Source organism: Streptomyces sp. NPDC101165 (assembly GCF_044768135.1).
Taxonomy (GTDB): domain Bacteria; phylum Actinomycetota; class Actinomycetes; order Streptomycetales; family Streptomycetaceae; genus Streptomyces.
In genome coordinates, this window is sequence record NZ_JBIWPG010000002.1 from 628,098 (window position 1) to 685,313 (window position 57,216).

Below are 57,216 nucleotides of genomic sequence, written 5' to 3' on the forward strand. Positions count from 1 at the left end.
CCCGCCACGCTGGGCACCCGCCACAACCTCGCCCGGTGGCGGGGGAAGGCGGGGGACGCGGCCGGTGCCGCAGCCGCGTACGAGGAGCTGCTGGCCGGCCGAGTTCGGGTGCTGGGTGAGGACCACCCCGCCACGCTGGGCACCCGCCACAACCTCGCCCGGTGGCGGGGGAGGTCGGGGGACGTGGCCGGCGCCGCAGCCGCGTACGAGGAGCTGCTGGCCGACCGAGTCCGGGTGCTGGGTGAGGACCACCCCCACACCCTGACCACCCGTGACAACCTCGCCTACTGGCGGGGGAAGGCGGGAAAGGCCCCCCGCGCCTGAAGGCCGGCGGGATCCGACGCCGTCCCCGAGCCTGACGGGCTGGTCGCATGGGTTGCGGGGCATTGGCGTACGCCTACGGTCCCCTTGCCCCCGACGGATGCCGCTCCTCACCATGGACTACGACGGTTTTCAAGAGCGTTACGGCATCGCCCTGAATCCGTCCTCTGATCTGCAGCAATGCCACAATCGGTCTACCGAATCCGTACGTTGGCCCACGGATGGCCCACGGCGCGGACATCGAGCCCAACGGGGACCGCGGTTCAAGGACTTTCGGCTTCCACGGCGAAGTGAGTGGCTTGCTGACCTCCACGTATGGGAGACGGCTGACTTCCCAGCTCAGGAAGTCAGCCGTACACCCTGTGCGGGGGGCTCCGGTGTTCCCGACGGCACTGTCAGAAGGTGCCGTCGTTGTTGACCGGGCCGACCTGGAAGGTGCCGGAGCAGATGGTCCAGCGAGCCGGCACCAGAACCGCGGTGTGCGAGGCCGGCGGGTAGATCCGCAGGTAGGAGGCGGTGCGCAGGCAGGGCCCGCCGACGGGGCCGTTGGTGGTGCGGATCACCGCGCCGGTGGAGTGGGCGGGGGTGAGCGTCACCGTCGAGTAGGACTCGCCGGTGCGGGTGGCGGCGGGTCCGATCTGCCGGTGTGCGGTGTCCAGGGCGCTGACGCCCGGGTAGCCGCGCAGCGCGCACTTGGTGGTGCTGGTGTTGGTGAACCGGATGGTCCAGTAGAGAGAACCGGCCGCACCCTCCTTGCGGCCCATGGAGAGGTAGAGATCGCTCGCGGAGCAGGTACGGACCCCGGCCGACGCCTGCGCCGCCGTCGAGGTCACGCCCCAGGCGGCCCCGCCGGCCGTGAGCCCGGCGAGCGCCGTGGTCAGCAGGGCGACCGTGCCGCGACGGGACAAGTGGTGAGAGAACAGAGACATGGCGCATCCGCCTCCATCGGGTGAATGGGTGGATGAAGGTCATGGTGTTGGATGCACCCTCACCCGAAAAAGTTGTGCCGTTCACCGGGAAAAGTCCCGCCCGACCGGAGGTGACCCCGCGCGGGGACGCCGCCCGGTCGGGGTCACCACCCCTCGACGCCCTTCGCGAGACGCCGGTGCCACCACGGCTCTGTCCGCGTCGCCAGCGGGTCGGGGAGTGTGAGGAGCAGGTAGCGGCGGTCCAGTGGTGCCACCGCGCGTTGCAGTTCGGCCCGTGCGCGGGGAGGGAGCAGGGGCAGGATCTCGGCCAGGGCGTCCCGGGCCTGGCGTACGTCGTCGAGGGCGCAGCCCGGGCAACCGGCACAGTAGGACTCGCGGGGGTAGCGAGGGCGGCGTCCCGGTGGGTGGAGGAACGTGCGGTAGCGCCGCAGGGCGGTTTCGGTCGCGCCGCGTGAGAACCAGCGGCCGGGGGAGAGGCGCTCCGCGCGGTGGATGGCGAGGCTGGTGCGGTCGGACAGGCCGGGTATGCGGGCCGGAGGGGGCTCTTCCCAGATGCGGGGGCCCGGGGTGGTTCGGTGGGCGCCGCGCAGGGCGCCGGGCCGGTTACGCGGCATCGGCCTTTCGAAGTGTGGTCATGAACTCCATGATGCCGCAGGAGACTTCGTGACGTCACTGCGGATTTTACGGGTGGTCCGAGGCAGGGGCGTCGCCGCAGAGTGCCGTCCGGGGGGGCGCAGCAGGGCACAGGAACTTCACCGACTGCCGGGTGGAGGCGGCACGGCGTCGGGGCAACCGTGGTCGTCGCGCCTACGCTGGACCCGTCAGCCCAGGGCCGAGCTGTCGGTCCGTCCGACGAGTGCCGCCTGGAGGAGCCCCATGGGCTGGACCGCGCAGGACATCCCCGCCCAGACCGGCCGCCTGGCCATCGTCACCGGCGCCAACAGCGGCCTCGGCTACGTCACCGCCCGGGAGCTGGCCCGCAAGGGGGCCCGGGTGGTGCTCGCGTGCCGGAGTGAGGCGCGGGGGCGTGACGCCGGGGAGCGGATCGTGGCGGAGGTGCCGGGGGCCGAGGTCGAGGTGGAGCGGCTGGACCTCGGGGACCTGGCGTCCGTGCGGGACTTCGCGGACCGGGTGCCGTACGAGCGGATCGACCTGCTCGTCAACAACGCGGGCGTGATGGCGCCGCCGTACGGGACGACCGCGGACGGGTTCGAGACGCAGTTCGGGGTCAATCATCTCGGGCACTTCGCCCTCACCGGGCTGCTGTTGCCCACCCTGCTCGCCACCCCGGGCGCCCGCGTCGTGACCGTCTCCAGCATGATGCACGCCCTCGCCAACATCGACATCCACGACCTCAACAGCGAGCGCCGGTACCGGCGTTGGGTCGCCTACGCCCGGTCCAAGACCGCCAACCTCCTGTTCACGCACGAGTTGGCGTGGCGGCTGACCAGGCAGCACGCCGACCTCGTCGCGGCCACCGCCCATCCGGGTTACGCCGCCACCAACCTCCAGACCGCCGGGCCGCGCGCCGAGGGGCGCAGGGGTGCCGAGCGGGCCATGGAGATCGGCAACCGGATCTTCGCCCAGCCGGCGGAGGCGGGCGCGCTGCCCACGCTGTACGCGGCGACCGCGGCCGGCGTACGACCGGACTCCTTCTTCGGGCCCTCGTTCGCGCATTGGCGGGGTGCGCCCGCGCCGTCCTGGCGGGCGCCCTGGACGCTCAACGACGAGGTGTCGAGCCTGCTCTGGGACGCCTCGGTGCAGCTGACAGGCGTGGAATTCGGCGCTCTCAAGGTGTGACACACCGCCGCAACACCCCCTGCGTAATCCCGGCGCATGGTTGATCGTTGGGCCGTGCAACGACGACCGACGTCAGGGGCACAGGATGAGGAGCATCAGCCGGAGAGCGCTGCTGGCGGCGGGCGCGGGCGCCGGACTGCTCACGGCGTGCGGGTCCGACACCGGGCGCGGGGGCGGCTCGGGGCCGACGCTGTCGCAGTGGTACCACCAGTACGGCGAGACCGGCACCCAGCAGGCCGTGCAGCGGTACGCCGCCGCGTACAAGAGGGCCGACGTCGGCGTGCAGTGGCGGCCGGGGAACTTCGACCAGCAGACCGCCGCCGCCCTGCTCACCGGCTCCGGGCCGGACGTCTTCGAGGGCAGCCCCACGCTCGACCAGATCCAGGGCGGCCAGGTCGTCGACCTCACCGATCTCCTCGACGGCGTCGAGGGCGACTTCAACCCGGCCGTCCTCACGCCCAAGACCCACGACGGGAAGATCTGGGGCGTTCCCCAGGCCATCGACACGCAACTGCTCTACTACCGCAGAAGTCTGCTCGCGGCCGCGGGAGTCGAGCCGCCCACCACCCTGGACGCCCTCGTCGACGCCGCGAGGAGACTCACCGGCAGCGCGGTCAAGGGGCTCTTCCTCGGCAACGACGGGGGAGCGGGGGTGCTCGGCGGAACCCCCCTCTGCGCGGCGGGACTTCGACTCGTCACCGACGACGGCAGGGTCGGCTTCGACGACCCCGCCGCCGCCCGCACCCTCGGCAAGCTCCGCCGGCTCTACGCCGACAAGTCCCTCCTCCTCGGCGCACCCGCCGACTGGTCCGACCCCTCCGCCTTCCTCCAGGGCCTGACCGCCATGCAGTGGTCCGGGCTGTGGGCGCTGCCCCAGGTGCAGAAGGCGCTCGGCGACGACTTCGGGGTGCTGCCGTTTCCGGGGGACGGCAGCGCCGGCCGGCCCGCCGTTCCCGTCGGTGCGTACGGTGCCGTCGTCAGCGCCCGCAGCAGGCAGCAGGAGGCCGCCAAGGCGTACGTGAAGTGGCTGTGGGTCGAACGCACCGACTTCCAGGAGGACTTCGCTCTCTCCTACGGCTTCCACATCCCCGCCCGGCTCTCCCTCGCCAGGAAGGCCACCAGGCTGAAGTCGGGCCCGGCCGCCGACGCCGTCCGCTTCACCACCGAGCACGGCTACGCCCAGCCTTTGCTGTGGACACCGGTGAGCCAGACCGCCTACCAGGACGCGCTCAGCCGGATCATCAAGGGCGGTGCCGGTGCGGAGAGCGAGCTGCGGGCCGTCGTACGGAAGGTGTCGGCCGAGCTCGACCGTGTGCAGAAGAATGCGAAGAAGGGGTCGTGAACCGGCGGAACGGCCTGTGGTTCTGGGTCTTCGTCGGGCCCTTCGCCCTCGGCCTCGCCCTGTTCACGTACGTTCCGCTGCTGTGGAGCGTGGCGCTCAGCTTCTTCGCCGCGCACAACACCGTCACGCCCACGCACTTCGTCGGGCTGGACAACTACACGGCGATGGTGGAGGACGACGCGTTCGTCGACAGCATGCGGACCTTCCTCGTCTTCACCGTGTTCATCGTGCCCGTCACGTACGTGTTCTCCCTCTCTCTCGCGCTGATGGTCAATCGGCTCGGGCGCGCCCGGGCCTTCTTCCGGTCCGTGTTCTTCCTGCCCGCCGCGTGCAGTTACGTCGTCGCGGCGCTGGTGTGGAAGATGTCCCTGTTCAACGGGGTGCGGTTCGGGCTCGCCAACACCGTGCTGGGGTGGTTCGGCGGCGATTCCGTCGCCTGGCTGTCCACCACCGAGCCGCCCTGGTACTGGCTGGTCATCGTCACCGTACGGCTGTGGCTGCAAGCCGGGTTCTACATGATTCTCTTCCTCGCGGGGCTGCAGCGGATCGACCCCGCGCTGTACGAGGCGGCCGCCGTGGACGGGGCCCGGCCCGGCTGGACCGTGCTGCGGCACATCACGCTGCCCCAGCTGCGGGCCACCTCGGTTGCGGTGGTGCTGCTGCTCGTCGTGGGCGCCTTCCAGGCCTTCGACGAGTTCTACAACCTGCTGTCCGACGCCAGGGGGTATCCGCCGTACGCCCGGCCGCCGCTGGTCCACCTCTACTACACCGCCCTCGGACAGGGGCAGAACCTCGGGCTCGGCAGCGCGGGGGCGGTGATCCTCGCGCTGGTCGTCGCCGTGGTCACCGTGGGACAGGCGCGGTGGCTGCGGCCGGGGAGGACGGACGCCGATGGATGACGCCCTGGTGCGGGCCGGGCGGGCACTGCGGCTGGTGCTGCTGATCGCGCTCGCCCTGCTCTTCCTGATCCCTTTCTATCTGCTGGTCCGCAACGGCCTGTCGAGCGAGCAGGACATCACCTCGCCGGAATGGACCTTCCTTCCGGGGGAGTTGAGGTGGGGGAACGTCCGGGAGCTGTTCGACGACCCCTCCGTGCCCTTCGCCCGCTCCCTCCTCAACTCCGCGCTGATCGCGACGGCGACCACGCTCGGCACCCTGCTCGTCGCCTCCCTCGCCGGCTACGGCCTCGCCCGCATCCCGTACCGGCACGCGAACAAGGTCTTCTACGGTGTCCTCGGCACCCTCCTGGTCCCGGCCGCCGTGACGTTCGTGCCGAGCTTCGTGCTGGTGTCCTCGCTGGGCTGGATCTCCACGTTCCGCGGACTGATCGTCCCGACGCTGTTCTCGGCCTTTGCCTGCTTCGTCTTCCGGCAGTACTTCCTCGGGTTTCCGCGGGAGTTGGAGGATGCGGCGCAGGTCGACGGGCTCGGGCACTGGCGCACCTACTGGCTGGTGGTCGTGCCGAACGCACGGCCGGTGTTCGCCGCCGTCGGGACCATCGTGTTCCTCGGCGCGTGGAACTCCTTCCTGTGGCCGCTGGTCATCGGGCAGGACCAGAGCGCCTGGACCGTGCAGGTGGCGCTGTCCTCCTTCACGACGTCCCAGGTGATCCGGCTGCACGAGCTGTTCGTGGCCGCCGCCGTGTCGATCCTGCCGCTGCTGGCGGTGTTCCTGTGCCTGCAGCGGTGGATCGTGGCGGGGGTCGAGCGGTCTGGGATCGACTAGGGCCCGTATGGTTCCCGGCATGCGTTGCTGGATATGCGGCTCGGACCGGCTGAGTCCGGTCGGGGAGCTCACTTCGGGTGAGCGATGGGACGAACGCCTTCAGCTCAGGTTCCGCCGCCCGGGAATTCTGAAACCCCGGCCGACCTTCAGTGCCGGACTCGCGCGGGCCTGCCGGGACTGCGGAGCCCTGTTTCCGTTCCTCGACGAGTGGGCCCGGCAGGCGCTGGACGCGGTGGCCGACGACCTGACCGATGTCGATGGGGCCCAGGCGCACCACTACGGGGAGTCCGACGGCGCCGGCCCGTGAACCCGTGTGCTCACAGGGAGCCGCCGCTGTCCACCACCAGGTCGGTGCCGACGACCGAGGCCGCGTCGTCCGAGGCCAGGTAGAGGACGGCGGCGGCGACCTCCTCGGTGGTGGAGATCCGGCCGAGCGGGAGGGTGGCCTTCGCGCGCTCGGTGCGGTCGGCGTCCGTCTCACCGGGGCGGAGCGACATCGGGGTGGCGGTGGCGCCCGGGCTGACCACGTTGATGCGGACGCCGTCGCCGATGTGGTCCAGGGCGGCGCCCCGGCTGAGGGCGGTCACGGCGGCCTTGGTCGCCGAGTACGCGGCGGCTCCGGCGGAGGTGGTGTGCAGGCCGAACGTGGAGGACACGTTCACGATCGCGCCGCCCGAGGGCTGGGTGCGCATCCGGCGGATCTGGGCCTGCAGGGCCAGGTGGACGCCGGTGACGTTGGTCGCGAGCTGGGTGTGCCAGTCGTCCTCCGACAGCTCGGCGAGAGGCTGTCCGCCCCGGAAGACGCCGGCGTTGTTGACGGCCACGTCCAGCGAGCCGATGGAGGTCCCCCCGCCCGAGCGAAGCCGAGGGTGGGGGAAATCGACGGCGGCCCGGACCAGCGCCTCCGCGTCGCCGGACCGGGAGACGTCGGCGGTCACCGCCAGGGCCTTGCCGCCCTGCTCCTCGATCAGCCGGACGGTCTCGTCAAGGGGTTCCCGCCTGCGCCCGGCGACGACGACATGCGCGCCCTCCGCGGCGAACGCGAGGGCGACGGCCCGTCCGATGCCGGAGCCGGCGCCGGTGACGAGTGCCGTCCGGCCGGTGAAGCGGTTCCTCGTGCTCCGAGTGGTCATGGAACTCCCCCTTAATTGAACGATCGGTTCAGTATGTGGATAGGGAAAAGCCCTCGGTCGGAGGGCGATGTGTCAGTCGAGCAGGGCCAGGGCCTGTTCCGCCGCGTCCCGGACCCGGCTCGGGTCCGTCGACGCCTTGCCGACGACCCGCAACCCCTGCATGACGACCAGCAGCATGCGGGCGAGGGTTCGGGGATCGCGGTCCCCGGACAGTTCGCACTGTGCCTGGGCGCGGGTGAGTGCCGAGTGCAGCAGGGTCTCCATGAAGTCCCAGCGCTGTTCCACGCGGCGGGCCGCCTCCGGGTCGTGCGGCGCCAGCTCGGCGGCGGTGTTGGTGACGAAGCACCCGCACAGCCGCCGTTCCTCGGCCGCCTCGTCGGCGAACCGCCGGATGACGGACCGTACGGCGGCCAGGGCGGGTCCGGGGCCGGACAGCTCCCGCAGCAGCAGCGCGTCGCGGTTCTCGCAGTACCGGTCGAACGCCTTCAGGTACAACGCGTGCTTGTTGCCGAAGGTCGCGTACAGGCTCGCCCTTCCGATGCCCAGGTGCTCGACCAGGTCGTTCATCGACGTCGCCTCGTAGCCGCGCCGCCAGAACAGCTCCAGGGCCGACTGCAGTGCGGCGTCGGGGTCGAATTCCTTGGTCCTGGCCATGTGACGCAGCCTAGATATTTCTGGAACGATCGGTCAAGCATTCTGGCTGCTACGAGGTCCGTACGGCAGCCGGGCCCCTGCAGAGGAGCGTGCGCAGGCGGTCCGGGAGTTCGGGGCCGTGGGCGCGGTGGGCGCACAGGAGCGGTGGGCCGGTGCGGCCTTTGTGGCCGGCGGTCGTTCCCGGTGTGGTGACGTGCCCCGGGGCCGGTTTCGTGGCGCGGCCGGGCAGGGCCTGGACGCGGCCGATGGCGTTGCCGAGCAGTTCCGTGAACCACAGGTGCCGGTCGGGGCCGGTCGTGATCTGGAAGGGGACCTTGTCCACGCCGTCCGGCACCGGGAACTCGGTGATCCGGCCGTCCGGTGTCACCCGGCCGACGCCGTAGGACTGTTCGGCGAACCAGAGGTTGCCGTCGGGACCGTGGGTGATGCCGTCCGGGCCGGCGTCGGCGGACGGCAGCGGGAACTTCGTGATGTGCCCCGCGTGGTCGATCCGGCCCACCGCGTTGGCGCCGGGCGCGGTGAACCACATGGCACCGGGGCCCGCGGTGATGTCGAAGGGGAAGTCGTAGTCTCCCAGCGGGAATTCGGTGACCCGGCCGTCCCTGTCGACCCGGCCGATCCTGCCGCTGATCGTCTCGGTGAACCACACGGTGCCGTCCGGCCCGGCGGCGATGCGGTAGGGGTCGCTGTCCGGCGTCGGGATCGGGTACTCGGTCACGGTGCCGTCGGGTGCCCTCCGCCCGATCCTGTTGGTCCCGGTTTCGGTGAACCACAGCGCGCCGTCCGGGGCGCTGGTGATCCCCGTCGGGCTGCTGTTCGCGGTCGGCAACGGGAACTCGGTGACCTGGCCCTTCGTGGTGATCCGGCCGATCTTGTTGCCGAAGACCTCGGTGAACCACAGGGCGCCGTCGCGTCCCCGGGTGATGTCGAAGGGAAAGCTGTCCGGGGTCGGGACCGCGTAGTCGGTGACGGCGCCGCCGGTCGTGATGCGCCCGATCCTGGACGTCTCCGACTCGGCGAACCACAGCGCCCCGTCCGGCCCCGCCGTGATCGCGGCGGGGAAGCTGTCCGCGGTGGTGGTGATCGGGTACTCCGTCACATCCCCCGTGTCGGCCCGGGCGGGGGCGGCCACCGCTGTGGCGCCGATCAGACCGCCGACGAACGCCGTGAGCAGCCGGGGCGTACGTCGTCGAGACCTCGGACGGTCAGGCATGGGGGCAACCCTTCTCCAGGAACACCGAATCCGGACACACGGTCAGGATTCTGACTGTATGTCCGGATTCAGGCTAGGGTTCGCCCCCGGGCCGCACGAGTCGGCTGATCCAAGCGGCTGACCCACTCCGGGTCAGGCAGTCCGCACGGCGCTCGTCAGGTGCTGCGCACTGCACTCGTCAGGTGCTGCGCACTGCACTCGTCAGGTGCTGCGCACCTGGTAAGCCGCCACCCGCACCGACTCGTCGTCCAGGCACTGCCCGGACTCCAGGTCGAAACGCTGCTTGAGCAGCGGGGACGCCACGAACGGGCGGCCCTGGTGGGTGCCGGTCAGGCCGCGGGACAGGACCGCCGCACCGCCGAACGGGTCGCGGTTGTCGATGCCGTACAGCCCGCCGTCGCGGTCGCGGAACAGGGCGACCTGGTTCCCGTCCGGCAGCAGGGCGGCCACGCCCCGGCCGGGCAGCAGGCGGTTCAGGTCGCAGACCGTGAACCACGCGCCCTCTTGGGAATCCAGCCGGATTTGAACCTTCAGGTCGGTCGTCTCGGGTGCCAGGGTCATCGCTGGGCGCTTCCTTCCAGGGGACGGTGGCCGATGGTCAGCAGCGGCAGGTCGGGCTTGATCTGGTCGCGCTCGGGCACGAAGCCGACGACGGGGTCGGGGGTGTCCGGCGCGTTGACGAAGGACACGAACCGGGCGAGCTTCTCCGGGTCGTTGATGGTGGTCGCCCACTCGTCGGCGTAGTGGGCCACATGGTCCGCCATCAGGGACTCCAGCTCCTCGCAGATGCCGAGGGAGTCCTCCACGACCACCTCGCGCACGTGGTCCAGGCCGCCGGGGATCCGCTCCAGCCAGGTCGAGGTGCGCTCCAGCCGGTCGGCGGTGCGGATGTAGAACATCAGGAACCGGTCGATCAGGCGGACCAGCTCGGCGTCCGACAGGTCCTGGGCCAGCAGGTCCGCGTGGCGCGGGGTGGCGCCGCCGTTGCCGCCGACGTACAGGTTCCAGCCGTTGGAGGTGGCGATCACGCCGAAGTCCTTCGACTGGGCCTCCGCGCACTCGCGGGCGCAGCCGGAGACCGCCGACTTGAGCTTGTGCGGGGACCGCAGACCCCGGTAGCGCAGCTCCAGGTCGATCGCCATGCGGACCGAGTCCTGGACGCCGTAGCGGCACCAGGTCTGCCCGACACAGGACTTCACCGTGCGCAGCGCCTTGCCGTAGGCGTGGCCCGACTCGAAGCCCGCGTCCACCAGGCGGGTCCAGATCAACGGGAGCTGCTCGACCCGCGCGCCGAACATGTCGATCCGCTGACCGCCGGTGATCTTCGTGTAGAGGCCGAAGTCGCGTGCGATCTCACCGATCACGATCAGGCCCTCGGGGGTGATCTCACCGCCGGGGATGCGCGGGACGACCGAGTACGAGCCGTTCTTCTGCAGGTTGGCGAGGAAGTGGTCGTTGCTGTCCTGCAGGGCCGCCTGCTCACCGTCCAGGACGTAGCCGCTCACACCGATCGTCGGGGCGAGGGAGGCGATGATCGACCCCACCGCCGGCTTGCAGATCTCGCAGCCGTCGCCACCCCGGGCGTCCTCGCGGCCGTAGCGGTCGAGGAGGCCCTGGTAGGTGTTGATGCGCAGGGCGAGGACGATCTCGTACAGCTCCTCGCGGGTCTGGGAGAAGCAGCCGCACAGGCCCTTGTCGACCTCGACGCCGGAGGCCTCCAGTTCGGCGCTGACCAGCTGGCCGAGCACCTTGACGCAACTGCCGCAGCCCGTACCGGCCTTGGTGCACTTCTTCACCTCGGGCACGGTCGTGCAGCTGTGCTCGGTGACCGCGCCGCGGATCGTGGCCTTGGAGACGTTGTGGCAGGAGCAGATGATGGCCTCGTCCGGCAGGGCGGACGGGCCGAGCTGGGCCCCCGAGCCCGCTCCGGCGGGCAGGACGAGCGACTCGGGGGAGATGGGTGGGACGGAGCCGGTCAGGGCGCGCAGGGTGCCGTAGGCGTCCGCGTCGCCGACCAGGATGCCGCCCAGCAGCGTGCCGTCCCGGCCGATGACCAGCTTCTTGTAGAGGCCTGCGCGGGAGTCGGAGTAGACGACGTCCAGGCAGTCCTCGGTGGTGCCGTGCGCGTCACCGAAGGAGGCCACGTCCACGCCGAGCAGCTTCAGCTTGGTGGACAGGTCGGCGCCGGTGAAGGTCAACTGATCGGTCTCGTCGGCGGCGATCGTGGCCGCCACGGTCTCCGCCTGCTCGTAGCCGGGCGCGACCAGGCCGTACACCCGGCCGTCCGCGGCCAGCGCGCACTCGCCGATCGCGAACACGTGCGGGTCGGAGACGGTACGGCACTGCTCGTCGACCGTGATGCCGCCGCGCTCGCCCACGGTCAGGCCGCAGTCGCGGGCCAGCTGGTCGCGGGGGCGGACACCGGCGCTGAACACCACCATGTCGGCGGCCAGCTCGGAGCCGTCGGACAGCTTCATGCCGGTGACCGCACCGGCCTCGTCGACCACGATCTCCTGGGTGCCCACGCCCGTGTGGACGGTCAGGCCCATGTCCTCGATGGTGCGCAGGAGAGCCGCGCCGCCGCCCTCGTCGACCTGCACCGGCATCAGGCGCGGCGCGAACTCCACGATGTGGGAGGTGAGTCCGAGACCCTTGAGCGCGCCGGCCGCCTCAAGTCCCAGCAGACCGCCGCCGACCACGGCGCCCACCTGGGCCTTCGCCTTCGCGTACGCCTCGATCGCGAGCAGGTCCTCGATCGTGCGGTAGACGAAACAGCCCTCGGCGTCCTTGTTGGGGACCGGCGGCACGAAGGGGTAGGAGCCGGTGGCGAGGACGAGGGTGTCGTACTCGAAGACCTGGCCGGACTTCGCCGTGACCTTCTTCGCCTCGCGGTCGATCGTCTCCGCGGGGTCGCCGACGTACAGCTCGATGCCGTGCGTCTCGATGAACTCCATGTCGGTCATGGAGAGTTCCTCGGGTGTCCTGCCCGAGAAGTACGAGGTGAGGGCGACGCGGTCGTACGCGGGACGCGGCTCCTCGCACAGCACGACCACGCGGTGCGTGGCGGTCAGGCCGCGCTCGGCGAGCGCTTCGAGGAAGCGCTGGCCGACCATGCCGTGGCCGACGAGCACGATCGTGGGGGTGGCCCCCAGGGTGGCGGTCATTCAGGAGCCTCCATCGTTGGTGAGCAGGTGGAGCAGAGGGCCTTCGTCGGGGAGCGGCTCTGCTCCCTCCCAGGCGCGGGCGAGTGCGCCGACGGTGCCGAGTTCGCCGACGAGTACCCCGCCGACCAGGCGGTCGTCGCGGACGACGACCTTGCGGTAGGTGCCCCGGGTGGCGTCGGCGAGCTGCACGACGTCGTCGCCGGGGCGGGGCTCGGTCTCGCCGAACGCGGCCAGGTCGAAGGGGGAGTCGGGACCGGTGAGAGTCAGCCGGGTCAGCGCGCGGGTGCCGGTGTACCGGGCGTTCGTGTCGCCCGCGAGCAGCTCGGCGAGCAGGTCGGCCTGTTCGAGGGCCGGGGTGGCGAGGCCGTAGACCGTGCCGTCGTGCTGGGCGCAGTCGCCGATGGCGTGGATGTACGGGTCGGAGGTGCGCAGCTCGTCGTCGACGAGGACGCCCCCCCGGACGGCGAGGCCCGCCTGCTCCGCCAGACCCGCGCGCGGCCGCACCCCGCAGGCGAGGACCACGAGGTCGGCGTCGAGGGCGTACCCGTCGGCCATCTCCACCGAGCGGACGGCGCCGCCGACGCAGCGCACGTCCCGCACCCGGCACTCGGTGTGCACCTCGACGCCCAGGTCCTTCAGGTGCCGCAGCACCATCCGGGAGGCGTTCGGGTCGAGCTGGCGTTCCATGAGCCGCTCGGCCTGCTGGGCGAGGACCACCTGCGCGCCGCGCACGGCCAGCGCGCGGGCCGCGGAGACCCCGAGCAGCCCGCCGCCGATGACGACCGCCCGCACACCCGGGCGTACCGCCTTGGACAGGCCCAGGCAGTCGTCCATCGTGCGGAACGCGTGCACGCCCTCCGGGAGCTGGTGGTCCGGGGTGAACAGGCCGCGCAGCGGCGGCAGCACGGGGTTGGAGCCGGTGGCCAGCACCAGTGTGTCGTATGCGATCGACGAGCCGTCGGTGCAGTGCAGCTGCCGCGCGGCGCGGTCGATGCCGGTGACGCGGGTGCGCACCAGGCCGCCGGGCGTCGGGAGGGAGATCACCTCCGGGGCGTACCGGCCGGCCAGCACCTCGGCGAGCAGCACCCGGTTGTACGGCCGGTGCTCCTCGTCGCCGACGAGCAGCGCGGGCGTGCCCAGCTCGCCGAGCCGCCGGGCGAGCCGTACGCCCGCGAGGCCGGCGCCGATCACCACCACACGCGTATTCGAGGTCATGCAAAGGAGCGTGCGGCCCCGACGTTACCCGGCCGCATCACTCCTGTTTCCCACGAGGAACGCTGCCCTCAGCGGGGGCGGACCGGCAGTGTGAGGGTCCCGTGCGCGCACCTCGGAGCGCTGTGAGGGTCAGCGGCTGCCTGTCAGATGGGCGAAGACCACCACGTTGCCCTGGTAGCCGGTGGCCCTCGAATACGGGCCGCCGCAGGTGATGACCCGCAGCTCGGGGCGCCTGGCCGCGCCGTAGACCTTCTCGTCGGGGAAGTTCCGGGCCGCGTACACCTCCACCGCGTCCACGGTGAACACGGCGGTGCTGCCGTCCTTGCGGTCCACCTCTACGACGGCGCCCCGCTTCAGGCCGCCGAGGTTGTAGAAGACGGCGGGGCCCTCGGTGTTGTCGACGTGGCCGGCGACGATCGCGGTGCCCGTCTCGCCGGGCGTGGTGCCGGCCTCGTACCAGCCGGCGAGGTTCTTCTCCGTGGCGGGCGGCACGTCCAGGCTGCCGGCGGCGGTGAGTGCGAGGCCCATGAGCGGGGCGCTCACCTTGATCGCGGGGATGCGGATCCGGGTGGGCGGGGACGGGTCGAGCGCGGGGGCCGCGAGCCGTTCCTCACCGGGGTCGGGGCGGCCCTCGGCGGCCGTCGGCTGCGGCGGCGCGTGCGTCGCGGCCCCCGTGCCGAGCAGCCACACCGCCGAGCCGAGGGCTACGACGGTGACCGCGGCTATGGCGGTGTCCCCGATCCTTCGCATACGAAACCCTCTCCCGGAGGCGAACCTCCCGCGGGGCGGGACTTGGGTGGAGCCCTGAAAGGGGCCCTCGTCCCCCTCCGAGCCACGAGGGGCATCGGACCCGGAGGGGGCGGGACTTGCGGTACCGGCGGACGGACAGCGGAGGGTGTCCGTCAGATCCCGTCGCCTCTCGCCCGGCGATGCAGGAGCCAGGTACCGCCCGCGGCGGCGACGGCCAGAGCCGCCACACCCGCCGTGGTATGCACGGGGTCGGTGCCGAGTGCGCCGCCGACCCCCGTCTTCACGCTTCCCCGCGGCTGCACCTGCTCGTGCGCCGCGCCCAACGCCACGACCAGGTCGCCCGTGACCTGCTTGGTGCCCTCCGCGCATTGCGCGACGATCTCGTACGTCCCCGGCTGCGCGCTCGGCGGCACCCGGAACTGTCCGATCGCCTCGCCCTCGTGCGTGCTGGGCGCCAGCGTGAAGGTGCCGGCGCCGACCGCGCCCGCGTCACCGACCGCCGTGCCCCTGGCCCCGCACGCCGCCGTGTTCACGGTGACCTGGCTGCCGGGCATGGTGGTGGACGGGTACACCTGCAGACTGCCGGTCTCGCCGTGGGCCGGTGCCGTGGCGAGTCCTGCCGCGGCGACGGCGAGCGCGGTACCGGTCAGCAGACGGGCGGTGCGTCGCATGGTGCTCCCCAGGGCTTGTCCGACTCGTTGATCCGACTCGTACAGGGGGCGCGGCCCCTGCCCTTCCGAGGAAAGTCGTACTCGCGCCCGGCCGCTTCCTGACGGAGCGTCAGAAATGCGGTGAACGGGTGGCGCCCAGGGCCCCCGCACGGCCTAGCCGGGTCGAATTCCGGCAGGTCATGGGCGTGCGTGAGAACAAGTATGAAAAGAACACAAATGGCTCCCCGTCCGGGTGTGAACGGGTGACCCGGCGACCGGTACGCGCCGCCCTACGGATCGTCAGACCTCCCCAACCACCCCCGGAGCGCGGTCAGCTGACTCCGCGGGACTGGTGCGGCAGGCGCTGGGCCAGTCCGTCGAGGACGACGTCCAGGCCGTAGTCGAACTTGGCATCGCGCTGCCGTGCGGGGTCCGTGGCGGCGGCATCGGTCGAGGCGTAGGAGGCGGCGAGGTTGGTGTGGTCGGCCGCGGCCTGCTGGGCGGCGGGCAGCAGGTGGGCGACGAACGCGGCCTCGGTCTGCCCCGAGCGGGCGACCGTGGTGAGCCAGGCGGCCTCGGTGGTGCTCATGCCGATCACGTACGCCAGCAGTGCGCTGATCGCCCCCTCGGGGTCGGGGAAGCCGGTCTCGACGAACAGGGCGGCGAGTCGCTCGTTGAGGGCCATCAGGTTGGGGCCCAGGTAGGCGAGGCCCGCCTGGCCCATGACCGTGGACAGCCAGGGGTGCCGCAGGGCGGTGGCGCGGAAGGAGTGCGCGGTCCGGGCGGCGGCCGCCCGCCAGTCGGGGCTGTCGGCGGGCGGGATCTGGATCTCGGCGGCGACCTCGTCCACGGCCAGCTCCATCAGCTCGTCCTTGGTGGCCACGTGCCGGTACAGGGAGGTCGCGCCGGCGTTCAGCCGGGCGCCGAGCTTGCGCATGCTCAGTGCCTCGATGCCGTCGGTGTCCAGCATGGCGATGGCCTCGCGGACGATCGCGTCCCGGCTGAGGGAGGGCTGGTCGGGCTCGCGCCGCTGCCGGGCCCAGACGGAGGGGATCGGGTTCGGCTCGGTCCTTGCGGCCATCGGCGGACTCCTCTGTGTGCGTACGTCGTTCGCATCCAGCGTACAGAGTTCAAGGGTTGCGCACACTGTTCCGCTCTGCGTACAGTGTGCGCATCGCACGGAACAGTGTTCGCAACGTCGGAACGCTGTACGCGGCACGGCGTACGGCGACACAAGGGGGAACTCCCATGGAAACCCGCAACCCACGTCGCTGGTGGATCCTCGTCGTGCTCTGCCTGAGCACCCTGGTCCTGGTGGTCGACAGCATGGCGCTCACCGTCGCGGTGCCCGCGATGACCGAGGACCTCGGCGCGAGCGCCCAGGCCGTCCAGTGGATCCTCGACTCCTACGTCCTGGTCTTCGCCGGCCTGCTGCTCACCTCCGGCAGCCTCGGTGACCGCTTCGGCCGCCGGAAGGTGATGCTGATCGGCCTGCTGCTGTTCGGCGCCGCCTCACTGGCCGGCACCTTCGCCGCCGACCCGGGCCAGGTGATCGCCGTACGCGTGGCGATGGGCGTCGGCGGGGCGCTGATCATGCCGTCCACCCTCTCCATCCTCATCACCGTCTTCGACGAGGAGGAGCGCGGCAGGGCGATGGCGGCGTGGGGTTCGGTGTCGATGCTCGGCCTGGTCGGCAGCCCGGTGCTGGGCGGTGTGCTGGTCGACCACTTCTCCTGGCACTCGATCTTCTTCCTCAACGTCCCCGTGGTCGCGCTGGCCGTCCTCGCCGGCGTGACCCTGATGCCGGAGTCGAAGGCCCCCTGGCAGAAGGCCGATCCGCTGGGCGCGGTGCTGTCCGCGGCCGGGATGACCGCGCTGGTCTGGTGGATCATCGAGATCCCGCAGCACGGCGCCTTCGGCGGCCGCTCGCTGGTCAGCCTGTCGGTCGCGGTCGGTGCGCTCGCCGCCTTCATCGTCTGGGAGAACGTCACCGAGTCCCCGATGGTCCCGCTGGTCCTCTTCAAGCACCGCAACTTCACCGGTGGTTCGCTCTCCCTGGCCCTGGTCCAGATCGGCAACGGCGGCCTGCTGCTGGTCCTCACCCAGTACCTGCAGTTCGTCCTCGGCTACTCGGCCATCGAGGCAGGCCTGGCCTTCCTGCCGCTGGCCGTGACCGCGATCGTCGGCAACACCGTGGGCGTGAAGGTCGCCGCGAAGATCGGCAACCGCTTCGTGATCCTGACCGGCATGCTGATCATGGTGGCCTGCTTCGCCCTGCTGACCACCGTCGACGCGGGCTCCGGCTTCACCGTCCCGGCGATCGCCCTCGGCCTCCTCGGCCTCGGTGCCGGTGCGGCCATGCCGGCGGCGGTCGGCGCCCTGATGGGCACCATCCCGCCGGACCAGGCGGGCGTCGGCTCGGCCCTCAACGACACCGTCCAGCAGGCCGGTACCGCCCTCGGCATCGCGATCCTCGGCTCGCTGCTCTCCAGCGGCTACACCGACCGGATGCCCGCCGACGCCCCCGCCCAGGCCCGCCAGTCCATCGCCGGCGCCGTCGCCGCGGCCCACCCGGGCCTCCTCGGCACCGCCCGCGAGGCCTTCACCTCGTCGATGTCCACCACCTTCGCACTCAGCGCGGTCGGGGTGCTGGCGGCGGCGGTGCTGGCGGTGGTGGTGATGCGGGACGCCAAGCCGGGGCAGGCCGAGGAAACTCCGGCGCGGGAGGCGGAGTTGGCGGCTTGATCGGAGCGCACACCAGAAGGCCGGTGCCCGAACGGGCACCGGCCTCGTGGTGTTTCAGGGGCTCAGTTCACGTTCACCGCGCTCCAAGCCGCCCCCACCGCGTTGTACTCCGCACTCCCCGCGCCGTAGAGGTCCTTGGCCGCGTTGAGGGTGGCCGTGCGGGCGCCCTTGTAGTTCGTGGAGGACGTCATGTAGACCGTCAGCGCCCGGTACCAGATCTTGCCGACCTTGTCCCGGCCGATGCCGGTGACCGTCGAGCCGTTGTAGGTCGGCGAGTCGTAGCTGACCCCGTTGATGGTCTTCGCGCCGCTGCCCTCCGAGAGCAGGTACGCGAAGTGGTTGGCGACGCCCGAGGAGTAGTGGACGTCGAGGTTCCCGACCGACGAGCTCCAGTAGTCGGCGGAGTTCCCGTCCTTGGACGGCTTGTCCATGAAGCGCAGCGCGGGCTTGCCGAAGCCGGACTTCACGATCTTCTCGCCGATGAGGTAGTCACCGGGGTCGGACGGGTTGTTGGCGTACCACTCGACCATCGTGCCGAGGATGTCGGAGGTGGCCTCGTTGAGTCCGCCGGACTCGCCCGAGTAGGTCAGCCCGGCCGTCTTCGAGGTCACGCCGTGGGACATCTCGTGACCGGCCACGTCCAGCGCGACCAGCGGCCCGAAGGTGCTGCCGTCACCGTCGCCGTACGTCATGCAGAAGCAGCTGTCGTCCCAGAAGGCGTTGTTGTAGCTGTTGCCGTAGTGGACGCGGTTGTACGAGCCCTTGCCGTCGCCCGCGATGCCGCTGCGGCCGTGGACGTTCTTGTAGTAGTCCCAGGTCTCGTTGGTGCCGTACTGGGCGTCGACGGCGGCCGAGGAGCGGTCGGAGTTGACACCCGTGCCCCAGTGGTTGTCGGCGTCCGTGAACAGGGTCGCGGGCGCCCGGCTGAAGCAGATGCCGAAGAAGCACAGGTCGGTCTTGTTCTCCGCGTCACCGGTGTAGGTGTTGCCGCGGGTCGGGTCCTTCAGCTGGTACGAGGAGCCGGACTGGGTCGTCTCCAGCGGGACCGTTCCGCCGTACAGCGACTTGCCGTCGCCGGTGGCCGTCTCGATGCTGTCCCAGGCGTCGATCTGGGCGCCGGTGCGGGCGTCGGTCAGCACGGTCCGGGCGACCGGGTTGCCGAGCGAGTCCTGGCCGACGGCGTTGGTGCGCCAGGCGAGCTTCGGCGCGCCGTGCAGGGCGTCGACGACCAGCTCGGGCTTGGCCTTCAGGTTCTTCAGCGTGTCACCGAGGTTGACGGCGCGCAGCGCGTTCACCGCGAGGTCGGCGGCCTTGGGGCCCGACACCTTGGGGACGATCGAGGACAGGGCGATACGGCTCCGGGTCGCCCGGTCGGCGCTGCGGAAGGCGCCGCTCGGAGCGAGGTGGACCACGAAGTCACCGCCCAGTACCGGGAGTCGGTGGTAGGTGCGCTCGTAGCGGACGTGCTGGGTGCCGTTCCGGTCGACGATCACGTCCCGGACGCTGGTGTCCTGGGCGGAGGTCAGGCCCAGGCTCGCGGCGTGCGCCACGAGGGCCGAGGCCGCGTTCTCGATGGCTCCGGCGCGGGTCGGCCGGCCGTCGGCGTGGGCAGCGGGGGAGAGGGCGGCGGCCAGCAGGGTCGCGGTGGTGACGGCGACACCGGCGGTGGCGAGACGACGGGTTCCTCGGACGTGCAGACGTATCCGACTCATCTGTCTCCTTGGGGAGGCGCCTTCGAGGCGTGGGGGTAGGTGCGGCGTGGGGGTGGCGCTGAGTTCGACTGAGATTTAAGAGCGCATGACATGTCATGTCCATAGCGGCGTCATGGAGATGTGTGCGGAGTCGAAGGGGGTAGAGAATCGTTTCCGTGATCGCTCCGGACCATCGAGACCTGCTGCCGTTCTTCGTCTACGGCACCCTTCGCCCCGGCGAGCCCAACCACGACCTGCTCCTGCGCGGCCGCACGCACACGGAGGAACCGGCAAGGCTCCCGGACGCGGTGCTCTACGACGGCCCCGGCTACCCCTACGCCGTCGAGGCCCCCGGGGAAGCGGTCAGCGGCGACCTGGTCACCGCGCTCCCGGAGGCCTACGGCCGGCTGCTCGCGGAACTGGACCGGCTGGAGGAGTACGCCCCGGGCGACCCGCGCAACCTCTACGAGCGCGTCGCCCGGGACGTCGTACGCGCCGACGGCACGGCCGCCCGGGCCTGGGTCTACGTGGCCGCGCCGCGCATCGCCGCCCGGCTGCGGGCCCGGGGGCGGCTGATAACGGGCGGGGACTGGCTCGCCCGCTGCTGACTCAGCCCAGCAGCGTGAGCCCCTCGGGCACGGCGATCCCGAACTCCTCCTCCACCACCCGCCGCGCCTCCGCCTCGTCCGCGAGCCTGCGCTCGGTCACCGTGCCGTCGGCCCGGGTCTCGACCAGCCGGTCGCCGTCGAGGGCGAGGTGCCGCTCGGGAGTGGTCCGCTGCAGGTAGGGGCGGTGGGTGAAGGGGGAGCGGGGATTGGTGCCGACGTGCCAGTTGAACACCTCGAAGTCAGGCGCGAAGAACGGCTCCATGGTGAACGCGTACTGGCTCACCCAGTCCCGCGCGCCCCGGTCGTACGTCTGCAGCGCCCACAGCTCCAGCGGCCCGCCGTGCGGCAGATGCACGAACCGGTGCCGGCGCCCCGCAGCCTCGAACTCCTCGCCGACGGTCAGCGGCACCGGCGCCAGCAGCGCCCCGGCCGCCCCGAACCCGACGTCCGCCAGATACGGCCGCGGCTCACCCGACACCTCCACCCGCAGCGTCATGTGCGTACGCGGCCGGCTCTCGAGCTTCTCCGCACCCAGGACGACCCGGCCCGCCAGCACCGTCACGCCGAAGCCGAGCGCCTCCAGGGCCAGCCTGAGCAAGGTGTTGTGCTCGTAGCAGTAGCCACCGCGCCGACCACGGACGATCTTGGCCATCAGATCGCCCGGGGCCAGGGACGGAGCCCTGCCGGACAACGGGTCGAGATTCTCGAAGGGGAGGGACAGCGCGTGGGCCAGGTGCACACCCCGCAGGGTCGAGAGATCGGCCCGCCTGCCCCCCTCCCATCCGATGCGCTCCAGGTAGGCGTCGAGGTCGAACTGCTCGGTGTCGGACATACCGCGAACCTACGCGAGCCCGCCCCGCCACCACCGCGTCCCGCGGACGGAACCGCACTACTCCGGTGGACCTGGGGCCCCGGTCACACGGGCCCGACGGCCTCCACCCGCACCGCACACGTCTTGAACTCCGGCATCCGCGAAGTCGGGTCCAGGGCCGGGTTGGTGAGGGTGTTGGCGCGGCCCTCGCCCGGCCAGTGGAAGGGCATGAAGACGGTGTCCGGGCGGATGGCGGTGGTGATGCGGGCGGGAGCCACGGCCCGGCCGCGCCGGGAGACCACCGCCAGCGGATCGCCCTCGGCCGCCCCGAGCCGGGCCGCCAGACGCGGGTGCAGCTCCACGAACGGGCCCGGCGCGGCCGCGTTCAGCTCCGCGACCCGCCGCGTCTGCGCGCCCGACTGGTACTGCGACACCACCCGGCCGGTCGTCAGCAGCAGCGGATACTCCGCGTCCGGCTCCTCCGCACTCGCCCGGTGCGTCACGGGCACGAACCGCGCCCGCCCGTCAGCGGTCGCGAACCGGTCCAGGAACAGACGCGGGGTGCCGGGATGTACGAAGGTCTCGGCGTCCTGGGCCGGATCGTCGGGGAGCGCGTCGAGCACCGCGTCCTCGCCGTCCTCGGCAGCCGTGTCCGTGACCGACGGACACGGCCAGAACACCCCGTTCTCCTCCGCCAGCCGCCGGTAGGTGATCCCCGAATAGTCCGCCGGGCCGCCCGCGCTGGCCCTGCGCAGCTCCTCGAAGACCTCCTCGGCGTCGGTCGGGAAGCCCTTCTCCACGCCCAGCCGGGCGGCCAGCCCGTGCAGGACGTACAGGTCGCTGCGGACCTCCGGCGGCGGGGCGACCGCCTGCCGGCGCAGCAGCACCCTGCCCTCCAGGCTGGTCGTCGTACCCGTCTCCTCGGCCCACTGGGTGACCGGCAGAACGACGTCCGCCAGCTCCGCCGTCTCCGACAGCACGACGTCCGCCACGGCGAGGAAGTCCAGCGAACGAAGCCGCTCCTCGACATGGGCCGCGCGCGGCGCCGACACCACCGGGTTGGACCCCATCAGCAGCAGCGTCCGGATGTCCGTGCCGAGCGCGTCCAGCAGCTCGTACGCACTGCGCCCCGGCCCGGGCAGCGCATCGGGGTCCACGCCCCACACCCCGGCCACGTGCCGCCGCGCCGCCGGGTCGTCCAGCTTGCGGTAGCCGGGCAACTGGTCGGCCTTCTGGCCGTGTTCCCGCCCGCCCTGCCCGTTGCCCTGCCCGGTCAGACAGCCGTACCCGGACAGCGGACGCCCCGCGCGGCCGGTCGCCAGGCACAGGTTGATCCACGCGCCCACCGTGTCCGTCCCCTTGGACTGCTGCTCCGGCCCGCGCGCCGTCAGCACCATCGCCGACTCCGGCTCGCAGAACAGCCGCACCGCCTCCCGCAGCTGTGGCACGGACACCCCCGTGATCCGCTCCACGTACTCCGGCCAGTGCGCCATCGCCGCCGCCCGCGCCTCCTCCCAGCCGGACGTGCGCTCCTGGATGTACGCCTCGTCCGTACGGCCCTCCGCCACCACCAGGTGCAACAGGCCGAGCGCCAGCGCCAGATCCGTCCCCGGACGGGGCGCCAGGTGCAGGTCCGCCTGCTCGGCGGTCCGCGTACGGCGCGGGTCCACGACGATCAGCGTGCCGCCGTTCTCCCGCAGCTCGCTGAAGAAGCGCAGCGACGGCGGCATGGTCTCGGCGAGATTGGAGCCGACGAGGATCACACACCCGGTCTTCGGGACGTCCTCCAGCGGGAACGGCAGCCCCCGGTCAAGACCGAACGCCTTCGTGCCGGCGGCCGCCGCCGACGACATGCAGAAGCGGCCGTTGTAGTCGATCTGCGAGGTGCCCAGCACCACCCGCGCGAACTTGCCGAGCGCGTACGCCTTCTCGTTCGTCAGCCCGCCCCCGCCGAACACCCCCAGCGCGTCGGGGCCGTACCGCTCCCGCGCCGTCCCGAGCCGCTCGGCGATCAGGTCCAGCGCCTCCTCCCAGGAGGCGGGCACCAGCCGGCCGCCGGACCGCACCAGCGGCGAGGTCAGCCGCACCGCCGACGACAGCACCGCCGGGGCCGTACGGCCCTTGCCGCACAGCGCACCCCGGTTCACCGGGAAGTCCGCGCGCTCGGACACCTCGACGCCCCCCTGCGGCAGGGGCGTGATGTTCATCCCGCACTGCAGGGCGCAGTACGGGCAGTGGGTGGGCGTCGAGGTGGTCTCCATGCCGACCAGCGTGCTTCGGGCGTGTTACGTCCCGTGACGGCTCCCTGTTACGCGGCCGGGAAGCCGACCTCCCCGCCGGGCCGGGGGCGGCGTGAGGTACAGGTTTCCGTTCCTATTGCCGGTTCAGGGAGCGGGTGACGCCCGCCGCGATCGTCGTCGCCAGCACCCAGCCGGTGGCGATCAGCAGATACGACAGCCACTGGTACCCGCCGCGCGGCGCGAACGCCGCTTCCTGGCCGAAGTCGATGATCGGCAGCAGCAGGTCGAGGGTGTAGAAGAGCGGGTTGAACGCGGGCGCCTCGGAGGGCTTGAGCGCGTGCGGATGGTGCAGGGCGAAGGCGAGCGTCCCGGTGCACAGCAGCAACAGCAGCCAGCCCGCGGCCCGCATCGGGCGGAAACCGTAGCCGACGGCCGCGTCCTGGAGACAGCCCCACAGCCGGGCGTACGGCGGCAGGGTGCGGCGGTGGCGACGGAGCTTGGCCAGCTGGACGGTGCGCGCGGCGTCGTCGTCGCCCACCGTGCGGTACGCCGTGGTCAGCTGCTCGTAGGGATGGGGAAGATAACCGTCCAGCTCGCGTTCCAGCAGCGGAAGACGCTGCTCGGCCGGGAGGTGCGGGGTCAGGACGCGGTAGCTGAGCCCGTCGGTCTGGACCTGCCGGGGCCACACCTCGGGCGGCACGTGCAAGAGGTCGAGCTGGGCACGGCGCAGATTGACGGATCCTTCGATCGGGGCGGCCTCCCGCAGCCACAGCTCGCCGACGACACTGCTGCTGGCGCGCAGGGCCTGGCCGCCCGGGTTGGACAGACGGGCGTGGGCCAGGTTGAGCTGGCGAGGAATCCGGGCACCGCCCAGATTGACCCGGCCACGGGTCCGCAGCCGCATGGCATGCAGGTCGGTGCCGACCGTCAGCACCTCGGCGTGCAACGCGGTTCCCCCGGGGGCGTTCAGCTCCGCGTCGTTGAGGTTCACCTGACCACGGACGACCGCCCCGTTCACGTGGACCGCGCCGTGCGCGACCAGTCCCGGGGCCCACACGTCCGTGCCCACCTCGGCGTGGTTGAGCTGGAGCACGGGCTCCTCGGGGACCTCGTCGGGCCTGCCGAGCCGCGCACCGTTGGCGAAGAACGCTCCGGACAGCTTCGCCCCCTGGAGCCGTACCGGCCCCGTGACACGGCAGCAGGTCATCCGCACGACCCCTTCGGCGCGCAGATTCCCGGCCGTCAGCCCCGGCAGCACCGAGTCGCTCAGGACCAGAGCGACGACCTGCGCCCCGTACAGATCGGGCGGCTCCTCGAAGTGGCAGAACCGCAGCCGGACGGGATGGCCGACGGTTCCGTACTTGAGGTCCAGCCGCCCCGTGATGCGCGCGCCCGCCACCTTCAGACCGGCTATCCGCCCCTCCCGCACCGGCCCGTCCAGCAGGAGCTCCCGCAGCACCTCCGCCCGCAGAGTGCGCTCGGGGCCCCACGAGGCGCCCTGCGCGGGGTCCTCGTCGTCGCCCTCCCGGAAGTCGACCCCCTCGCCGAGCGGGAAGGCGTCCCGAACACGCCGCTCGGCCGGCGTCAGGTCCGTGATCTCCATGCTCAGTCCCGTGCCCCCGCCAGCGCCCGCGTGACCCCGTGCTCCTGCGGTCCCAGGAACGTCGGATCCGGATGGAACACCGCGTCCAGCGCCGCCTTGCCGGCCGCGAACACCTCGCGCGTCCCGCCGTAGTACCAGGTCGCATCGTGTTTGGCGTCGACCCCGATCCCGTACGAGTCCACCCCCGCGGCCTCGCACAGCGCCACCGCGCGCCGGATGTGGAACCCCTGGCTGATCAGCACCGCCCGGTCCACCCCGAAGATCTTCTTGGCCCGCACACAGGAGTCCCAGGTGTCGAACCCCGCGTAGTCACTGACGATCCGGGCGTCCGGCACCCCGTGCTTCCTGAGGTACGTCCGCATGGCGTCCGGCTCGTCGTAGTCCTTGCGGCTGTTGTCCCCGGTCACCAGCACGACCTTGATCCGGCCCGCCCGGTACAGCTTCGCCGCCGCGTCCAGCCGGTGCGCGAGATACGGCGACGGCTCCCCGTCCCACAGCCCGGCCCCGAACACCACGGCGACGTCCGCGCGCGGCGCGTCCGCCGTCGTCCGCAGCCGGTCCGCCGTCGACACGTACAGCCAGGCGGCCGGCAGCAGTGCCAGCACACACACGGCCATCACGGCCTGCACCAGCCGCCGCTGCCCCCGGCGCGTGCGCGGCAGCCGCGGTCGACGGATCTTCATACGGTCCCCCAGTGATCGGTCCCCCGAGATCGGTTCCGACCTTGGAGGACGCGCGGGACACCGATCCGGTTCGCCTCACATTGTGCATTCGTACGAAGTGAACGCACGGAAAATACCCGTGACGGCCCGGCAACGGCGGCGCAACCTCCCGGGGCCAGGATCCTTCCATGACGGCGTCGAACCCTCTGCACGACGAGTCCCGCATCCACCTCGACAGCACCGCGCACCTCATGAACAGCATCAGCAGCCAGCTCGCCGGCCGGCTCCGGCTCGTCCCGCCGATCGGCCGCCGCCCGGCCCCGCCCGCCCTGGTCCTGGTCGCCCACGGCAGCCGCGACCCGCGCGCGCTCGACACCGTACGGGCCCTGATGGACCGGGTACGCGAAGCGCGCCCCGCCCTTCCCCTCCACCTGGGCCACATCGAGCTGAACGAGCCCCTGCTCCCCGACACCCTCGCTGCCCTCGGCGACAGCCCCGCCGTCCTCGTCCCGCTGCTCCTCGGCCGCGGCTACCACGTCAAGCAGGACATCCCCGAGATGGCCGCCGCCGCACCCGCCCGCACCCGCGTGGCCGCCCCCCTCGGACCCCACCCGCTCCTGGCCGACGCCCTCCACACCCGCCTGACCGAGGTCGGCTGGCCCACCACCATGGACGCCGCCACCCGCCGCTCGACCGCGGTCGTCCTCGCGGCAGCGGGCTCCCGCGACCCCGACTCGGCCACCGACACCCGCCGCACGGCCCGCCTCCTCGCCGACCGCCTCGGCGTCCCGGTGGTCCCCGCGTACGCCTCGGCGGCGACCCCCACGGTCGAGACGGCCCTGCACGCCCTGGCGGCGAGGGGCCGCCCCAGAGTGGCGATCGCGTCGTACTTCACGGCGCCGGGCCGCTTCGCGACCCAGTGCGCGACCCAGGCCCCCTGGCTGGCCTCCGCCCCACTCGGAGCCCAGGAGTCGATGGCCCAGCTGATCCTGCACCGCTACGACCAGACGCGGGCGAGCACGGAGACGGAACTGGCCTCAGCCTGAAACAAGGGCCGACGGCAACTCCCTAGGGGCGTGGGGCTGTACCGATATGCGGCTGCGCCGCGTGGGCGCGACCAGCCACAACAGACCCGCACCCGCCGAACAACCGAACTCGGCAGCCGAGTAGGCACCCGCCACCCCCCATTTGTCACTGCCGACCTTTACTGTCGAATCATGGAAGGCACCGCACCCCTCGACGGCTACGACCCGACGTCAGTCGAACGTTGGGCCCCCGAACCCGACAAACGCCCAGGCCGCACCGCCTTCCAACGCGACCGCGCCCGCATCCTCCACTCCGCGGCCCTGCGCCGCCTCGCGGGCAAGACCCAGGTGGTCACCCCGGGAACCCGCACCCAGGCATGGGACGCCAGCCCCCGCACCCGCCTCACCCACTCCCTGGAGTGCGCCCAGGTGGGCCGAGAGCTGGGCGCAGCCCTCGGCTGCGACCCCGACCTGGTGGAGGCGGCCTGCCTCTCGCACGACCTGGGCCACCCGCCCTTCGGCCACAACGGCGAGGTCGCGCTGAACGAATTCGCCGACGACTGCGGCGGTTTCGAGGGCAACGCTCAGTCCCTGAGGCTCCTCACCCGCATCGAGCCCAAGCGCTTCACCCCCGAAGGCTCCGTCGGCCTCAATCTCACCCGCGCCGCCCTGGACGCCGCCACCAAGTACCCCTGGCAGCGCGGCGACCACCCCACCGACCCGGCGTCCCCGAAGTTCGGTGTGTACGAGGACGACCGCCCGGTGTTCGACTGGGTCCGCAAGACCGCCCCCGGCACCCGCACCTGCTTCGAGGCCCAGGTCATGGACTGGTCGGACGACGTGGCCTACTCGGTGCACGATGTCGAGGACGGCCTGCACGCGGGCCACATCGACCCCAACTGCCTGCACGCGGAGCCCGAGCGGCAGTCGGTGTTCGAGGTGGCCGTCGGCCGCTACGTCCCCGCGGACACCGACCCGGCGGAGCTGGCCGCCGCCCTCGACCGCCTCCAGGACGAGGAGTGGTGGCCGCACGGCTACGACGGCACGGCGGTCGCCCAAGCCCGCCTCAAGGACGCCACCAGCCAGCTCATCGGCCGGTTCTGCCTGGCCGCCGAGACCGCCACCCGCGCCGCGTACGGCACCGGCCGGCTCACCCGCTACGGCGCCGAACTCGTCGTACCCCGCGAGACCCGCATGGAGTGCGCGGTGCTGAAGGCGGTCGCCGACCGGTACGTCATGCAGCGCGCCGAGCAGGAGCGGCTCCGTGCCGACCAGCGGGTGGTCGTCGCCGAGCTGGCCGAGGCGCTCACCGCCCGCGCGCCGGACGGTCTGGAGCCCCAGTTCCGGGCGCTGTTCGAGGAGGCACCCGACGACCACGCGCGCAAGCGGGTGATCGTCGACCAGATCGCCTCCCTCACCGACGCCTCCGCACGCTCGCTGCACGCGAGACTGACGGGGCTTGACTGCTCTCCTCCCTGAGGAAGGGAGGAGATTCCTGGCTCAGGCCGCCTCCTGGAGCAGCGCTCCAGGAGGTCTTACGCCCTCGACACCAGCCGGGTTCAGACCAGCCCGGAGGAGCATCACACGTGCGGAGTTCTTGTCCCTGGGGGACACGGCCCCGCACGCTGTGCAGGTGTAGGTGCGTTCCGACAACGGGAGTGCGTGCTTGGTTCTCGCTCCGCAGCGTCCGCAGTCCATGGTGGTGTGCGCGGGATGGACCAGACGCACGTCCCGTCCGTGCTTGCGGCCCATCTCGATCAGGGCCTGCTTGGTGGCGCCGATCGCGGCGTCGGCTGCCTTGCGTGCCATCGACGTCTTGGCGAGGAACTTCGGCTTGAAGTCCTCCACCGCGATCGCATCATGGTCGCGCACTACCTTCTTAGCCCACTTGCGGCCCGTGTCCTGCCGCTGCCGGGCGATCTTCTGGTAGGTCTTCGCCCGCCACTTCTTCGCCTCCCGGTAGCCCTTCGAAGCGGCCTGGCCCTTCTTCGGCTTGCGGCGGGCCATCATCCGGTCATATCGGCACAGCTTGCCCTTGGCTCTTTTGCCGTGCTCGGGATGCGGGAGGTCATGGGTGTCAGAGGTGGTGGTCGCGATCTCCTTCACGCCCCAGTCCACACCGAGCGCCGCTCCGGTCTCAGGCAACGGCTCGACGCGGGCGGGGACGACGAACGAGGCGTACCAGTGACCGAGGCTGTCCCTGAACACCCGAACCGACGAGGGCTCGGCGGCTGACTCTCGGGACCGCACCACGCTCAGCACGATGCCACCTGCCAGATGCAGGCGCCCGTCCTTGAGTCGGAATGCTTGCCGGGTGTAGTTCAGGCTCGGATCGGCCTCGTGCTTCCTCTTGTAGCCCGGCATCCCCGCCCGCTGCTGTGCAGGCAGCCGGTCCCTGATGTCCTTGAGCGCCTTCGCACGGGACCTGCCGAAGTCGCGGATGAGCTGCTGCTGCGGTACGCAGGCACCCTCGGCCAGCCACGGCGTCATGGCGCGGGCTTCGGTCAGCATCCGGGCCAACCGGACCGGACCGCACTCCTCCCCGTCCGCATGGGCCTTCTTGGAGCGGGCCACGCACTCGTTCCACACCCACCGGCACCGGTCCCACTCCGCCAGTAGCCCTGCACGGGCAGTTGACGACACACGGAGCCGGTAGGTGTACCGGGCATGCCGAGCCGCATCGGACCCCTTGCCAGCCGCCACATCGCCCCCCCCGCGCCCTCACACCTGGCCTCCACCACTGGACCGTACGTACGACACGCGAACACCCGCAGTCACATCCTGCTGGCGCCACCCCAATCAGCGAAGCATGGCGCGCGTGTTCGACCTTTTCGGCTCCGCCGTGCAGGATGTGGGGCCCTTGGGCCCTCGAAGGAGTCGGACACGACGAAGCCGCACCGACGCGCTGGTCCACCCCGGCCCGGCCGGGCCATCCTGACGAGACCCGCGCTTCTCCCGGCCTGATAGCCGGAGCACCCTCCGGGAGGCCTGAGGGAAGGAATGAGCCTCTGAGTGGCCTGATCGGGTCAATCCCTCTTCCCGCATCACGCTGCGTGCGGGACGCTCGCATGTGGCGGCACCCTTACGAGGAGGCATCAAGTGGTCGACGCGGATCAGACATTCGTCATCGTCGGAGGCGGTCTCGCCGGTGCGAAGGCGGCCGAGACGCTCCGGGCGGAGGGCTTCAGCGGCCGGGTGATACTGATCTGCGACGAGCGTGACCACCCGTACGAGCGCCCGCCCCTGTCCAAGGGCTTTCTGCTCGGCAAGGAGGAGCGGGACAGCGTCTTCGTGCACGAGCCGGCCTGGTACGCGCAGAACGACGTCGAGCTGCATCTCGGCCAGACCGTCGACCGGATCGACCGCGTCGCGAAGACCGTCCGCTTCGGCGACGACGGCACCCTCGTCCACTACGACAAACTCCTGCTCGCCACCGGCGCGGAGCCCCGCCGCCTCGACATCCCCGGCACCGGCCTCGTGGGCGTCCACCATCTGCGCCGCCTCGCCCACGCCGAGCGGCTCAAGGGCGTCCTCCAGCACCTCGGCCGGGACAACGGGCACCTGGTGATCGCGGGGGCCGGCTGGATCGGCCTGGAGGTCGCGGCGGCGGCCCGCGAGTACGGCGCCGAGGTGACCGTCATCGAACCGCATGTGACCCCGCTGCACAGTGTGCTCGGCCCGGAGCTGGGCAACGTCTTCGCCGAGCTGCACCGCGAGCACGGCGTCCGCTTCCGCTTCGGCGTCCGGCTCACCGAGATCGTCGGCCAGGACGGCATGGTCCTCGCCGTGCGCACCGACGACGGCGAGGAGCACCCGGCGCACGCCGTCCTCGCGGCGATCGGCGCGGCGCCGCGGACCGCGCTCGCGGAGTCGGCGGGGCTGGAGATCGCCGACCGGGCGCACGGGGGCGGTGTCGTCGTGGACGAGCGGCTGTGCACCTCCGACCCGGACATCCACGCGGCCGGCGACGTGGCCGCGTTCCCGCTGGCGCTCTTCGGCACCCGGATCCGGGTCGAGCACTGGGCCAACGCCCTCAACGGCGGCCCGGCCGCCGCCCGCGCCATGCTCGGCAGCGACGTCGTCTACGACCGGATGCCCTACTTCTTCACCGACCAGTACGACCTCGGGATGGAGTACAGCGGCTGGGCGCCGCCGGGCTCCTACGACGAGGTCGTCATCCGGGGCGACGCGGGCAAGCGGGAGTTCATCGCGTTCTGGATCAAGGAGGGGCGCGTCCTGGCCGGGATGAACGTGAACGTGTGGGATGTCACAGAGCAGATCCAGAAGCTGATCCGCTCCCAGGCCCAGGTGAACACGGAGGCGCTGGCGGACCCGCACATTCCGCTCGAAAGCCTCGTCCCTTGAGTGTCGGTCCGCCCCCGTAGAATCACCTCGTGGCAGGACGGATCAACGACGAGGACGTGAAGGCGGTACGGGACGCGGTCCCGATCGACGCCGTGGTCTCCGAGTACCTCCAGCTGCGCAACGCCGGTGGCGGCAACCTCAAGGGGCTGTGCCCCTTCCACGACGAGAAGTCGCCGTCCTTCCAGGTCAGCCCGAGCAAGGGACTCTTCCACTGCTTCGGCTGCCAGGAGGGCGGCGACACCCTCACCTTCGTCATGAAGGTGGACCACCTCTCCTTCTCGGAGGCGGTCGAGCGCCTGGCCGCCCAGGCCGGCATCACGCTGCGCTACGAGGAGGGCGGGTACAACCCCGCCCACCAGCGCGGTGAGCGCATCCGTCTGGTCGAGGCGCACAAGATCGCCGCCCAGTGGTACGCCGAGCAGCTCGCCACCAGCCCCGAGGCCGAGACCGGCCGGATCTTCCTCGCCGATCGCGGCTTCGACCAGGCCGCCGCCGTCCACTTCGGTGTCGGCTACAGCCCCCAGGGCTGGGACCACCTCACCCGCTACCTGCGCGGCAAGGGCTTCACGGATAAGGAGCTGGTCCTCTCCGGACTGTCGCAGGAGGGCCGCCGCGGTCCGATCGACCGGTTCCGGGGCCGGCTGATGTGGCCCATCCGGGACATCGGCGGCGAGGTCGTCGGCTTCGGCGCCCGCAAGCTGTACGAGGCGGACAACGGCCCGAAGTACCTGAACACGCCCGATACGGCGATCTACAAGAAGTCCCAGGTCCTGTACGGCATCGACCTCGCCAAGCAGAACATCGCCAAGTCCAGCCGGGCCGTCGTCGTCGAGGGCTACACGGACGTCATGGCCTGTCATCTGGCCGGTGTGACGACGGCCATCGCCACCTGCGGCACGGCCTTCGGCGGCGACCACATCAAGATCCTCCGCCGGCTCCTCATGGACAACGGCTCGGCCCGGGTGATCTTCACCTTCGACGGCGACGCGGCCGGCCAGAAGGCGGCCCTGCGCGCTTTCGAGGACGACCAGAAGTTCGCCGCCGAGACCTACATCGCGATCGCGCCCGACGGCATGGACCCTTGCGAGCTGCGCCTGGCCAAGGGCGACGAGGCGGTCGCCGACCTGGCCGAACCCCGCACCCCGCTCTTCGAGTTCGCGCTGCGGCAGATCGTGAGCCGCTACGACCTCGACACCCCGGCCGGCCGCGCGGCCGCCCTGGACGAGGCCGCGCCGATCGTCGCCCGCATCAAGAACAGCGGCGCCCAGCACGAGGTGGCCGTCGAACTCGCCGGTATGCTCGGCATCCTCGACACCCAGTTCGTGGTCAAGCGCGTGGCCCAACTGGCCCGCTGGGCCCGTGAGCGCGGTGGCAAGGGGCCGGTACCCTCGTCTCCGCAGCCGTACGAGGCCGCTCCCCGGTCGGCCTCCGGGGGCCCCGCGCTCCAGCTCCGCAACCCCGTCTTCGCCACCGAGCGCGAACTTCTCAAGCTCGCCCTGCAGCGCCCGGAACTGGTCTCACCGGCGTTCGACGCGTATGGCGTCGACGAGTTCACCGCCGCCCCGTACGCTGCCGTGCGCCAGGCCATCCTGGACGCGGGCGGCGCCGAGTACGGCATGCAGGACGCGCAGGAGTACCTGATGCGGGTCCGCGAGGCGGCCCCTGAGGACACGGTCCGCGCGATGGTCACCGAACTGGCCGTGGAAGCGATCATGCGCAGGGCCGTCGACGAGAACTACGCCGGTGAGCAGCTCGTGACCGTGCGCCGCCGTGCCGTGGAGCGCCGTGTCCAGGAGATCCAGATCACCGTCAGGCGGCTGGAGGCGGGGGGCGACCCGGCCCAGCTGGCCGCGGCGCGGAACGAACTGTGGGTCCTGCAGCAGTACGACCAATCCCTAAAGACGCGGGGTGCCACCGCCCTCTGAGGTGTCCTCGAACGCCGGTGCCACCGCCCGCACCAGGCGTTCCGCGAACTCCCGCTCCCTTTCGGCGAACTGGGGGTACTCGGTGGCGAAGTGGTTCCACTCGACGTACCCCGCGGCCTGCGCCACGTCCGCCAGGGTGACCTCCTTGCGGTGCCGGCCGGCCAGGGTCTCGCTGCCCGAGAGGTGGAAGACGCGCAGCAGCAGGTCGTAGGGGAGCGGGTGGCATTCGGCCAGGAGCACGGCGTCGTAGAGGTCCTTGCCCTGCGGGTACGCGTCGTCGATCAGCCACATGAGCTTCCAGGCGAGCGACAGCGCGGGTGTGGCCGCGAGCAGGACCGGGCCGCCGGGCAACTGCGCCGGCTCGGGCGGTTCGGGCAGCTCCTCGCCGAAGACGAAGTCGAGCTGGACGTGCCCGCCGGGCAGGCCGGGCGCCGACCAGGGCAGCATCAGCCGTCGGCCGGGCACGCGGTCGTAGGTCCAGATGTCCTCGACCACCGCGCCCCGCGCGCAGAGGGACACCCCTTCCCCGTGCGCCACGGCGAACGCCTCCGCCGCGGCCGCGACGCCGTCGAACATCCGCGGCGTCGCCGCGTCATGGATGTGCCACGAGCGCGGTACGACGACGAAGTCCAGGTCACCGGGCTCCCGGGCGGCCTCGCCGAACCAGGCCTCCATCAGTACGCTGCCGCGCAGCACCAGCGACTCGACCCACTCCGAGTCCGCGACCGCGGCCAGCACGAGGTGCAGCGCCCGCCGCCGGGCCGTATGCCAGGCCTCGCCCCGGGCCGGGTCGGCGAAGACGGGGTCGGTGGCCCGGTAGGCGTTCTGGTACTGCTTCAGGGCCGGCTCGAAGACGGACCGCTGCACGACGTCGTCACCGGGCACCCTGACCAGCGTCCTCGGCAGGTCCTGCGCCCGCCGGGTCACGTCGTCCAGGGGCTCCCGGGGGATCTCCGTGCTCCGCCATCCGAAGTCCTGCCAGGTCCCGCTCATGCCCGTACCTCCCGCGTCGGCCCGTCCTCGAGCCACCCCTCGTCCACCGACTCGTCGCTGTCGTGGAGCACGAACTCCCGCTCCACGGACAGCACGTCGAACCCGTCCAGCTCCGCCAGCAGCCGCTCCAGCGCCCGCCCCGCGTCCTCGTCCGCCACGCCCCGGCAGCGCTGCGTCACGAACCGTTCGTGCCGTCCGCCCTGCTGCACCCGCCGGGCGTTCCACGACAGGTGAGCGCCGTGCGGGACGACCCGTGCGGTCAGTGCGCCGAGGTCGGTGTCGGCGTCCAGCAGCAGCTTCACGTGGTGCTCGAAATACTGTCCGAGGGACCGCCCGACCCCACACGGCCCGGCCGGCACCTCCGGCGCCCACGGCGCCGACTCGATCTTCACCCGGACCGGCGCGAAGCCGTCCGCCCGCAGCGCCGCCACGGTCCGGTCCGCCCGCTCCGACTCCTCGGCGTACGACGTCGATCCGGCGAGGGTGAGCATCGGCTGCTGCCGCATCCGGCCGCGGGCCAGCACGATGTGCGTCAGCTTCAGCCCCGCGGCACCGGCCCAGACACGCAGCCGCTCCGCCTCGGCGGGGGCCGCGCAGTCGACGGTCACATGGGTTTCGTACAGGAGTCCGGACACCGGGAGATCGTCGCAGACCGGCCGGGGTGCGGCACCCGGGTTTTCCGGCCCTGGTCACCAACCGGTCACGAGCCGGATGCAAAAAGTCACCGCAAGCCCCTCGTGGCGGAGATGTGTCTTCCCCCACACTGGGGGCGGTGCCCGAGTCCCCAGGGCCTGTCCAGGAGCGCAGGCCGTCGACTCTTCGCTCCCGAAGTACCGCTGCCGCACACCTTGAGCAGCGATCATCCTGGAGGTCGCCCCCGTGCAGACCCAGACCCTCAGCCAGACCGACAGCAGCACCAGCGCCACCGCCGACGAGTCGGACGCCGAGTCCGACGTCCTCGTGGCCGTGCCCCCGCAGGGCCGCGCCCTCGGACACCCGGAAGGCGCCCCCGAGCCGGCGGAGCCGCCCGCCGAGGCACTGCGGGAGGAACCGGACGAGCCCGAGGCGCCGGAGGAGGCCCCCGAACCCGTCGAGGCCCCGCGCGCCGCCCGTGCCGACACCGGCGGGCCCTCCTCGGACCTGTTCCGGCAGTACCTGCGCGAGATCGGCCGCATCCCGCTGCTCACCGCGGCGGAGGAGGTCGAACTCGCCCGCCGGGTCGAGGCGGGGCTGTTCGCCGAGGAGAAGCTGGTCAGCACCCCCGACCTGGACAGCCAGCTCGCGCTCGACCTGGACCGGCTCGTCGTCATGGGCCGGATGGCCAAGCGCCGCCTCATCGAGGCCAACCTGCGGCTCGTGGTCTCCGTCGCCAAGCGGTACGTCGGCCGCGGCCTGACCATGCTCGACCTGGTGCAGGAGGGCAACCTCGGGCTCATCCGGGCCGTGGAGAAGTTCGACTACGCCCGCGGCTACAAGTTCTCCACCTACGCCACCTGGTGGATCCGGCAGGCCATGTCCCGCGCCCTGGCCGACCAGGCCCGCACCATCCGTGTCCCCGTGCACGTGGTGGAGCTGATCAACCGGGTCGTCCGGGTGCAGCGCCGCATGCTCCAGGAACGCGGCTACGAGCCGACGCCGGAAGAGGTCGCCGCGCATCTGGACCTGGCCCCCGAGCGGGTCGGCGAGGTGCTGCGCCTGGCCCAGGAGCCGGTGTCCCTGCACGCCCCGGTCGGCGAGGAGGACGACGTCGCGCTCGGCGACCTCATCGAGGACGGCGACGCCACGAGCCCTGTCGAGTCGGCCGCGTTCCTGCTGCTCCGCGAGCACCTGGAGGCCGTGCTCTCCACTCTCGGCGAGCGGGAACGCAAGGTCGTCCAGCTCCGCTACGGCCTGGCCGACGGCCGCCCGCGCACCCTGGAGGAGATAGGGCGCCTGTTCGGCGTCACCCGGGAACGGATCCGCCAGATCGAGTCGAAGACGCTGAACAAGCTCAGGGACCACGCCTTCGCGGACCAGTTGCGGGGATACCTGGACTGAGGGGGCCGCCCACCTGACGTGAGCGACCCCCCGGGAATCAGTCGACCTCGGCCACGGCCTGCGCGAACTGGGCCTTGTACAGCCGCGCGTACGCCCCGTTCAACTCCAGCAGCTCCGCGTGGGCGCCCTGTTCGACGATCGAGCCGTTCTCCATCACCAGGATCGTGTCGGCGTCCCGGATGGTGGAGAGCCGGTGCGCGATGACGAACGAGGTCCGCCCGTCGGCGAGTTTGGCCATCGCCTTCTGGATCAGCACCTCGGTGCGGGTGTCGACGGAGCTGGTCGCCTCGTCCAGCACCAGGATCGTCGGGTCGGACAGGAACGCCCGCGCGATGGTGATGAGCTGCTTCTCACCGGCGCTGACCCCCGTGCCCTCGTCGTCGATCACGGTGTCGTACCCCTCGGGCAGGGTGCGGACGAAGCGGTCCGCGTGGGCCGCCCGCGCCGCCTCCTCGATCTCACCCGGGGTGACCTCGCGCGAGGCGCCGTAGGCGATGTTGTCCGCGATGCTGCCGCCGAACAGCCAGGTGTCCTGCAGCACCATGCCGATCCCGGACCGCAGTTCGTCCCGGGACATCTTCCGGATGTCCACGCCGTCCAGGGTGATCCGCCCGCCCGAGACGTCGTAGAACCGCATCAGCAGGTTGACCAGCGTGGTCTTGCCGGCACCGGTCGGGCCGACGATCGCCACGGTCTGCCCGGGCTCCACCGTCAGCGAGAGGTCCTCGATCAGCGGCTTCTCCGGGTCGTACCGGAAGGACACGCCCTCCAGCGCCACCCGCCCGCGCAGTTCCGCCGGCCGCTCGCCCGGTACCGGATCCGCCTCCTGCTCCTCCGCGTCCAGGAGTTCGAAGACCCGCTCGGCCGAGGCGACACCCGACTGCACCAGGTTCGCCATCGACGCGACCTGCGTCAGCGGCATCGAGAACTGCCGCGAGTACTGGATGAAGGCCTGCACGTCACCGATGGACAGCGCGCCCGACGCGACCCTGAGGCCACCGACGACCGCCACCAGCACATAGTTCAGGTTCGACACGAACATCATCAGCGGCTGCATCACACCGCTGTTGAACTGCGCCCTGAACCCGGCCTCGTACAGCGCCTCGTTCTGCTCGGCGAACTGCTTCGCCGACTCCTGCTGCCGCCCGAACACCTTCACCAGGGTGTGCCCGGTGTACATCTCCTCGACGTGCGCGTTCAGCTTGCCGGTGGAGCGCCACTGCTGCACGAAGTGCGGCTGCGACCGCTTGCCGATCCGGGTGGCGACCACGAACGACAGCGGCACCGTCACCAGCGCGACCAGCGCGAGGATCCAGGAGACCCAGAACATCATCGCGAGCACGCCGATGATGGTCAGCACCGAGTTGATCAGCTGGCCCATCGACTGCTGCAGCGTCTGCCCGATGTTGTCGATGTCGTTGGTGGCCCGCGAGAGCACCTCGCCGCGCTGGCGCTTGTCGAAGTACGACAGCGGCAGCCGGGACAGCTTCGTCTGCACGTCCTCGCGCATCCGGTACATCGTGCGGTTCACGGCCCGGTTGACCAGCCGGGTGGCGATCGCCATCAGCAGACCGGCGACCAGGAAGGTGCACAGCGCGAGCAGCAGGACGTTCCCGACGGCATCGAAGTCGATGCCCTTGCCGGGGGTGAAGTCGGTGCTCTTCAGCATGTCCGCGATGGAGCCCTGGCCCCGCTCGCGCATCGACTGGAGCACCTGCTCCTTGGTGGCCCCGGCCGGCATCTTCCGGCCGATGATGCCGGCGAACACCAGGTCGGTGGCCCTGCCGAGGATCTTCGGGCCGATCACGTTCAGGGCGACGCTGACGACCACGCACAGCAGCAGGGCGTAGATGGTGACCCGTTCGGGCCTGAACCGGGCGACGAGCCGTTTGCCCGAGCCCTTGAAGTCCATCGAGCGCTGGTCGGGGCCGCCCCCGGCCATCATGCGTCCCATGGGCCCGGCCATCAGGCAGCCTCCGCTTCCGTGAGCTGGGAGAGCACGATCTCCCGGTACGTCTCGTTGCCCGCCATCAGCTCGTGGTGCCGGCCGGTGCCGACCACCAGGCCCTCGTCCAGCACGACGATCCGGTCCGCGTCCCGGATGGTCGCCACACGCTGGGCGACGATGACGACGGTCGCCTCGGCGGTCTCCTGGGCGAGCGCCGAGCGCAGCGCCGCGTCCGTCGCGTAGTCGAGCGCGGAGAAGGAGTCGTCGAAGAGGTAGATCTCCGGGCGCTGTACCAGCGTGCGGGCGATGGCGAGGCGCTGGCGCTGACCGCCCGACACGTTGGTGCCGCCCTGCGCGATCGGCGCGCCCAGGCCGCCCTCCAGCTTCTGCACGAAGTCCTTGGCCTGTGCCACCTCCAGCGCGTGCCACAGTTCCTCGTCGGTGGCGTCCGGGTTGCCGTAGCGCAGGTTGGTCGCGACCGTCCCCGCGAAGAGGTACGGCTTCTGCGGCACGAGCCCGACGGTCTTCGCGAGCAGCGTCGGCTCGACCTGCTGGACGTCGACACCGTCCACCAGGACCTCGCCCTCGGTGGCGTCGAACAGCCGCGGGACCAGGCCGAGCAGCGTCGACTTGCCGCTGCCGGTCGAGCCGATGACGGCGGTCGTCTCACCCGGCCTGGCCACCAGGTTGATGGACTTCAGCACCGGCTCCTCGGCACCCGGATAGCGGAAGCCGGCGCCCCGGATCTCCAGATGCCCGTGCCGGCGCAGCTCGACGACCGGGGAGAGCGGCGGCACCACGCTCGAGTCGGTCTCCAGGACCTCCTGGATGCGCTCGGCGCACACCTCCGCGCGCGGCACCATCATGAACATGAAGGTGGCCATCATCACGGACATGACGATCTGCATCAGATAGGCGAGGAACGCGGTCAGGTCGCCGATCTGCATCCCGCCGCTGTCGATGCGGTGCGCGCCGAACCACACCACTGCGATCGACGACAGGTTCACCACCGTCATGACGATCGGGAACATCAGCGCGAGCATCCGGCCGGTGGCCAGCTGCATCTCGGTCAGGTCGCCGTTCGCCTTCCCGAACCGGCCCTGCTCGTACTCGTCCCGGACGAAGGCGCGGATCACCCGGTTGCCGGTGATCTGCTCGCGCAGCACCCGGTTCACCGTGTCCAGGCGGACCTGCATGGACCGGAACAGCGGCCGCAGCCGGCGCACGATCAGCGTCACGGAGATGCCGAGCACGGGCACGACGGCGATGAGCACCGCGGACAGCGGCACGTCCAGGCCGAGCGCCAGCACGATCCCGCCGACACACATGATGGGCGCCGACACCATCAGCGTGAACGTCATCAGGGCCAGCATCTGGACCTGCTGCACGTCGTTGGTCGTACGGGTGATGAGTGAGGGCGCCCCGAAGTGACCCACCTCACGGGAGGAGAAGGACTGCACCCGGTCGAACACGGCGCCGCGCACGTCCCGGCCGAGCGCGGAGGCGGTGCGGGCGCCGTAGTACACGGCACCGATGTTGCAGACGACCTGGGCCAGCGAGATGCCGATCATCAGGGCGCCGAAGGACAGGATGTAACCCGTGTCCCCCTTCACGACGCCGTTGTCGATGATGTGCGCGTTGAGTGTGGGCAGGTAGAGGGTGGCGCAGGTCTGCAGGAACTGCAGCAGCACCAGGAGAGCTATGGGTTTTTTGTAGGGCCTGAGGTAGGTCCGCAGAAGTCGTATGAGCACGCTACGTCTCTCGGAGTCGCCGGTAGGGGCTGGTCGGTTGCCCCTGGCCCCTATCGTCGAACACCCCACCCGCGTTACCTCAACCGATTAACCCAACAGCGGTGCCTTTACGGCCTTGTGGGTTTGCAGCTCTATGGGCGAAATGCCCCGGGGTGGGTCTGCTCCCGCACCGACACGAACTGCTGCCGCACGGCCTGCCCCACAGCCAGTTGGTCGCCCGGCTCCAGGACCTGCGCGGCCGGCCCCGGCCAGGCCGGCGGGGTGCGCGGGTCGAGTGTGCCCTGCGACACACCGAGCGCCCACGCGGCCTGCCGGGCCGCGCCGATCGCCGCGTAGTCCGCGGGCTGCGGTACGACCACCTGCGCGCCGAACAGCGACGGCGCCGCGGCCTGTACGGCGGGCAGCTCGGCGGCCTGGCCCAGCAGGAAGACCCGCCGCACCTCCACGCCCCGCCCGCGCAGCACGTCCAGCGCGTCGGCCAGCCCGCACAGCATGCCCTCGAACGAGGCCCGCGCCAGATGCTCGGGCTTCATCGACTCGCGCCGCAGCCCGGCGAGGGTCCCGGCGGTGTGCGGCAGGCTCGGCGTCCGCTCACCCTCCAGGTACGGCAGGAGCACCAGCCCGTGCGACCCCGGAGTCGACTTCATCGCCAGCTCGGACAGGCTCTCCAGGTCCGGCAGGCCGAGGAGTTCGGCGGTGCCGCGCAGGGTGCGTACGGCGTTCAGGGTGGTGACGACCGGCAGGTGCATGCCGGTGGCGTCGGCGAGGGACGTGATCATCCCGGCCTGGTCGGCGAGCGCCTCCGGGTGCACGGCCATCACGGACCCGGAGGCCCCGAGCGACACGACCGCGTCCCCGAGCCCGATCCCGAGCCCGAACGCGGCGGCCATGGTCTCCCCGGTCCCGGCCGAGATCAGCAGCCCCTCCGGGGTCGTACCGGCCGCGTCCGCCGGGCCGATCACCTCGGGCAGCATCGCCTGGTGGCCGAGCGCCAGCTCGACCAGGTCGGGCCGGTAGCCGCCGGTCGCGGCGGACCAGTACCCGGTGCCGGAGGCTCCGCCGCGGTCGGTGGTCCGGCGCACGGGCCGCCCCAGCAGCTGCCACACCAGCCAGTCATGAGCCTGCAGCAGGGCGGCGATCCGGTGGGCGTTCTCCGGTTCGTTCTTCGCGAGCCAGCGCAGCTTGGTCACCGGCTGCGCGGCCTGCGGCACACAGCCGACCGCCTGCGCCCAGGCCTCCCGGCCGCCGAGCGCGTCGATGAGGTCGGCCGCCGCGACCTGCGCCCGCTTGTCGCCGCCGACCAGCGCCGGACGCACCGTGTTGCCCTGCGCGTCCAGCGGAACCAGCGCGTTCTGCTGCGAGGAGACACCGATGGCCTGCACGCCCTCCAGCAGGCCGCCCCCCGCGGCCTCGCCCAGGGACAGCAGCCAGGCCTGCGGATCCACGTCGCTGGGCCGCCCGCCCGCGCCTTCCGGCGTCTCCACCGGATGCGGGGCGTACCCCTGCCTGAGTACGGCGCCCGTGTCGGCGTCACAGACGACGATGCGCGTGAAATCGGGCGAGCTGTCCAACCCGGCGACTATCCCCATGTCCAAAATTCTGCCGCATCGCTGCGCCTGCCATGGCCGTGGGCGCCGACTCGTTGCGGGGCGCGTGTCGGTCGGCGGGCGCGGGCCGTGTGTGAAGGCCCCCTACGTGTTGCTCGTGCCCCAGTCGTCCTCCGGGAAGCCGTTGGTGTTGCGCTCGCGGAGGGAGCGGACGCGTTGGGTCACCGAATCGGGGACATGGTCGCCGACCTTGTGGGTGACCGTGTGGAAGGCCTTGCCCGCGTACACGCGGCCCTGCTGGGCGGCGGTCTCCGCGGTGTTGCGTACGGCGGGGTTCTGCGCGATCTGACGAGCGGACTTCTTCAGCTGCTCGTAGCGCTCGCGTCCCGCCCTCGTGCCGAGTACGTAACCGAGGGCCAGTCCGGCGACGAACGTGAGCCGGTAGCGCATGGCTGCCACCCTTCCCTGGGGTAGGTCTGTGGTGCGGCGTTCGGGACCGGGGGGAACCGATTGGCGGAGCACCCCCCTGCTTGCGCTAATGTATGTGTCGCAGCGAGCGCCCGCCGCCTGGCGAACACCCAGGTAGGTACGTTCGATGCAACGAGGCGATCCTCCGTAGCTCAATTGGCAGAGCAGCCGGCTGTTAACCGGCAGGTTACTGGTTCGAGTCCAGTCGGGGGAGCTTCGGTCCTCCGTAGCTCAATTGGCAGAGCAGCCGGCTGTTAACCGGCAGGTTACTGGTTCGAGTCCAGTCGGGGGAGCACGCTGAACGAGGACCCTTCGGGGTCCTTTTTCATGTCCGCGGGAACCACGGCGCGCGCGTCGAAGTCCTCAAGGTCAGGAAGCAGCGCAGAAGCCGACCATCCGAAGCAGGAGATCGTATGAGCGGCTATGCTGCGGCAGACGGCGCGCACACATGTACGCGACACGCCGCTATGGGGCGGTAGCTCAGCCGGTTAGAGCAGCGGACTCATAATCCGTCGGCCGTGGGTTCGAGTCCCACCCGCCCCACCAGGCGCCGTAGGCGCAGAAACGATGTGACGTCTCCTGACGTCAGGACGGTGGTCGACACGCCGACGCGGCGATCACCGTTCACCCGCCCGGGCCAGATCCGCGAGGCCGCCGTAGTCGGGATACCTCCTTCGCAGGAAATCCTTTCTCCCTTTTCGATGCGCGGATGTGTGTGGGTTCGGGAATTGCCCCGCGGCGGTCAATATCTGCCGAATTGATCACGCATTATTCGCGGCTTCCCATGTCCGGTTCCGGCGCCGGCCCGCGCCGCCCGAGGCCGCGGACGGGGCGACTGGCCCCGCCCGGTGCCGGTGGGGCACCGTGCAGGCCGCTGCAGTGGCTCGTCGGGGGTGGTGCGGCCGCTGCGGCCGTCCTCGGCCGGCGCGCGGCCTCGGGCGGTTGCTCGTGCTCGAAACTCGTGCCCGAAAAGGAAAGCTTTCTGTTCTCGGAACGTGAGCAGAACCTTTAGACGCCGTCACCCGGCACTGACGTCGCACCCAATTCCGGAGCGCGCGGAAAGCGGAAATCGGCGAAGAAGGGATGAGAATGCCCGCCGGGCGACCAGGTCGTCCAGCCGCTGGAGGCGCCGGTGGCGGCCGCAGTCGCGAGCTGGTCGACGCCCTGCGCACCCGCCGTGCCCGGATCACCCCGGACCGGGCCGGGCTGCCCTCGCCCGAGGTCCTGGAAGCCCTGGTGCGCAGCCTGCAGCTCGACGCTGCGGAGCGGGACACCTCACCGACCTGCCGGCCCGGCCCGCACCGGTCCGCCGCGCCCCGGCCGCCCCGCAGCGGGTCCGTCCGGGTCTGCACCTCATGCTGCGGACCCTCGACCACGTGCCCGCCTTCATCCTCGGCCGGCGCACCGCCGTCGTGGCCTCCAACCACCCGGCCCGCTCCTACCTGCCGGACCCCGGGGCCCGCCGTCGGGTCGGCGATCTGCACTCGCCCACGAGTCCTTCCAGGTCCCCGGAGACGCCGACCGGACCCTGTGCGTCCACACCGTCGAACCTGGTTCCGACACGCCCAGGCGCTGACCCTGCTGAGCAGTTGGACCGTCTCGCCGAACTCCCGGGAACCAGCGGGCTGATCGGCCGCCCGCACCCGGCGGCATACTGTGCGCATGGAACGCATAGGGGGCTACCTCGTCGAGCGGAAGCTCGGTGAGGGAGGGATGGGGACCGTCTTTCTCGCGCGGACGCGGGGCGGTCGGGCGGTCGCGCTGAAGGTCGCCAGGACCGAGCTGGCGGCGGACCCGGTCTTCCGCGAGCGGTTCCGCAGCGAGGTCGAGGCGGCCCGTACGGTCGGCGGCTTCCACACGGCGCCGGTGGTGGACGCGGACGTCGACGGTGATCCGCTCTGGCTGGCGACCGCCTACATCCCCGGCCCCACCCTCGCGGCCCGGCTCGCCGCCCAAGGCGCCATGGACGAACAGCAGTTGCGGTCGCTGGCCGCCGCCCTCGCCGAGGCGCTGGAGTCCATCCACTCCTGCGGTCTGGTGCACCGCGATCTCAAGCCGGGCAACATCATCATGGCCGAGGACGGGCCGCGCGTCCTCGACTTCGGCATCGCCCGGGCCGTCGAGTCCACCCGCCTCACCGCCACCGGCACCGCCTTCGGCACGCCCGGCTTCCTCGCCCCCGAACAGGCCCTCGGCAACGATGTGACCGGCGCCGCCGACGTGTTCGCCCTCGGCGCCGTCCTGGTCGCCGCGGCCGGCGGCAGCGCCTGGGGCGAGGGCACGCCCATGGGGCTGATGTACCGCTCCGTGCACGAGCCGCCGAACATGTCCGCCGTACCCGCCGGGCTGGTCGACCTGGTGTCGTCATGCCTGGCCAAGGACCCCGCGGACCGGCCGACGCCCACCGACCTGCTGGACCGGCTGACCGGGGAACCGCAGGAGCGGACCCCGCCGGCCGAGACGCCGTACACCCCGACGGTCGCCGCACCCACGACGCCCCGTCACCGGGCGGCACCGCCCGCGTCGTCCTGGACGCCCCCGCACCAAGCGGCCACGCCGGCCACACCCCCGATGTCCCCGCACCTCCCCCCGCAGCCCGCGACCCCGCCGCAGGTCCCGTACGGCTTCGGACCGCCGCTTCCGTACGGCGCACCGGAGGTCGAGTTCGCCGACCGCGATTCCCGGGTCGTCGTGAACGCGACCGGCGTGATCCTCGAAGTCGGCGGTGCCGCGGCGGACTTCGAGTGGGCGGAGATCGCCGGTGTCGTACGTACACCCTCCCCGCGCGGCAGCCGGCTCACCGTGACGGTGCGGTTGTGGGACGGCGGCGTGTACTCCTGCGAGCTGAACGCCCGCCGCTCGGCCCGGCTCGCCGAATGGATCGCCCACCTCGACCACGTCCTCGGCCGCTACCTGGCCGGCCGGTAGCCGTTCAAGAACCAATACATGGCCTGTACTTGGCTTGGAGATGCTCTGTCCTGGGCACGCACCTCCTACGGAAGCTGCCGAAGGGGCGGTGCCGGCAGAAGGAGGGCGTCATGGACCGTCGGATCCGAGTACGTGTCATTCGTCGGCCCTCCGCCCCGCGCGGGCAGGAGATCGACCGCAGGACGCCCTCGGGGCGCATCCTGCCGTACTGACGACCTGAGGAACGGCCGCCTCAGGCGGCCAGCGGGTCGAGGAGCAGCGGCGCGATCCGGCCCTCCATCATGGCCCCGAGACCCTGTACGGCACATACGTCGGGCCGTTCGGCGATGTGCACCGGGATGCCGGTGGCCTCGCGCAGCATCTGGTCCAGGCCGGGCAGCAGCGCGGAGCCGCCCACCATCATGATCCCGCGGTCGGCGACGTCGGCCACCAGGTCGGGCGGGCAGTCGCGCAGCACCCTGCCGATCCCGTCCAGGACCGCCGTCAGCGGGGTCTGGATCGCGTCGCGCACGGCGGCGGTGTCGACGCGCACGCTGCGCGCGAGCCCCGTGGCCACGTCCCGCCCGTGGATCTCCGTCGAGGCCGGCCCGTGCGGGGTGAGCCCGTTGCCGGACAGGGCGAGCTGCAGCGGCCGTACGGCCTGGCTGGGCAGCATCAGCTCGTGCTCGTGCCGCAGATGCTGCACGATCGCGTGGTCCACGGCCTCCCCGCCCACCGGGACCCGCTCGGCGACCACGATGGACCCCAGCGACAGCACGGCCACCTGCGTGGCCGCCGCCCCGCACACCATGATCATGTTGGCCTCGGGCAGCTCCACGGGCAGTCCGCACCCCACCGCGGCCGCGATCAGCGTGTCCACCAGCTCCACCCGACGCGCACCCAGCCCGACCAGCGTCTCGATCGTCGCCCGCTGGGCCAGCGGGTCCGCGCCGTGCGGGGTGCAGGCCGCCGCGCGCAGCCGGGGCTTGCGGCGCAGCGTCCTGCGCATCTTGTCGCCGAGCAGGTGGCGCAGCATGCGCTGGGCCATCTCGATGTCGACGACCGTGCCGCCGGAGACGGGCCGTTCGACCCTGATGTAAGCCGGCGTCTTCCCGGTCATCTTCTCCGCGAACTCGCCCACCGCGATGAGGGAACCGGTACGCGTGTTCACGGCCGCGACCGAGGGCTGGTCGACGACGAGACCGGCACCCTTCACATACACCCGGGTACGGGCCGCACCCAGATCGACGGCGAAGTGGCAACGGCGCAGCTGGTCCAGACTGACGGTCACGGCAGGTCCTCCCGAGTGCGCAGGCTTTGCGGCCGGACGGCGGCTTCTTTCGCATCCTCTGGGGGATTCCGACGGCGCGCCTGCGGGAGGGGGCCGGGTGGGGAGCGGCTGAATGGGGGGTTTCAGAGGGAGCGGGCGGCTTCCAGGAGAGGCTCGAGGGACGAGACGGTGACGTCGCTGCCCTCCTCGCGCAGGCGCTGCCGCCCGGCGGAGGTGGGGGCGTATCCGACGAAGGGGAGGCCGAGCTGCTGGGCGGCGGTGAGTTCGGCGATCGAGGAGCTGACCAGCACGCCCGCGGCGACCGGCGTGCCCTGGGAGTTCAGTGCGCGCTGAAGGCAGTCGGGGTGGGGCATCAGCAGCCCGAGGTCGTCGTGGCGGCTGTGGATCCCCGTCAGGGGCAGACGGTAGGGCTCCAGGTAGCGGTGGACGGCCTGTGCGCACACGTCCGTCACCACGCCGACGCGACGACCGGAACGGTGCAGGGCGCGGACGAGCGCGACGGAGCGGTGCGTCGTGGGCGCGTCGGGAACGGCATCCAGTTCGAGGTCGTCGAGGCGTGCCCGCAGCTGGGGGCCGAGCGGGTCGTGGGCGAAGGCGCGCAGCAGGTCCAGCGGATGCACGAACGCCTCCCGGCCCGCGGCGCCCGTGACGGCCAGTGGCCGGCCCCGCAGCGCGGCTTCGGGGTCGCGGTGCTCGGCGACGACGGACAGCAGGTCGAGGGCCGCCTCACGTGCCGTCTGCGCGGAGAACAGCCGGGCGAGGGGACCGTCGAAGCCGATCAGCACGGTTTCGGCGTCGGCGAGCACGGACGACAGCCGGCGCCGCGACGGGGTCGACTGCTCCGGCACCGGCGCGGGCAGCCCTTCCGGGGTCAGATGCACGGAGTACGACACCGAAAGCCCCGGCACCGGCCAGCTGGACACTCCGGCGTTCACCGCCCGCTGGGCCGCGCCGGCACGGCGCAGCGGATGACGGCGGGTGATGCGGACCGCCGCGTCGCGCAGATGCTCCAGCAGAAGCCCGGAGATGCCGTCGGTCCCCCCGCGGACGAAGGCGACCGGATCGTCGACATGCCAGGACAGCTCCACCGCGGCGGTGAACGCGCCCTTGCCGGAGCTGGGCAGAGGCACCGTGTGACGGGCCTGCCGCGGGGTGAGGTCGACCGAGTAGCAGGTCTCCGGGCGGGGCGGCCGGGTGCCGTACGGCTGGACCGGGTTGAGCAGCGTGAACGGGCCGTCCGGCTGTGTGTGGACGATGGCTGTGCGGCCCGGGGTGGGAATGCCGAGCTGGTGCAGGTCGTGGGTGATGAAGGGGCCCTGGACCAGGTCGTGTTCCGCCGGTTCGGCGGATGCCGGCAGAAGGAAGCAGTACCAGCCGCTCGGCGGGGTGTCCGTGGCGTCGTCGGGGAACAGCGGCCTGAAGCGCACGGAACCCTGGGCGGCGGAACTGGCGGCGAAGGCCTCGTACAGCGCGGGCGGTACGACGACCATGACGTCCGTGGGTGCATCCGGCGGTTGGGCGGGCGACTGCCCGAACGTCACGTGGAGGCGTGGCGGATCGGTCAGCCGGGCCAGCGCATGCGGGAGTTCGCGCAGGACGGCCACCAGGACGGGGAGCAGAAAGACGCCGTGCTCGATACGCACCAGGTAGCCGTCCGGGCGGACGAGCACCGCGTACTGGCGGGGAGTGAGGGAGCCGCGCGCGAGGATCTCATGCACCGTGGCTTCGAGGGTGATGCGGGCTTCGGGGCGGCCGGCGAGTTCGTCGGTCCTGAAGTAGATCTCGGGGTGGTTGTCGATGGGCTCTTCGGCCAGGGCGCCGAGCGTACGGCGCAGGGCGTTGAGGTCGTCCCGGGTGTGCCGGGCGACCGGTCCCGGAACGCCGTCGAGCGGCTCGCCGCGCCACAGCCCCAGGGCCTCCTGCGCCAGTCGGCGGCTGCGTGCCAGGTCTCCGGCGGTGCGGGACCGCTCGGCCTCGTCGGCCAGGCGGCGGACGCGGAAGACGTCGTAGTCGTCACGGCCGGACACGCGGTCCAGCCGCAGGGCGTATCCGCCCTCGGTGGTCACCGCGTCCGGCCCGAGCAGGTGACGCAGCCGGCTGAGGTACGTGTCCAGGAGGTCACGTGAGCCGTGGCGGTCGGGCGGTCCCCAGAGTCCGGTGGCCAGCTCGTCGTGCGTGGCGGGCTCGCCGTGGTGGAGCAGCAGCACACACAGCAGCGCCTGTTCTTCGGGGTGGTCGAGGGCGAGGGGCACGCCGTCCCGGGTGACGCGGAGCGGGCCGAGGAGGGAGAAGCCGAGGGTGCGCTCCCGGTGCGGGGGCAGACGGAGGAGCCGGTCGGCGCCGCGCAGCTGGGTCTCCAGGCTGTCGGAGAGGAGTTCCGTGACGGCCGTGTCCAGTTCCTCCTCGAGCCCTCGGGGAAGGGACAGGCTCCCTGGAAATAGCGGGAGTTGCTGGTCGCCGGACAGGCCTCGGTGCATGGCGCGCACGATGTGCCCCAACGCCCGTAGATCGTCCCCGCGGCCTCCGATGCCGAAGGAACTGACGTCCAGGACCGGCCCGCGCGGTGTGAGGACGACGTGCGACGCGACCAGCCCCCCATGCGGCCCCGCCTGCGCGTGCAGGGCGTTCACGGCCTCGACGAGAGAAGGGACGAGGGCGACGAGTTCGCCTGCGGGCAGGCCGTGCGGTGCGCTCTTGAGCCGCTGGTACAGACTCCGGCCGTCGAGGAACTCCCGGACCAGGTAGGGCACATCGCCCTCCGTGCCGCAATCCCTGATGGCCGCGATCCCCGGATGGTCGACGTGGCTGAGCCGCTGGGCGATGTCCGCGAAGCCGATGCGGAGCCAGTCCGGCGGACGCAGGTACAGCCGCACCAGGACCGTCTCGCCCCCCTGCCGGGTGTCCTGAGCGACCCAGTCCGTGCCCTGCGATCCTGTCGGTCGGACCAGCAGGTACCGCCCCGCGAACAGCCCGCCCCGCCCGGCGGAATCGGACAGCCGCCGCAGGCTGTCCTGGCTGACCGTCGCGAACGCCTCGCCGTCCACGCCGGTGCCGGTGCCGGACGGCGCCGCCGTCGAGGCCCGGAACTCGCCCGGCGCCCGCCCCGCCCGCCGGTCGATCAGTTCGCCGATGCGGTCCAGGAGTTCGGTGGTGCGATGGCGGGCGGAGCGCGGCAGGCTGAGCAGGAGCAGGTCCCGCACGCCGTCCCGGAAGGCGTAGGAGCCGGGCGGGCCGCCGGGGACGGTGGCGAGCATGCCGCTGAGGATGACCTCGGCCAGGTGCTGGGGCCGCGGATCCGGTTCGAGGGCGGCCTGGACCAGGCGCATGACGGGCAGGTCGGGGCGGCCCACCGCGAGATGGCCGGCCAGCCGGAACGCCTCGGGGGAGGCGGTCGCGCGGAACCGCAGGACCAGCTCCTCGGCGGACAGCAGGCCGACGTCCGTACGGTCACCGGAGCGGGCCGGCAGTGGGCGGCCCAACTCCGCGACCGCGGCCGGGAACTCCGCCCCGCCGGCGGTCGTGAGCAGCGCGGCCCAGTGCGCCAGCCACGCCGGCTCGGACTCCAGCACGGGGAGGGGGACGGCGTCGTAGCGCTCAGGGAGGCCCCTCGGCCCGTACGGCACCGTGGAGTCGTCGGGCTCGTGGTGCTCGTGCTGCTCCGGCCGTTCGTACGGCGTGAACGTGAGCGTCGCCGCGGCGGCCGCAGGGTGCGGTGCCGACAGACGGCCCGGCGTCGTCGGCAGGGCCGTGTCCCGCCACAGGTGTTCCGGGAGGGGCTGTACGACGGCCAGGGGCATCCGGCGCGCCCAGCGGAGCAGGGTGTCGTACCAGAGGGTGCCGGCGGGACCCTCCCGCCACTGCGGGCCCATGCAGTCGCTGATCACGAGGGTGACCGTGCGGCCGTCCGCGGGGGCGTGCGCGCCGTGGCCGTGGACCGTGCCGTCCGGTGCGGCGCGCAGCAGCGTCACGGTGCGGAAGATGCCCGACTGGGCGAGCGCCGTGTGCAGTTCGTGGACGAGGGGCCGCCAGACGGGCATCGTCGGCCCGGTGTCGTACACCAGGTTCAGCCGCAGCCAGCGCTCCTGGGCGGGGCGCAGCACCGGCAGCCAGAACTCGGGGGCCGCACCGATGCGGGCGATGCGGTCGGCCGTCGCCCGCTCGTCCAGCCGGTGACCGGAGGGGGCGTCGGTACGGCGTTTGAGGGGGCGGAGGGCGCGTTGCAGACCCAGCGGGTGGCGGAGCATCGGGGGTGCCGGTGCCAGCAGGGAGGCGTGCGTGCCGGGTGCGGAGGGGGTGCGGGACGGCAGGTGGAGCGGGACGCGGGGTGGATCGGGGGGTGCGGTCGGGGCGGGATCGGGTGCCGCCGGGGCGGCCGGGGGTTCCTCCTGCGGGGGCCGGGGCTGCTCCCGCGGTGTGTCCGGGGCGGGCTCCGGGGCCGGCTCCGGGGCTGAGGTCCGCCGCTCCTCGTCGCCCGGCTCCAGCTGTCGGGCCAGCCACAGCAGTTCCGCCAGCTCCAGCGGGGCCGGGCGCACGCCGTCCGCCGCCGCGGCCAGGACGTCGGCCAGCCGGGCGAGCGGGTCCGGGGACCCGGGACGGTCAGAACGCATCGGAGCGCTGGGCCTCGCCGAGGTACGGCATGAGCTGTTCCGCCAGGTCGTCCAGGGAGTCGGCCGGCAGGTCGGAGGAGCGGGCCAGGTAGATCGCGTTGAGCAACTGGTCGGTGGCCAGGTCGCCGCCGCTCGCGCGGGACAGGAACCGGTCGATCAGGTCCTGCGCGTAGCCGTCGGGTTCGCCGTCGAAGTGGGCGCGGACGATGTCGGCGAGGTGGGAGTCGTCGGGCTGGCGCAGCCGCAGGGTGACGCAGCGGCGCAGGAAGGCGGGCGGGAACTCACGCTCGCCGTTGCTGGTGAGGACGACGAAGGGGAAGGCCCGGCAGCGGACCCGGCCGCGTTCGACCGGCACGCGTTCGTGGGTGCCGTCGACCATGACCGTGGCCTGCGGGTCCTCGTCCCCGGACCCGGACGACCGGACCAGCTCCGGGATCTCGTACTGGCCTTCCTCGAGGACGTTCAGGAGATCGTTGGGCAGGTCCAGGTCGCTCTTGTCGATCTCGTCGATGAGCAGGGCGCGGGGGCGGGCGTACGGGAGGAGGGCGGTGCCGAGGGGGCCGAGGCGCAGGTGGTCCTCGATACCGGACTCGGGTGCTGTGGCGCCGGGGGTCCGGGTGGCCGCCGCCTGGCGGGCCGCGTACAGGCGGGAGAGGGGGTCGTACTGGTACAGGCCGTCGTGCAGGGTGCTGCGGCTGGTGATGTTCCAGCGCAGGACCGGGCCGAGTTTCAGCTCGCGGGCCACCGCGTAGGCCAGGGAGGACTTGCCGGTGCCGGGCGGGCCGGTGACGAGGAGGGGGCGGCGCAGATAGAGGGCCGCGTTGACCAGCTGGACGGTCTGCGCGGTGGCCCGGTAGGTCGCGGCACGGTGGGCGCGGTCGGGGGAGGTGGCCGCGGTGTCGGCGGCGTCGGCGGGCGTGTCCAGTTCGGGGCCGCCGTCGAAGGCCCGCCAGGGCGGGGGCGCGGGCAGCTCGGTGATGCCGTCGTGCGGCTCCTTCGTGCCGGTGTACACGGGCCACAGGGGCATGGGTTCGTTCTCCGTGGGGGGGGTCAGGCGACAGGGGTGTGCAGGCTGGCCGGGGGTTCGGGGAAGCAGCGCGGGTCGTCCCACAGGAGCTGGACGTCCCGGGCCCAGTGCCGGTCCGGGTCGTCGGCGGCCTCCACCTCCTCCCGCAACGTCTGGATGAGACGGGGAAGTTCGGCGGGCGAGGCGCCGTGGAGGTACGGGACGAGTCCGTCGAGGAAGGCGGTACCCGCGCAGGGCGTCCCGTGGTCGGCGCCGGGGCAGCCCGAGCGCGGCCACAGGAGGACCGGTACGGGGGTGTTCAGACCCGCCTCGAAGTGGTCCGGCGCGGCGACGGGCGGGGTGGCGTACAGCGCCAGCTCGGCCTCCTTGTCGCGGAGCCGCTTGCGCAGGCCGGCCGGGCGTTCCCGGTTGCCGCAGTCGACGCGGTGCACGGTCGGGGACGTGAATCCGCTCCCCGACCTCTGCCACTTCTTGCCCAGTTGGTGGCGCAGGCGGGCGCTGTGGTGGCGGGACCGGTCCGCGACGACCAGGGGGTGGGCGCACCCCAGGGGCGTGGAGTCGTCGGGACCGCACTCCCACCCGGCCACCGGCTCGTTCAGCCACTCACGCGGCAGTACGAACGTGATCAACTCGTCGGCCCCGGGCGCCAGGTGGGTGAACGCCTCGTCCACACACTCCTGGACGTAGGCCCGCACGCGGGCTCGGGGCAGCCGGACCGCGCCCACGGGCCGGCGCAGTCCGTCGCGATACGCGGACACCTCGACCGTGACCTGGTCGGCGCCGGCGCCGCTGCGGTCCAGCTCGACCAGGATGGGGGACCAGGAGACAGCGGCGCAGGCGGGGGATGCGGACAGCAGCTCCTCCAGCCGGTCGGCGAACCTCGCCACCGCGTCCGGGTCCTCGACCTCCCAGTGCACGTACCCGGCCGCCGACCGCAGCGAGGTGAAGCCGTCCGGCGGCAGGGGCGGGCCGAAGGGGCCCACGGCGTCCATGTACAGCCGGTTCGGGTCGCAGTCCAGACCGGCGTCCGCCGCCCGTCGCACCAGCCCGTACAGCCGTCTCGCCGCGTCGGGGGAGTCACCGTGGGCCGGGACCAGCTCGCCGAAGCCCGGCCAGTGACGGGCCAGCACCTCCGTGGGCAGCATCCGGGCGACCCGTACGCCGTGCTCGCCGGCCACCTGCGCGATCATGCCGACCACCCTGCCGTCCGGGAGGGTGGCCGCGGCCCCGCTGAAGCCGTGCGTCAGCGGCTGCCCGTGTGCCGTGACGGCCTCCAGCTGCACCCACTCGTCGGCGATCCGCGTGGCGGACACGGCCCGGTACTCGGCCAGCTGGCCCTCGTCGTACCCGTCCGGGAACCCGTAGGCGACCAGGACCTGGGTGGCGAGGCCGAGTTCGATGCCCGGGGGAGCGAACCGGGCGACGCTCAGCGGCACGTCGTCGGCCAGTTCGAGTACGGCGAGGTCACCCGGGTCGGTCACGCCGCCCGCCCAGCCGCCGTGCGCCGACACCGCCGCCGGTAACACGCCCAGGTCCGGCCGGTTCGGGAACGACACCGTCAGCAGCCCCGGCTCGCTGTCCCGCACGACATGCGCGCAGGTCAGCACCGTACGGGGAGCCACCAGAAAACCCGCCCCCGCGACCGCGCCGCCGTACTCGATCCGGGCGTGCCAGGCATCCCTGCTCATGACCCGGAGGCCGGCTCCGGATCCGTGTCGGCGGCGGCAGCCGGTCTCGCGTCCTTCGAGGACCAGCTCAACTTCACCACCAGCTGCCCCTCCGCCGCCCCCTTGGCGATGACCGCCCCCGCCTCCGCGCTCAGCTTCACGCCGAACTCCAGCTCCACGGAGTCGGGCCGCAGCGTGCCGTCGCGGAAGACACGGAGGGCGGACTGGGCCGCCGAGCGGACGCCGTCCAGGGTGCCCTCGAAGGTGCGGGCGGCCTGGGCCGCCGGGCCGCTGTTCTCGCCGCGGGACACGAGCCGGGTGCCGCTCGCGCCGTCCGTGGCCTCCACCACGACGACGGCGCCGTCCTCCGTGGTGAACTCCATCAGCCTGTTCATGGCGTCTTACCCCCGTGTTCCTGATCGACGGCCAAGTCCATTGTTACGGACGGGGAGTGAGGCTGTCCCCGGTTCGACCCGTGCCGCGCGCCGCCGGTGGCGGGAAACCGCCAGGACGCCTTTCCGCCACTGACGGTCAACACCCCGGCAACACACGGCACATGACACTCGTCCCAGCACTCGACGCGCTCGACACGAGAAGAGGCGTGGATGACCAGAGGACCAGTCGGACGCGGGGCGGCGCTGCTCGCGACGGGGCTCGTGATCGCCCTGTCGCCAACGGCCCCGGCGGTCGCGCAGCAGGCCGTCACCGCGGACCTGCGCACCCCGGACGCCGCCACCACCGTCACCCTCGTCACCGGCGACCGGGTGACCGTCACCGACCTCGGACAGGGGAGGAGAACGGTCGCCGTGCAGCGGCCCCGAGGGGCCACGGGTGCCGTACGGACGCAGGTGAGCAACGGCGGCATCAGCGTCGTACCGGACGAGGCGCAGCCCTATCTGCGGGCCGGCACCCTGGACCGGCGGCTGTTCGACGTGAGCGGGCTGATCCGGCAGGGGCTCACGGACGCCAAGGCCGACGCGCTGCCGTTGATCGTGACCTATGGCAAGGGTGCGCGAGCCGTCACCCCGGGCGGGGCGGAGCGGACCCGGACGCTGCCCAGCCTGCGGGGCGCCGCCGTCGAGGCGGAGCGGGGGCGCGCCTTCTGGCGGTCCTTCACACACCACCACACTGTCGGCAAGGTCTGGCTCGACGGACGCGTCAAGGCCGACATGGCCGAGAGCAACGCGCAGATCGGCACCAGGGCCGCCTGGGACGCGGGGCTCACCGGCAAGGGCGTCACGGTCGCCGTCCTCGACACCGGTGTCGACCTGAGCCACCCCGACCTGACGGACCGGGTCACCGCCACCAAGAGCTTCATCGACGGGCAGGAGGTCGCCGACCGCAACGGGCACGGCACCCATGTCACCTCCACCGTCGGCGGCAGCGGGGCCGCCTCCGACGGCAAGGAGAAGGGGGTCGCGCCCGGTGCCACTCTCGCCGTCGGCAAGGTGCTCAGCGACCAGGGCTCGGGCAGCGAGTCCCAGATCATCGCGGGCATGGAGTGGGCGGCGCGGGACGTGCACGCCCGGGTGATCTCCATGAGCCTGGGCTCGACCGAGGCCAGCGACGGCACCGACCCCATGGCCCAGGCGGTGAACACCCTCTCGAAGGAGACCGGCGCCCTCTTCGTCGTCGCCGCCGGCAACACCGGCGCCCCGTCCTCCATCGGCTCGCCCGGCGCCGCCGACGCGGCCCTCACCGTCGGCGCGGTGGACTCCGCCGACCAGGCCGCCTACTTCACCAGCGCCGGACCCCGGTACGGCGACAACGCCCTGAAGCCGGACCTCTCGGCGCCCGGCGTCGACATCCTCGCCGCCCGCTCCCAGCTCGTCTCCGGCAGCGGCTACTACACCTCCATGAGCGGTACGTCCATGGCGACCCCGCACGTCGCGGGAGTGGCCGCCCTGCTCGCCGAGGAACATCCCGACTGGACCGGCGCGCAGTTGAAGGACGCCCTCATGTCCAGCAGCAGGCAACTCGACTCCTCCGCCTATCAATTGGGTGCGGGGCGGGTGAGTGTGCCCGACGCCGTGAAGGCCGACGTCACTGCCACCGGCAGTGCCGACCTCGGCTTCTACAGCTGGCCCTACGAGGCGAACCAGCCGGTCACCCGGACCCTCACCTACCGCAACTCGTCCGACCAGGACGTCCGTTTGAAGCTGTCCGTGCAGGGCGGACCGGACGGGGTCGCCGTCCTGGCCGACTCCGCGCTGACCGTGCCCGCGCACGGCACCGCCTCCACCACCGTCACCGGTGACGGGTCGAAGGCGCCGGTCGGGGAGAGCAGCGGGCAGGTCGTGGCCACCGGGCCGGACGGGACCGTGCTCGCGCACACCGTGTTCGGGCTGGTCAAGGAGGAGGAGCGGTACACGCTCACCGTCCGTGTGAAGAACCGCGACGGCGCGCCCACCGCCGCCGACCTCGCCGTGCAGCGGCTCGCCGAGGGCGAGGACGCCCAGCCCGCGCACGTCGGCGACTCCGGCACCCTGAAACTGCGCCTGAAGCCGGGCACGTACAGCCTGGCCTCCTTCCTCGACGTGCGCGGCAGCCACGGCGCCGACTCGCTCGGACTCGGCTTCCTCGCCGCCCCCGAGATCACCCTCGACCGGGACCGCGACGTCACCCTGGACGGAAGGAAGCTGCGGGAGATCCGGGCCGATGTCGACCGGCGCACCGAGACACATCAGCTGCTCATGGAGTACGACCGGACCGCGAACGGCGCCGACCTGTTCGGCGCGGTCCAGGTTCCGCTGACCTACGACAGCGTCTTCGCCGCGCCCACCGCGAAGGTCGCCCAGGGCGGCTTCGAGTACCGGACCGTGTGGCGGCTGGCCAAGCCGCTGCTGCAGGTCGACGGGGTCGGCGAGGCGACCGTGCAGCCGGGCGGCACGCTGATCGAGGGACGCACCAGGCTGCCGCTGGTCGACGTCGGGGACGGGCCGTTCACCGGGGTGGCGGGCAAGGCGGTGCTCGCCCGCCTCGCCGACGGCGCCGACCCGGCAGCGCTGGCCCAGGCCGCCCAGGACGCGGGCGCCGAGGCGCTGTTCGTGACGGACGACGCGCCCGGCCGACTGATGGCCTGGTGGGGCACGGACGACAACGCCGACCGGCCGCTGCAGATCGCCACGGTGAACAGCGCCGACGCGGCGCGGCTGCGGGCGGCGGGACGCGTCGACATGGTCGGCACCCGTAACTCGCCGTACGTGTACGACCTGTCTGAGGGGCACCGGGGCGCGATTCCGGACCGGGACCTCACCTACGCCCCCTCCGGGCGCCGACTTGCCGCCGTGCACGTGAAGTTCCACGCGGCCCAGCCGGTGAGCGGCGGTGAGTTCCGGTACTCGATCACCGGCACCTTCCCGATCGGCCTCGGCTTCCAGGAGCGCGTCGACCTGCCCGCCGAGCGGACCGACTACGTGTCCACCGGGCCCGGCCAGCTGTGGCACGAGTCCGTCACCGCCCGCGACGGGGCACTGGAGGAGCGCAGCGGTCTGGTGCGGTACGACGGCGGGTCGCGGCCGGAGCTGAACTGGTTCCGTCCGGTGTGGCACCCGTGGCTGGGCACCGGCCTGGGCTGGGGGCAGCAACGGGCCGGGAACCAGATCCAGGTGAACACCCCGGGCTGGGGCGACTCCGGGCCCGACCACACCGGCTTCGGCGACGTGTGGAGCGACGGCAGCGGGCTGCGCCAGACCACCGCCGTCTACCTGGACGGCACACTGGTCGACCGCCGCAAGAGCTCCGGTGTCCATGTGTGGGACGCGCCCGCCGACGAGCACACCTACAAGGTGGTCACCGACACCGCCCTGGACGCCGGCCAGTGGCAGCCCGCCACCCAGGGCCACACCGAGTGGACCTTCCGGTCCGCGGCCACCCCGGAGGACCGCTGGACCTACCTGCCGCTGATCAACCTCGCCTTCGACGTCGACACCGACCTCGCGGGCACGGTGCGCGGCGGACAGCGCGTCCCGGTCGGGATCGGCGCCGAGTACGTGGCGAGGGCGGCCGGCACCGGAACCCTCGGCGGCGGCTGGCTGGAGGTGTCGTACGACGACGGCGCGACCTGGCGGACGGTCCCCCTGACCACCGGCCCGGGCGCCTCCTGGCGCGGCACGCTGACCGTGCCGCGCGGCGCCGCCCATGTCTCCCTGCGGGCCTCGGCCCACGACGACAAGGGCGGCTCGGTGACCCAGGAGATCATCCGGGCGGTGGCCGTGAGGTAGCTCAGGGCCGGGGGTGGTCCGCGGTGGCGGTGATGTCGACGATGCCGCGGACCACCCCCAGCTCCACCAGGTCCTGGGGCCGGATGCGCAGCTGCCCCGCGGTCGCCTCCACCTCCTCGGGCGGGCGCTTGAGGATCGCCGCCGCGAGTTCCGGAGCGATCACCGAGAAGTAACTGTCC

General features: G+C 72.0%; 44 protein-coding genes, 3 tRNA genes and 1 pseudogene (2 of these 48 running past the window's edge). 19 read left to right on the plus strand and 29 right to left on the minus strand.

Features of this window, described 5'->3' with window-relative positions; genetic code table 11:
• On the plus strand, nt 1-324 hold the end of the coding sequence (locus ACIRVH_RS06280; RefSeq protein ID WP_403948625.1) for a tetratricopeptide repeat protein. Its footprint begins 2,448 nt before the window's first position; only the last 324 of its 2,772 coding nucleotides appear in the window; its start codon lies beyond the left edge, outside the window; it ends in the stop codon at nt 322-324.
• Nucleotides 325-716: 392 nt separating this feature from the next.
• Here the strand turns inward: ACIRVH_RS06280 and ACIRVH_RS06285 are convergent, their stop codons facing one another.
• Both ACIRVH_RS06285 and ACIRVH_RS06290 read right to left on the minus strand, forming a co-directional pair.
• Complete coding sequence (locus tag ACIRVH_RS06285; RefSeq protein ID WP_403948627.1) at nt 717-1,250, minus strand: DUF4232 domain-containing protein; 534 nt, start codon at nt 1,248-1,250, stop codon at nt 717-719.
• Nucleotides 1,251-1,393: 143 nt separating this feature from the next.
• Nucleotides 1,394-1,864, minus strand: coding sequence for a hypothetical protein (locus ACIRVH_RS06290; protein WP_403948628.1), 471 nt, complete (start codon nt 1,862-1,864; stop codon nt 1,394-1,396).
• Nucleotides 1,865-2,126: 262 nt separating this feature from the next.
• Here ACIRVH_RS06290 and ACIRVH_RS06295 point away from each other — a divergent pair, with 262 nt between their 5' ends.
• From ACIRVH_RS06295 to ACIRVH_RS06315, 5 genes are all read left to right on the plus strand, one after another.
• Entirely contained in the window at nt 2,127-3,050 is a 924-nt protein-coding gene (locus ACIRVH_RS06295) for an oxidoreductase (RefSeq protein ID WP_403948630.1), read from the plus strand.
• Between the two features lie 85 nt (nt 3,051-3,135).
• Complete coding sequence (locus ACIRVH_RS06300) at nt 3,136-4,392, plus strand: ABC transporter substrate-binding protein (protein WP_403948631.1); 1,257 nt, start codon at nt 3,136-3,138, stop codon at nt 4,390-4,392.
• Complete coding sequence (locus ACIRVH_RS06305; protein WP_403948633.1) at nt 4,389-5,291, plus strand: carbohydrate ABC transporter permease; 903 nt, start codon at nt 4,389-4,391, stop codon at nt 5,289-5,291. Before ACIRVH_RS06300 ends, ACIRVH_RS06305 begins: the two co-directional genes overlap by 4 nt.
• Entirely contained in the window at nt 5,284-6,117 is an 834-nt protein-coding gene (locus ACIRVH_RS06310; RefSeq protein ID WP_403948634.1) for a carbohydrate ABC transporter permease, read from the plus strand. The genes ACIRVH_RS06305 and ACIRVH_RS06310 overlap by 8 nt, the downstream gene beginning before the upstream one ends.
• Nucleotides 6,118-6,136: 19 nt before the next feature.
• Entirely contained in the window at nt 6,137-6,424 is a 288-nt protein-coding gene (locus ACIRVH_RS06315; RefSeq protein ID WP_403948636.1) for a hypothetical protein, read from the plus strand.
• Nucleotides 6,425-6,434: 10 nt separating this feature from the next.
• On the opposite strand, the gene ACIRVH_RS06320 is transcribed toward ACIRVH_RS06315, so the two are convergent.
• From ACIRVH_RS06320 to ACIRVH_RS06360, 9 genes are all read right to left on the minus strand, one after another.
• Nucleotides 6,435-7,250 (minus strand): SDR family NAD(P)-dependent oxidoreductase, encoded by an 816-nt coding sequence (locus ACIRVH_RS06320; protein ID WP_403948637.1) that lies wholly within the window; start codon nt 7,248-7,250, stop codon nt 6,435-6,437.
• Between the two features lie 72 nt (nt 7,251-7,322).
• Entirely contained in the window at nt 7,323-7,904 is a 582-nt protein-coding gene (locus tag ACIRVH_RS06325) for a TetR/AcrR family transcriptional regulator (RefSeq protein WP_403948638.1), read from the minus strand.
• 49 nt (nt 7,905-7,953) lie between these two features.
• Nucleotides 7,954-9,117 (minus strand): hypothetical protein, encoded by a 1,164-nt coding sequence (locus ACIRVH_RS06330; RefSeq protein WP_403948640.1) that lies wholly within the window; start codon nt 9,115-9,117, stop codon nt 7,954-7,956.
• 201 nt (nt 9,118-9,318) lie between these two features.
• Nucleotides 9,319-9,678, minus strand: coding sequence for a nitrite reductase small subunit NirD (nirD, locus tag ACIRVH_RS06335; protein ID WP_403948641.1), 360 nt, complete (start codon nt 9,676-9,678; stop codon nt 9,319-9,321).
• Nucleotides 9,675-12,281 (minus strand): nitrite reductase large subunit NirB, encoded by a 2,607-nt coding sequence (gene nirB, locus ACIRVH_RS06340; RefSeq protein ID WP_403948643.1) that lies wholly within the window; start codon nt 12,279-12,281, stop codon nt 9,675-9,677. The genes nirD and nirB overlap by 4 nt, the downstream gene beginning before the upstream one ends.
• Nucleotides 12,282-13,496 (minus strand): NAD(P)/FAD-dependent oxidoreductase, encoded by a 1,215-nt coding sequence (locus tag ACIRVH_RS06345; RefSeq protein ID WP_403948645.1) that lies wholly within the window; start codon nt 13,494-13,496, stop codon nt 12,282-12,284.
• Between the two features lie 129 nt (nt 13,497-13,625).
• Nucleotides 13,626-14,246, minus strand: a complete 621-nt coding sequence (locus ACIRVH_RS06350) for a class F sortase (RefSeq protein WP_403948646.1) — start codon at nt 14,244-14,246, stop codon at nt 13,626-13,628.
• A 152-nt stretch (nt 14,247-14,398) separates the two neighbouring features.
• Nucleotides 14,399-14,917, minus strand: coding sequence for a hypothetical protein (locus ACIRVH_RS06355; protein ID WP_403948647.1), 519 nt, complete (start codon nt 14,915-14,917; stop codon nt 14,399-14,401).
• Between the two features lie 310 nt (nt 14,918-15,227).
• Nucleotides 15,228-15,977, minus strand: a complete 750-nt coding sequence (locus tag ACIRVH_RS06360) for a TetR/AcrR family transcriptional regulator C-terminal domain-containing protein (protein ID WP_403948649.1) — start codon at nt 15,975-15,977, stop codon at nt 15,228-15,230.
• A 167-nt stretch (nt 15,978-16,144) separates the two neighbouring features.
• Here ACIRVH_RS06360 and ACIRVH_RS06365 point away from each other — a divergent pair, with 167 nt between their 5' ends.
• Nucleotides 16,145-17,641 carry an MFS transporter gene (locus tag ACIRVH_RS06365; RefSeq protein WP_403948651.1) on the plus strand — a complete coding sequence of 499 codons (1,497 nt, stop codon included), beginning with the start codon at nt 16,145-16,147 and terminating at the stop codon, nt 17,639-17,641.
• Nucleotides 17,642-17,703: 62 nt separating this feature from the next.
• Here the strand turns inward: ACIRVH_RS06365 and ACIRVH_RS06370 are convergent, their stop codons facing one another.
• The gene (locus ACIRVH_RS06370) at nt 17,704-19,353 is read right to left on the minus strand and encodes a M4 family metallopeptidase (RefSeq protein WP_403948653.1); all 1,650 of its coding nucleotides are present in this window, start codon (nt 19,351-19,353) and stop codon (nt 17,704-17,706) included.
• 155 nt (nt 19,354-19,508) lie between these two features.
• Here ACIRVH_RS06370 and ACIRVH_RS06375 point away from each other — a divergent pair, with 155 nt between their 5' ends.
• A complete protein-coding gene (locus tag ACIRVH_RS06375; protein ID WP_403948654.1) occupies nt 19,509-19,940 on the plus strand; it encodes a gamma-glutamylcyclotransferase family protein in 432 nt (143 codons plus the stop codon).
• 1 nt (nt 19,941) lies between these two features.
• Here ACIRVH_RS06375 and ACIRVH_RS06380 read toward each other — a convergent pair whose 3' ends face one another.
• The 4 genes from ACIRVH_RS06380 to ACIRVH_RS06395 all read right to left on the minus strand — a co-directional run bounded on the left by ACIRVH_RS06380 (nt 19,942) and on the right by ACIRVH_RS06395 (nt 25,277).
• On the minus strand, nt 19,942-20,772 hold the full coding sequence (locus tag ACIRVH_RS06380; protein WP_403948655.1) for an arylamine N-acetyltransferase: 831 nt from the start codon (nt 20,770-20,772) through the stop codon (nt 19,942-19,944).
• An 83-nt stretch (nt 20,773-20,855) separates the two neighbouring features.
• A complete protein-coding gene (locus tag ACIRVH_RS06385) occupies nt 20,856-23,012 on the minus strand; it encodes a molybdopterin oxidoreductase family protein (RefSeq protein WP_403948657.1) in 2,157 nt (718 codons plus the stop codon).
• A gap of 112 nt (nt 23,013-23,124) precedes the next feature.
• The gene (locus ACIRVH_RS06390; RefSeq protein WP_403948659.1) at nt 23,125-24,594 is read right to left on the minus strand and encodes a membrane-associated oxidoreductase; all 1,470 of its coding nucleotides are present in this window, start codon (nt 24,592-24,594) and stop codon (nt 23,125-23,127) included.
• Between the two features lie 2 nt (nt 24,595-24,596).
• The gene (locus ACIRVH_RS06395) at nt 24,597-25,277 is read right to left on the minus strand and encodes a vancomycin high temperature exclusion protein (RefSeq protein ID WP_403948661.1); all 681 of its coding nucleotides are present in this window, start codon (nt 25,275-25,277) and stop codon (nt 24,597-24,599) included.
• Nucleotides 25,278-25,444: 167 nt separating this feature from the next.
• Between ACIRVH_RS06395 and ACIRVH_RS06400 the strand changes: the two genes are divergently transcribed.
• Nucleotides 25,445-26,302 (plus strand): sirohydrochlorin chelatase, encoded by an 858-nt coding sequence (locus ACIRVH_RS06400; protein ID WP_403948663.1) that lies wholly within the window; start codon nt 25,445-25,447, stop codon nt 26,300-26,302.
• 171 nt (nt 26,303-26,473) lie between these two features.
• Nucleotides 26,474-27,760 (plus strand): deoxyguanosinetriphosphate triphosphohydrolase, encoded by a 1,287-nt coding sequence (locus ACIRVH_RS06405; RefSeq protein WP_403948665.1) that lies wholly within the window; start codon nt 26,474-26,476, stop codon nt 27,758-27,760.
• Between the two features lie 21 nt (nt 27,761-27,781).
• On the opposite strand, the gene ACIRVH_RS06410 is transcribed toward ACIRVH_RS06405, so the two are convergent.
• Complete coding sequence (locus ACIRVH_RS06410) at nt 27,782-28,984, minus strand: RNA-guided endonuclease InsQ/TnpB family protein (RefSeq protein ID WP_403948666.1); 1,203 nt, start codon at nt 28,982-28,984, stop codon at nt 27,782-27,784.
• 396 nt (nt 28,985-29,380) lie between these two features.
• Here ACIRVH_RS06410 and ACIRVH_RS06415 point away from each other — a divergent pair, with 396 nt between their 5' ends.
• Together ACIRVH_RS06415 and dnaG are read left to right on the plus strand one after the other, a co-directional pair.
• Entirely contained in the window at nt 29,381-30,646 is a 1,266-nt protein-coding gene (locus ACIRVH_RS06415) for an NAD(P)/FAD-dependent oxidoreductase (protein ID WP_403948668.1), read from the plus strand.
• Between the two features lie 29 nt (nt 30,647-30,675).
• Complete coding sequence (gene dnaG / locus ACIRVH_RS06420) at nt 30,676-32,571, plus strand: DNA primase (protein WP_403948669.1); 1,896 nt, start codon at nt 30,676-30,678, stop codon at nt 32,569-32,571.
• On the opposite strand, the gene ACIRVH_RS06425 is transcribed toward dnaG, so the two are convergent.
• The gene (locus tag ACIRVH_RS06425) at nt 32,542-33,564 is read right to left on the minus strand and encodes a nucleotidyl transferase AbiEii/AbiGii toxin family protein (protein WP_403948670.1); all 1,023 of its coding nucleotides are present in this window, start codon (nt 33,562-33,564) and stop codon (nt 32,542-32,544) included. The two genes, dnaG and ACIRVH_RS06425, sit on opposite strands and share 30 nt — an antisense overlap.
• A complete protein-coding gene (locus ACIRVH_RS06430) occupies nt 33,561-34,199 on the minus strand; it encodes a hypothetical protein (RefSeq protein WP_403948672.1) in 639 nt (212 codons plus the stop codon). The genes ACIRVH_RS06425 and ACIRVH_RS06430 overlap by 4 nt, the downstream gene beginning before the upstream one ends.
• Nucleotides 34,200-34,400: 201 nt before the next feature.
• On the opposite strand from ACIRVH_RS06430, the pseudogene ACIRVH_RS06435 reads away from it, so the two are divergent.
• A pseudogene (locus ACIRVH_RS06435) lies at nt 34,401-35,601 on the plus strand (RNA polymerase sigma factor).
• Nucleotides 35,602-35,638: 37 nt separating this feature from the next.
• On the opposite strand, the gene ACIRVH_RS06440 reads toward ACIRVH_RS06435, so the two are convergent.
• The 4 genes from ACIRVH_RS06440 to ACIRVH_RS06455 form a co-directional block, all read right to left on the minus strand.
• Nucleotides 35,639-37,567, minus strand: a complete 1,929-nt coding sequence (locus tag ACIRVH_RS06440; RefSeq protein WP_403948673.1) for an ABC transporter ATP-binding protein — start codon at nt 37,565-37,567, stop codon at nt 35,639-35,641.
• Nucleotides 37,567-39,300 carry an ABC transporter ATP-binding protein gene (locus ACIRVH_RS06445; protein ID WP_403948675.1) on the minus strand — a complete coding sequence of 578 codons (1,734 nt, stop codon included), beginning with the start codon at nt 39,298-39,300 and terminating at the stop codon, nt 37,567-37,569. Before ACIRVH_RS06445 ends, ACIRVH_RS06440 begins: the two co-directional genes overlap by 1 nt.
• Before the next feature lie 131 nt (nt 39,301-39,431).
• The gene (locus ACIRVH_RS06450; RefSeq protein WP_403948677.1) at nt 39,432-40,889 is read right to left on the minus strand and encodes an FGGY-family carbohydrate kinase; all 1,458 of its coding nucleotides are present in this window, start codon (nt 40,887-40,889) and stop codon (nt 39,432-39,434) included.
• Between the two features lie 102 nt (nt 40,890-40,991).
• On the minus strand, nt 40,992-41,297 hold the full coding sequence (locus tag ACIRVH_RS06455; protein ID WP_094217941.1) for a hypothetical protein: 306 nt from the start codon (nt 41,295-41,297) through the stop codon (nt 40,992-40,994).
• 159 nt (nt 41,298-41,456) lie between these two features.
• On the opposite strand from ACIRVH_RS06455, the gene ACIRVH_RS06460 reads away from it, so the two are divergent.
• The 5 genes from ACIRVH_RS06460 (at nt 41,457) to ACIRVH_RS06480 (ending at nt 44,243) form a co-directional block, all read left to right on the plus strand.
• A tRNA-Asn gene (locus tag ACIRVH_RS06460) sits at nt 41,457-41,529 on the plus strand.
• A 6-nt stretch (nt 41,530-41,535) separates the two neighbouring features.
• Nucleotides 41,536-41,608, plus strand: a tRNA-Asn gene (locus ACIRVH_RS06465).
• A gap of 176 nt (nt 41,609-41,784) precedes the next feature.
• Nucleotides 41,785-41,861 (plus strand) — tRNA-Ile (locus ACIRVH_RS06470).
• Between the two features lie 809 nt (nt 41,862-42,670).
• Nucleotides 42,671-43,021, plus strand: coding sequence for a hypothetical protein (locus ACIRVH_RS06475; RefSeq protein WP_403948679.1), 351 nt, complete (start codon nt 42,671-42,673; stop codon nt 43,019-43,021).
• The gene (locus ACIRVH_RS06480) at nt 42,978-44,243 is read left to right on the plus strand and encodes a protein kinase (RefSeq protein WP_403948680.1); all 1,266 of its coding nucleotides are present in this window, start codon (nt 42,978-42,980) and stop codon (nt 44,241-44,243) included. Before ACIRVH_RS06475 ends, ACIRVH_RS06480 begins: the two co-directional genes overlap by 44 nt.
• Nucleotides 44,244-44,475: 232 nt before the next feature.
• Here the strand turns inward: ACIRVH_RS06480 and ACIRVH_RS06485 are convergent, their stop codons facing one another.
• From ACIRVH_RS06485 to ACIRVH_RS06505, 5 genes are all read right to left on the minus strand, one after another.
• Entirely contained in the window at nt 44,476-45,513 is a 1,038-nt protein-coding gene (locus ACIRVH_RS06485; RefSeq protein ID WP_403948682.1) for a rod shape-determining protein, read from the minus strand.
• A gap of 122 nt (nt 45,514-45,635) precedes the next feature.
• Nucleotides 45,636-50,120 (minus strand): SAV_2336 N-terminal domain-related protein, encoded by a 4,485-nt coding sequence (locus ACIRVH_RS06490; protein WP_403948683.1) that lies wholly within the window; start codon nt 50,118-50,120, stop codon nt 45,636-45,638.
• A complete protein-coding gene (locus ACIRVH_RS06495) occupies nt 50,110-51,147 on the minus strand; it encodes an AAA family ATPase (protein ID WP_403948684.1) in 1,038 nt (345 codons plus the stop codon). The genes ACIRVH_RS06490 and ACIRVH_RS06495 overlap by 11 nt, the downstream gene beginning before the upstream one ends.
• A gap of 23 nt (nt 51,148-51,170) precedes the next feature.
• A complete protein-coding gene (locus tag ACIRVH_RS06500) occupies nt 51,171-52,835 on the minus strand; it encodes a trypsin-like peptidase domain-containing protein (RefSeq protein WP_403948686.1) in 1,665 nt (554 codons plus the stop codon).
• Entirely contained in the window at nt 52,832-53,209 is a 378-nt protein-coding gene (locus ACIRVH_RS06505) for a CU044_2847 family protein (protein WP_403948688.1), read from the minus strand. Before ACIRVH_RS06505 ends, ACIRVH_RS06500 begins: the two co-directional genes overlap by 4 nt.
• Before the next feature lie 210 nt (nt 53,210-53,419).
• Between ACIRVH_RS06505 and ACIRVH_RS06510 the strand changes: the two genes are divergently transcribed.
• Nucleotides 53,420-57,037, plus strand: a complete 3,618-nt coding sequence (locus ACIRVH_RS06510) for a S8 family serine peptidase (protein ID WP_403948690.1) — start codon at nt 53,420-53,422, stop codon at nt 57,035-57,037.
• A 1-nt stretch (nt 57,038) separates the two neighbouring features.
• On the opposite strand, the gene ACIRVH_RS06515 is transcribed toward ACIRVH_RS06510, so the two are convergent.
• On the minus strand, nt 57,039-57,216 hold the final stretch of the coding sequence (locus ACIRVH_RS06515) for a carboxyl transferase domain-containing protein (RefSeq protein ID WP_403948692.1). 1,184 nt of this gene lie beyond the right edge of the window; only the last 178 of its 1,362 coding nucleotides appear in the window; its start codon lies beyond the right edge, outside the window; its stop codon occupies nt 57,039-57,041.

Coding starts and splice junctions, on each gene's coding strand:
- ACIRVH_RS06285 (WP_403948627.1), bottom strand. CDS start 1,250: ATGTCTCTGTTCTCTCACCACTTGTCCCGTCGCGGCACGGTCGCCCTG.
- ACIRVH_RS06290 (WP_403948628.1), bottom strand. CDS start 1,864: ATGCCGCGTAACCGGCCCGGCGCCCTGCGCGGCGCCCACCGAACCACC.
- ACIRVH_RS06295 (WP_403948630.1), top strand. CDS start 2,127: ATGGGCTGGACCGCGCAGGACATCCCCGCCCAGACCGGCCGCCTGGCC.
- ACIRVH_RS06300 (WP_403948631.1), top strand. CDS start 3,136: ATGAGGAGCATCAGCCGGAGAGCGCTGCTGGCGGCGGGCGCGGGCGCC.
- ACIRVH_RS06310 (WP_403948634.1), top strand. CDS start 5,284: ATGGATGACGCCCTGGTGCGGGCCGGGCGGGCACTGCGGCTGGTGCTG.
- ACIRVH_RS06315 (WP_403948636.1), top strand. CDS start 6,137: ATGCGTTGCTGGATATGCGGCTCGGACCGGCTGAGTCCGGTCGGGGAG.
- ACIRVH_RS06320 (WP_403948637.1), bottom strand. CDS start 7,250: ATGACCACTCGGAGCACGAGGAACCGCTTCACCGGCCGGACGGCACTC.
- ACIRVH_RS06325 (WP_403948638.1), bottom strand. CDS start 7,904: ATGGCCAGGACCAAGGAATTCGACCCCGACGCCGCACTGCAGTCGGCC.
- ACIRVH_RS06330 (WP_403948640.1), bottom strand. CDS start 9,117: ATGCCTGACCGTCCGAGGTCTCGACGACGTACGCCCCGGCTGCTCACG.
- nirD (WP_403948641.1), bottom strand. CDS start 9,678: ATGACCCTGGCACCCGAGACGACCGACCTGAAGGTTCAAATCCGGCTG.
- nirB (WP_403948643.1), bottom strand. CDS start 12,281: ATGACCGCCACCCTGGGGGCCACCCCCACGATCGTGCTCGTCGGCCAC.
- ACIRVH_RS06345 (WP_403948645.1), bottom strand. CDS start 13,496: ATGACCTCGAATACGCGTGTGGTGGTGATCGGCGCCGGCCTCGCGGGC.
- ACIRVH_RS06350 (WP_403948646.1), bottom strand. CDS start 14,246: ATGCGAAGGATCGGGGACACCGCCATAGCCGCGGTCACCGTCGTAGCC.
- ACIRVH_RS06355 (WP_403948647.1), bottom strand. CDS start 14,917: ATGCGACGCACCGCCCGTCTGCTGACCGGTACCGCGCTCGCCGTCGCC.
- ACIRVH_RS06360 (WP_403948649.1), bottom strand. CDS start 15,977: ATGGCCGCAAGGACCGAGCCGAACCCGATCCCCTCCGTCTGGGCCCGG.
- ACIRVH_RS06365 (WP_403948651.1), top strand. CDS start 16,145: ATGGAAACCCGCAACCCACGTCGCTGGTGGATCCTCGTCGTGCTCTGC.
- ACIRVH_RS06370 (WP_403948653.1), bottom strand. CDS start 19,353: ATGAGTCGGATACGTCTGCACGTCCGAGGAACCCGTCGTCTCGCCACC.
- ACIRVH_RS06380 (WP_403948655.1), bottom strand. CDS start 20,772: ATGTCCGACACCGAGCAGTTCGACCTCGACGCCTACCTGGAGCGCATC.
- ACIRVH_RS06385 (WP_403948657.1), bottom strand. CDS start 23,012: ATGGAGACCACCTCGACGCCCACCCACTGCCCGTACTGCGCCCTGCAG.
- ACIRVH_RS06390 (WP_403948659.1), bottom strand. CDS start 24,594: ATGGAGATCACGGACCTGACGCCGGCCGAGCGGCGTGTTCGGGACGCC.
- ACIRVH_RS06395 (WP_403948661.1), bottom strand. CDS start 25,277: ATGAAGATCCGTCGACCGCGGCTGCCGCGCACGCGCCGGGGGCAGCGG.
- ACIRVH_RS06400 (WP_403948663.1), top strand. CDS start 25,445: ATGACGGCGTCGAACCCTCTGCACGACGAGTCCCGCATCCACCTCGAC.
- ACIRVH_RS06405 (WP_403948665.1), top strand. CDS start 26,474: ATGGAAGGCACCGCACCCCTCGACGGCTACGACCCGACGTCAGTCGAA.
- ACIRVH_RS06425 (WP_403948670.1), bottom strand. CDS start 33,564: ATGAGCGGGACCTGGCAGGACTTCGGATGGCGGAGCACGGAGATCCCC.
- ACIRVH_RS06440 (WP_403948673.1), bottom strand. CDS start 37,567: ATGGCCGGGCCCATGGGACGCATGATGGCCGGGGGCGGCCCCGACCAG.
- ACIRVH_RS06450 (WP_403948677.1), bottom strand. CDS start 40,889: ATGGGGATAGTCGCCGGGTTGGACAGCTCGCCCGATTTCACGCGCATC.
- ACIRVH_RS06455 (WP_094217941.1), bottom strand. CDS start 41,297: ATGCGCTACCGGCTCACGTTCGTCGCCGGACTGGCCCTCGGTTACGTA.
- ACIRVH_RS06475 (WP_403948679.1), top strand. CDS start 42,671: ATGCTGCGGACCCTCGACCACGTGCCCGCCTTCATCCTCGGCCGGCGC.
- ACIRVH_RS06480 (WP_403948680.1), top strand. CDS start 42,978: ATGGAACGCATAGGGGGCTACCTCGTCGAGCGGAAGCTCGGTGAGGGA.
- ACIRVH_RS06490 (WP_403948683.1), bottom strand. CDS start 50,120: ATGCGTTCTGACCGTCCCGGGTCCCCGGACCCGCTCGCCCGGCTGGCC.
- ACIRVH_RS06495 (WP_403948684.1), bottom strand. CDS start 51,147: ATGCCCCTGTGGCCCGTGTACACCGGCACGAAGGAGCCGCACGACGGC.
- ACIRVH_RS06500 (WP_403948686.1), bottom strand. CDS start 52,835: ATGAGCAGGGATGCCTGGCACGCCCGGATCGAGTACGGCGGCGCGGTC.
- ACIRVH_RS06505 (WP_403948688.1), bottom strand. CDS start 53,209: ATGAACAGGCTGATGGAGTTCACCACGGAGGACGGCGCCGTCGTCGTG.
- ACIRVH_RS06510 (WP_403948690.1), top strand. CDS start 53,420: ATGACCAGAGGACCAGTCGGACGCGGGGCGGCGCTGCTCGCGACGGGG.